The sequence below is a fragment of the Streptomyces sp. SUK 48 genome, from assembly GCF_009650765.1.
GTDB lineage: Bacteria > Actinomycetota > Actinomycetes > Streptomycetales > Streptomycetaceae > Streptomyces.
This window is the reverse complement of sequence record NZ_CP045740.1, coordinates 1544879-1602549: the sequence shown is the minus strand read 5'-3', so window position 1 is coordinate 1602549 and position 57671 is coordinate 1544879. Positions and strand designations below refer to the sequence as shown.

The 57671-nt window shown below is 71.7% G+C and carries 46 protein-coding genes, 1 tRNA gene and 1 pseudogene (2 of these 48 running past the window's edge); 28 read left to right on the top strand and 20 right to left on the bottom strand.

Features of this window, described 5'->3' with window-relative positions:
* Nucleotides 1-659, bottom strand: the 5' portion of a protein-coding gene (locus tag GHR20_RS06720; protein WP_194858831.1) for a helix-turn-helix transcriptional regulator. It extends 169 nt beyond the left edge of the window; 659 of the gene's 828 nt are visible here — the first part of the coding sequence; it begins with the start codon at nucleotides 657-659; its stop codon lies beyond the left edge, outside the window.
* A gap of 181 nt (nucleotides 660-840) precedes the next feature.
* Between GHR20_RS06720 and GHR20_RS06715 the strand changes: the two genes are divergently transcribed.
* Both GHR20_RS06715 and GHR20_RS06710 read left to right on the top strand, forming a co-directional pair.
* Nucleotides 841-1146, top strand: a complete 306-nt coding sequence (locus GHR20_RS06715; protein WP_111581306.1) for a 4a-hydroxytetrahydrobiopterin dehydratase — start codon at nucleotides 841-843, stop codon at nucleotides 1144-1146.
* 5 nt (nucleotides 1147-1151) lie between these two features.
* Entirely contained in the window at nucleotides 1152-1892 is a 741-nt protein-coding gene (locus GHR20_RS06710; RefSeq protein WP_153812626.1) for a class I SAM-dependent methyltransferase, read from the top strand.
* A gap of 38 nt (nucleotides 1893-1930) precedes the next feature.
* Here the strand turns inward: GHR20_RS06710 and GHR20_RS06705 are convergent, their stop codons facing one another.
* Nucleotides 1931-2695, bottom strand: coding sequence for a phytanoyl-CoA dioxygenase family protein (locus GHR20_RS06705; RefSeq protein WP_153812625.1), 765 nt, complete (start codon nucleotides 2693-2695; stop codon nucleotides 1931-1933).
* Between the two features lie 147 nt (nucleotides 2696-2842).
* On the opposite strand from GHR20_RS06705, the gene GHR20_RS06700 reads away from it, so the two are divergent.
* Nucleotides 2843-3790, top strand: a complete 948-nt coding sequence (locus tag GHR20_RS06700) for a class I SAM-dependent methyltransferase (RefSeq protein ID WP_153812624.1) — start codon at nucleotides 2843-2845, stop codon at nucleotides 3788-3790.
* 95 nt (nucleotides 3791-3885) lie between these two features.
* Entirely contained in the window at nucleotides 3886-4587 is a 702-nt protein-coding gene (locus GHR20_RS06695) for an SDR family oxidoreductase (protein WP_148023243.1), read from the top strand.
* 56 nt (nucleotides 4588-4643) lie between these two features.
* Here the strand turns inward: GHR20_RS06695 and GHR20_RS06690 are convergent, their stop codons facing one another.
* The gene (locus GHR20_RS06690; RefSeq protein WP_153812623.1) at nucleotides 4644-5714 is read right to left on the bottom strand and encodes a hypothetical protein; all 1071 of its coding nucleotides are present in this window, start codon (nucleotides 5712-5714) and stop codon (nucleotides 4644-4646) included.
* A gap of 438 nt (nucleotides 5715-6152) precedes the next feature.
* On the opposite strand from GHR20_RS06690, the gene GHR20_RS06685 reads away from it, so the two are divergent.
* Nucleotides 6153-7346 carry a hypothetical protein gene (locus tag GHR20_RS06685; RefSeq protein WP_153812622.1) on the top strand — a complete coding sequence of 398 codons (1194 nt, stop codon included), beginning with the start codon at nucleotides 6153-6155 and terminating at the stop codon, nucleotides 7344-7346.
* A 77-nt stretch (nucleotides 7347-7423) separates the two neighbouring features.
* On the opposite strand, the gene GHR20_RS06680 is transcribed toward GHR20_RS06685, so the two are convergent.
* On the bottom strand, nucleotides 7424-8131 hold the full coding sequence (locus tag GHR20_RS06680) for a glycoside hydrolase family 75 protein (protein ID WP_153812621.1): 708 nt from the start codon (nucleotides 8129-8131) through the stop codon (nucleotides 7424-7426).
* A 203-nt stretch (nucleotides 8132-8334) separates the two neighbouring features.
* Between GHR20_RS06680 and GHR20_RS06675 the strand changes: the two genes are divergently transcribed.
* Nucleotides 8335-8946, top strand: a complete 612-nt coding sequence (locus tag GHR20_RS06675) for a hypothetical protein (RefSeq protein WP_153812620.1) — start codon at nucleotides 8335-8337, stop codon at nucleotides 8944-8946.
* A gap of 111 nt (nucleotides 8947-9057) precedes the next feature.
* On the opposite strand, the gene GHR20_RS06670 is transcribed toward GHR20_RS06675, so the two are convergent.
* The 3 genes from GHR20_RS06670 to GHR20_RS06660 all read right to left on the bottom strand — a co-directional run bounded on the left by GHR20_RS06670 (nucleotide 9058) and on the right by GHR20_RS06660 (nucleotide 13063).
* On the bottom strand, nucleotides 9058-9894 hold the full coding sequence (locus GHR20_RS06670; RefSeq protein ID WP_153812619.1) for an aldo/keto reductase: 837 nt from the start codon (nucleotides 9892-9894) through the stop codon (nucleotides 9058-9060).
* A gap of 107 nt (nucleotides 9895-10001) precedes the next feature.
* Nucleotides 10002-11828 (bottom strand): AMP-dependent synthetase/ligase, encoded by a 1827-nt coding sequence (locus tag GHR20_RS06665; RefSeq protein ID WP_153812618.1) that lies wholly within the window; start codon nucleotides 11826-11828, stop codon nucleotides 10002-10004.
* A 365-nt stretch (nucleotides 11829-12193) separates the two neighbouring features.
* Nucleotides 12194-13063 (bottom strand): LysR substrate-binding domain-containing protein, encoded by an 870-nt coding sequence (locus GHR20_RS06660; RefSeq protein ID WP_153812617.1) that lies wholly within the window; start codon nucleotides 13061-13063, stop codon nucleotides 12194-12196.
* Nucleotides 13064-13230: 167 nt separating this feature from the next.
* On the opposite strand from GHR20_RS06660, the gene GHR20_RS06655 reads away from it, so the two are divergent.
* Complete coding sequence (locus GHR20_RS06655; RefSeq protein WP_148023251.1) at nucleotides 13231-14310, top strand: bile acid:sodium symporter family protein; 1080 nt, start codon at nucleotides 13231-13233, stop codon at nucleotides 14308-14310.
* Here GHR20_RS06655 and GHR20_RS06650 read toward each other — a convergent pair.
* Together GHR20_RS06650 and GHR20_RS06645 are read right to left on the bottom strand one after the other, a co-directional pair.
* Nucleotides 14260-16167 carry an exo-alpha-sialidase gene (locus GHR20_RS06650; protein ID WP_153812616.1) on the bottom strand — a complete coding sequence of 636 codons (1908 nt, stop codon included), beginning with the start codon at nucleotides 16165-16167 and terminating at the stop codon, nucleotides 14260-14262. The two genes, GHR20_RS06655 and GHR20_RS06650, sit on opposite strands and share 51 nt — an antisense overlap.
* A 184-nt stretch (nucleotides 16168-16351) precedes the next feature.
* Nucleotides 16352-17269: a zinc-binding dehydrogenase gene (locus tag GHR20_RS06645; protein ID WP_153812615.1), complete on the bottom strand. Its 918-nt coding sequence runs from the start codon at nucleotides 17267-17269 to the stop codon at nucleotides 16352-16354.
* 197 nt (nucleotides 17270-17466) lie between these two features.
* Between GHR20_RS06645 and GHR20_RS06640 the strand changes: the two genes are divergently transcribed.
* The gene (locus GHR20_RS06640; RefSeq protein WP_153812614.1) at nucleotides 17467-17979 is read left to right on the top strand and encodes a MarR family winged helix-turn-helix transcriptional regulator; all 513 of its coding nucleotides are present in this window, start codon (nucleotides 17467-17469) and stop codon (nucleotides 17977-17979) included.
* Between the two features lie 188 nt (nucleotides 17980-18167).
* Here the strand turns inward: GHR20_RS06640 and GHR20_RS37375 are convergent, their stop codons facing one another.
* Entirely contained in the window at nucleotides 18168-18374 is a 207-nt protein-coding gene (locus GHR20_RS37375) for an SDR family oxidoreductase (protein ID WP_243877959.1), read from the bottom strand.
* A gap of 88 nt (nucleotides 18375-18462) precedes the next feature.
* A complete protein-coding gene (fdhD, locus tag GHR20_RS06630; protein ID WP_111581321.1) occupies nucleotides 18463-19317 on the bottom strand; it encodes a formate dehydrogenase accessory sulfurtransferase FdhD in 855 nt (284 codons plus the stop codon).
* Nucleotides 19318-19619: 302 nt separating this feature from the next.
* Between fdhD and GHR20_RS06625 the strand changes: the two genes are divergently transcribed.
* The 3 genes from GHR20_RS06625 (at nucleotide 19620) to GHR20_RS06615 (ending at nucleotide 21069) form a co-directional block, all read left to right on the top strand.
* Entirely contained in the window at nucleotides 19620-20567 is a 948-nt protein-coding gene (locus GHR20_RS06625; protein WP_111581322.1) for a beta-ketoacyl-ACP synthase III, read from the top strand.
* Between the two features lie 185 nt (nucleotides 20568-20752).
* Nucleotides 20753-20840, top strand: a tRNA-Leu gene (locus GHR20_RS06620).
* Nucleotides 20841-20907: 67 nt separating this feature from the next.
* Complete coding sequence (locus GHR20_RS06615; RefSeq protein WP_153815874.1) at nucleotides 20908-21069, top strand: helix-turn-helix domain-containing protein; 162 nt, start codon at nucleotides 20908-20910, stop codon at nucleotides 21067-21069.
* Between the two features lie 21 nt (nucleotides 21070-21090).
* Here the strand turns inward: GHR20_RS06615 and GHR20_RS06610 are convergent, their stop codons facing one another.
* The 9 genes from GHR20_RS06610 to GHR20_RS06570 all read right to left on the bottom strand — a co-directional run bounded on the left by GHR20_RS06610 (nucleotide 21091) and on the right by GHR20_RS06570 (nucleotide 28433).
* Nucleotides 21091-21945 carry a hypothetical protein gene (locus GHR20_RS06610; RefSeq protein WP_153812613.1) on the bottom strand — a complete coding sequence of 285 codons (855 nt, stop codon included), beginning with the start codon at nucleotides 21943-21945 and terminating at the stop codon, nucleotides 21091-21093.
* Nucleotides 21926-22798, bottom strand: a complete 873-nt coding sequence (locus GHR20_RS06605; RefSeq protein WP_343336040.1) for an aldo/keto reductase — start codon at nucleotides 22796-22798, stop codon at nucleotides 21926-21928. The genes GHR20_RS06610 and GHR20_RS06605 overlap by 20 nt, the downstream gene beginning before the upstream one ends.
* Nucleotides 22799-22827: 29 nt before the next feature.
* A complete protein-coding gene (locus tag GHR20_RS06600) occupies nucleotides 22828-24015 on the bottom strand; it encodes a cupin domain-containing protein (protein WP_153812611.1) in 1188 nt (395 codons plus the stop codon).
* Between the two features lie 713 nt (nucleotides 24016-24728).
* Nucleotides 24729-25562 (bottom strand): helix-turn-helix transcriptional regulator, encoded by an 834-nt coding sequence (locus GHR20_RS06595; protein WP_153812610.1) that lies wholly within the window; start codon nucleotides 25560-25562, stop codon nucleotides 24729-24731.
* The gene (locus tag GHR20_RS06590; RefSeq protein WP_194858830.1) at nucleotides 25559-26071 is read right to left on the bottom strand and encodes a DUF6879 family protein; all 513 of its coding nucleotides are present in this window, start codon (nucleotides 26069-26071) and stop codon (nucleotides 25559-25561) included. The genes GHR20_RS06595 and GHR20_RS06590 overlap by 4 nt, the downstream gene beginning before the upstream one ends.
* Nucleotides 26055-26264, bottom strand: a complete 210-nt coding sequence (locus GHR20_RS06585; RefSeq protein WP_153812609.1) for a hypothetical protein — start codon at nucleotides 26262-26264, stop codon at nucleotides 26055-26057. The genes GHR20_RS06590 and GHR20_RS06585 overlap by 17 nt, the downstream gene beginning before the upstream one ends.
* A gap of 433 nt (nucleotides 26265-26697) precedes the next feature.
* Nucleotides 26698-27162 carry a hypothetical protein gene (locus GHR20_RS06580; protein ID WP_153812608.1) on the bottom strand — a complete coding sequence of 155 codons (465 nt, stop codon included), beginning with the start codon at nucleotides 27160-27162 and terminating at the stop codon, nucleotides 26698-26700.
* A gap of 18 nt (nucleotides 27163-27180) precedes the next feature.
* Nucleotides 27181-27414 (bottom strand): hypothetical protein, encoded by a 234-nt coding sequence (locus GHR20_RS06575; RefSeq protein WP_153812607.1) that lies wholly within the window; start codon nucleotides 27412-27414, stop codon nucleotides 27181-27183.
* A 272-nt stretch (nucleotides 27415-27686) separates the two neighbouring features.
* Nucleotides 27687-28433, bottom strand: a complete 747-nt coding sequence (locus GHR20_RS06570; protein ID WP_309251927.1) for a helix-turn-helix transcriptional regulator — start codon at nucleotides 28431-28433, stop codon at nucleotides 27687-27689.
* A gap of 440 nt (nucleotides 28434-28873) precedes the next feature.
* Here GHR20_RS06570 and GHR20_RS06565 point away from each other — a divergent pair, with 440 nt between their 5' ends.
* The 17 genes and pseudogenes from GHR20_RS06565 to GHR20_RS06485 all read left to right on the top strand — a co-directional run.
* Nucleotides 28874-29233, top strand: coding sequence for a hypothetical protein (locus GHR20_RS06565; RefSeq protein WP_153812606.1), 360 nt, complete (start codon nucleotides 28874-28876; stop codon nucleotides 29231-29233).
* Nucleotides 29234-29386: 153 nt separating this feature from the next.
* Nucleotides 29387-29578 carry a hypothetical protein gene (locus GHR20_RS06560; protein WP_111581331.1) on the top strand — a complete coding sequence of 64 codons (192 nt, stop codon included), beginning with the start codon at nucleotides 29387-29389 and terminating at the stop codon, nucleotides 29576-29578.
* Between the two features lie 38 nt (nucleotides 29579-29616).
* A pseudogene (locus GHR20_RS37370) lies at nucleotides 29617-29847 on the top strand (helix-turn-helix transcriptional regulator); the annotation flags it as partial.
* Nucleotides 29848-30819: 972 nt separating this feature from the next.
* A complete protein-coding gene (locus GHR20_RS06550) occupies nucleotides 30820-31821 on the top strand; it encodes an asparagine synthetase A (RefSeq protein ID WP_153812604.1) in 1002 nt (333 codons plus the stop codon).
* 74 nt (nucleotides 31822-31895) lie between these two features.
* Nucleotides 31896-35492, top strand: coding sequence for a non-ribosomal peptide synthetase (locus GHR20_RS37365; protein WP_153812603.1), 3597 nt, complete (start codon nucleotides 31896-31898; stop codon nucleotides 35490-35492).
* On the top strand, nucleotides 35441-46003 hold the full coding sequence (locus tag GHR20_RS37355) for a non-ribosomal peptide synthetase (protein WP_243878310.1): 10563 nt from the start codon (nucleotides 35441-35443) through the stop codon (nucleotides 46001-46003). The genes GHR20_RS37365 and GHR20_RS37355 overlap by 52 nt, the downstream gene beginning before the upstream one ends.
* 21 nt (nucleotides 46004-46024) lie before the next feature.
* Entirely contained in the window at nucleotides 46025-47041 is a 1017-nt protein-coding gene (gntD, locus tag GHR20_RS06535) for a guanitoxin biosynthesis L-enduracididine beta-hydroxylase GntD (RefSeq protein ID WP_153812601.1), read from the top strand.
* A 77-nt stretch (nucleotides 47042-47118) separates the two neighbouring features.
* The gene (locus GHR20_RS06530; protein WP_111586270.1) at nucleotides 47119-47868 is read left to right on the top strand and encodes an SDR family oxidoreductase; all 750 of its coding nucleotides are present in this window, start codon (nucleotides 47119-47121) and stop codon (nucleotides 47866-47868) included.
* A 21-nt stretch (nucleotides 47869-47889) separates the two neighbouring features.
* Nucleotides 47890-48360 carry a cobalamin-dependent protein gene (locus GHR20_RS06525; protein WP_111586271.1) on the top strand — a complete coding sequence of 157 codons (471 nt, stop codon included), beginning with the start codon at nucleotides 47890-47892 and terminating at the stop codon, nucleotides 48358-48360.
* The gene (locus GHR20_RS06520) at nucleotides 48360-49664 is read left to right on the top strand and encodes a methylaspartate mutase (RefSeq protein WP_153812600.1); all 1305 of its coding nucleotides are present in this window, start codon (nucleotides 48360-48362) and stop codon (nucleotides 49662-49664) included. Before GHR20_RS06525 ends, GHR20_RS06520 begins: the two co-directional genes overlap by 1 nt.
* A 90-nt stretch (nucleotides 49665-49754) precedes the next feature.
* On the top strand, nucleotides 49755-51035 hold the full coding sequence (locus tag GHR20_RS06515; protein WP_153812599.1) for a glutamate synthase-related protein: 1281 nt from the start codon (nucleotides 49755-49757) through the stop codon (nucleotides 51033-51035).
* A gap of 153 nt (nucleotides 51036-51188) precedes the next feature.
* Nucleotides 51189-51407 carry an MbtH family protein gene (locus GHR20_RS06510; RefSeq protein WP_111586341.1) on the top strand — a complete coding sequence of 73 codons (219 nt, stop codon included), beginning with the start codon at nucleotides 51189-51191 and terminating at the stop codon, nucleotides 51405-51407.
* A gap of 2 nt (nucleotides 51408-51409) precedes the next feature.
* Nucleotides 51410-52195 (top strand): alpha/beta fold hydrolase, encoded by a 786-nt coding sequence (locus tag GHR20_RS06505; protein WP_153812598.1) that lies wholly within the window; start codon nucleotides 51410-51412, stop codon nucleotides 52193-52195.
* Complete coding sequence (locus GHR20_RS06500; RefSeq protein WP_153812597.1) at nucleotides 52192-53190, top strand: TauD/TfdA family dioxygenase; 999 nt, start codon at nucleotides 52192-52194, stop codon at nucleotides 53188-53190. Before GHR20_RS06505 ends, GHR20_RS06500 begins: the two co-directional genes overlap by 4 nt.
* A gap of 317 nt (nucleotides 53191-53507) precedes the next feature.
* Nucleotides 53508-55361 (top strand): non-ribosomal peptide synthetase, encoded by a 1854-nt coding sequence (locus tag GHR20_RS06495; RefSeq protein WP_153812596.1) that lies wholly within the window; start codon nucleotides 53508-53510, stop codon nucleotides 55359-55361.
* 34 nt (nucleotides 55362-55395) lie between these two features.
* Entirely contained in the window at nucleotides 55396-56685 is a 1290-nt protein-coding gene (locus GHR20_RS06490) for an MFS transporter (protein ID WP_153812595.1), read from the top strand.
* A gap of 133 nt (nucleotides 56686-56818) precedes the next feature.
* Nucleotides 56819-57671, top strand: partial view of an aspartyl/asparaginyl beta-hydroxylase domain-containing protein gene (locus tag GHR20_RS06485; protein WP_153812594.1) — the 5' portion only. Its footprint extends 122 nt past the window's final position; only the first 853 of its 975 coding nucleotides appear in the window; the start codon lies at nucleotides 56819-56821; the stop codon falls past the right edge of the window.

Genomic DNA, 57671 nt, shown 5'->3' with positions numbered 1-57671 from the left:
TACGGCACCGGCTCCTCCGGCTCCTCGCCCGGCGCGTCCTCGGGCACCGGATACGCCGTCACCTCCTCGTACAGGGCGCGGAGCTGGTCCGAGCGGTGCAGCGCCAGCTGCCGCTCCATCTGCGCGACCAGATGCCCGCGCCACTCCCTCAGGTTGCGGATGCGCGGGGCGAGGCCCTCGGGGTGCAGGGTCAGCCGCATCGCGTTCGGCGGGTGCAGCAGCTTCTCCGGGATGCCGTCCAGCAGCATCGTGATGCCCCGGTTGGCGGCCACGACCGTGTACCCGGCGTCCACCACCAGCGCGGGATACGGCTCATAGCCCTGGATGAGCCGCTCCATCCCCTCGCGCAGGGCGTCCAGGGCGGGATCGTCCAGCGGCGTCTCCGGATAGCGCGGGGCGTAACCGGCCGCCAGCAGCAGCGCGTTGCGCTCCCGCACGGGCACGTCCAGATGCTCGGCGAGCCGCAGCACCATCTCCTCGCTCGGGCGGGACCTCCCCGTCTCCACGAAACTGATGTGCCGGGCGGAGGAGTCGGCCCGCAGCGCCAGCTCCAGCTGGGAGACGCGGCGCCGTTCCCGCCAGGCACGCAGCAGCGGACCCACCCCCTTGCCGTCGAGGGCGGCGGCGGACACGGAAGCTTCGGTGGCGACCATGGTCATACCTCGACCCTAGACGAGAAGTGCGCGGCCCAACGACCTCGCGCCCGCGGACGCGCCAGGTCAGGCCGGAAACGACGGGGCCCCAGCCGGTATCGGACCCGTGGACGCGTCGCCCGCCGTCCCGGTCCGGCGCGTGGCAGGCTGGGAGCAGACCCGCCCCCGTCCCGAAGGGAGCCGCGCCATGGCCGTCGCACCGCTGTCGCAGAAGGAGATCGAGGACCGGCTCGCCGAACTCCCCGGCTGGTCCGCGGACGGCGACCGGCTCACCCGCACCTACCGGCTCCCCACGCACTTCGCCGCGGCCGCCCTGGTCCTGCACATCGCCCGCATCCAGGACGAGCTGGACCACCACTCCGACTGCACCCTCGGCTACCACTCCGTCGACCTCACCCTCACCACCCACAGCGCCGGCGGCACCCTCACCGAGAAGGACTTCGCTCTCGCCCGCAGGGTGGAGGACATCGCCCCGGGCCACGGCGCACACTGAGCGTCGTGCTCGATTACGACAAGGAAGCGCGCCGCTACGACGCCTCACGCGGCGGCGAGGCACGCGCCGAGGCCGCCGCGGGCGCCGTCCTCGACCTGATACCCGACCGCCCGGGGCGCCTCCTCGACCTCGGCTGCGGTACCGGCATCGTCACCCGCAGGCTCGCCGCCGCCCGCCCCGCGACCCGGGTGACCGGCGCCGACCTCGCCGCCGGCATGATCCGCCGGGCCGCCGTCCGCCTGCCCGGCACGATCGTGCGGGCCGACAGCCGCCGACTGCCTTTCCCCGGCGCCGCCTTCGACGCCGTCACCAGCATCTGGCTGCTGCACCTGCTGACCGACCCCGAGGACCTGCGCGCCGTCCTCGCCGAGTGCGCCCGGGTCCTGAAGCCCGGCGGGGTGTACGTCACGACGGTCGACAAGGCCGCCGCGCACGACGTGGGCAGCGACATCGAGGCCGCCCTCGCCGGCCGCCCGATCCGCCCCGCCGCCGACGCCGCCGGCCTCGTCACCGCACAGGCCGCCCGGCAGGGGCTCGCGCTCGCCGGGCGGTCCGCCTTCCCCGGCGTCGGCCAGGGCCGCAGCCCCCGCAGCACCATCGCCGACCTGCACCGGGGCTGGTTCAGCCTGCTGCCGCCGGGCGATCCCCGCCGGGAGACGTACGCCGCCCGCCTCGCCGCCCTCCCGGACCAGGACCGCCCGCGCCCCGACCCGACGTTCAGCCTGCGCGCCTTCCGCAAGGACTGACGGGCCGACGGACAGGGGAGGCGCGGCGGCCGGGTGCCCTATCGCCCGAGCCCCCGCCGGATCGCCGTCTCCACCGGTGAGTACGCCCCGTCCGGCCGCTCCAGCTCGTACGGCACCGCCGGGTCCAGCGGCGGCTGTGCCATGAGCCGCGGCCGGGTGCCCCGGTGCGGCTGCGCCGCGTGCACCAGGAACGGATGGCACAGATAGACATCGCCGGGGCGCCCGGTGGCCAGGGCGAGCGGCCGGTGCGCGCTCGCCGCGACCAGCTCCGGGGCGATCTCCAGCCCGGAGACACCCGCCTCGCCGTACGGCTCCAGGACCGGCGGCACGTCCAGATGCGAGCCGGCCCGGATCCGCGTCGGGGCGTCCTCCTCGCCCACCTCGCTGAACAGGAACAGCATCAGCAACGCCCGGTCCCGGGAGCGCAGATTGGTGTGGAACCAGCCGGCGCCCTCGGGCAGATAGCTGCCTTCGATGTGCCAGCCGGCGTCGCCCGGGTCCGCGGGGTGCGGGAAGCGCAGCGGAAAGGTGCCGAGCGAGTACCGCGGCAGCCAGCGCCGTTCGCCCACCAGCAGGTCGAACGCGGCGTGCAGGGCGGGGGAGTTGGCGGCTGCCGCGAAGGGGCCCTGCGCCAGGCCGCCGATCCGCACCACCGGTTCCTGCCAGGTGCCGGGGTCCTGAGGGTCGTACCCCGTCTCCCGCCACAGCAGCCGCGCGCAGTCCTCGGCGACCCGGGGTGCGACCGCGCCCTCGATCTTCACGAAACCGTCGGCGAGGAAGCGCTCCACCATGTCGTTGCCCATGCGGGCCATGGTGGACGAGGGGCGGCGGCCGGGCATCCGGTTTTCCGGCGACCGCCCCGCGAGGGATTTGCCGGGTCGGCAACGGAACTGGCCCTCACCCGGTGTGGCGTCGCACTCTGGCCGTATCCGGAAGAGAGGCTGACCACCATGGCGCACGACCACGACGGCGATCACACCCACGACGGCCAGGGACACGAAGCGGGCCAGGGACACGAAGCGGGTCACGGACACCGGCACGGGCACGGGCACGGCGCGGACATCGACTGGAACCAGCTGGCCCCCCACCTGGAGACCCAGGCCGAGCTGTTCGCCCCGCTGTACCGGCAGGCCCTGTCCTGGCTGGCGGACGAGCTCGCCGAGCCGGGGCTGATCGCGGACGCGGGCAGCGGTCCCGGGGTGCTGACCTGCCTGTTCGCCGAGGTGTTCCCCGGCGCCCGGGTCGTCGCCGTGGACGGCACCGCGCCGCTCCTGGACCGGGCCCGCGCCCGCGCCGACCGCCTCGGCCTCACCGACCGCTTCGACACCCTCGCCGGTGAACTCCCTGACGTCCTGGACGAGTTGCCGAAGCCCGCCGATCTGCTGTGGGCCAGCCGCAGCCTGCACCACCTCGGCGACCAGCGGGCCGCGCTCACCGCGTTCGGGCAGCGGCTCGCCCCCGGCGGCACCCTGGCCCTCCTCGAAGGCGGCCTGCCCTCCCGCTTCCTGCCCCGCGACCTGGGCATCGGCCGCCCGGGACTCCAGGCGCGGCTGGACGCCCTGGAGGAGGACCGGTTCACGCGGATGCGGACCGAGCTGCCCGGCTCCGTCGCCGAGACCGAGGACTGGCCGGGCCTGCTGACCGCCGCGGGCCTGCGGTACACCGGCAGCCGCAGCTTCCTGCTCGACCTGCCCGCCCCGGCCGACGAGCGGGCCCGCGCGCACATCGCCGAGCTCCTCGGCCGGCAGCGCGAGAGTTTCGGCGACGTGCTCACCGCCGAGGACCGGGACACCCTCGGCCGGCTCCTGGACCCGGCCGACCCCGGAAGCGTCCACCGGCGGCCGGACGTCTTCGTGCTGTCCGCGCACACCGTGCACACGGCCGTGCGCCCGTCCTGACCGGCCCCGGCGCCCGGCGGCACTTGACTTCGAGAGCACTCCAGGTGGTGAACTCCCTTTCCGTTGCACGGCATTCGGGAATCCAGGGGGAAACCATGAACGACTCTCCGGTCGCGCTCATCACCGGCGGCGGCAGCGGCATCGGGGCCGCCGTCGCCCGCCAACTGCTGGCCGCGGGACACCGGGTCACCGTCACGGGCCGCACCGAACGGCGGCTGCGGGACTTCGCCGAGAGCCTGGGCGACCCCGGGGCGCTGACGACCGTCGTCGGCGACGCGGCCTCGTACGACGACATCCGGCACGCGGTCGACCGCACGCTCGCGACGTACGGCCGGCTGGACACCGTGGTCGCCAACGCCGGGACCGCCACCCATGACTCCGTGGCCGAGGGCGACCCGGCCGGCTGGTCCGAGATGGTCCTCACCAACGTCCTCGGCCCGGCCCTGCTCATCCGCGCCGCCATCGACGCGCTCAAGGAGACGCGCGGCCGGATCGTGCTCGTCGGCAGCGTCGCCGGGTTCGTGAACACGCCCGGCAACCTGTACGGGGCGACCAAGTGGGCGGTCACCGGGCTCGCCGAGAACACCCGGCGGCAGGTCACCGAGTTCGGCGTCGGCGTGACGCTGGTCGCCCCCGGCCGGGTGGAGACACCGTTCTGGGACGGCTACGGCAGCCTGCCCCCGGGGTACCTGCTGACCGCCGACCAGATCGCCGACTCCGTGGTGTGGGCGATCCGGCAGCCGGCCGGGGTCGACGTCAACACGGTGGTCGTACGCCCGCTGGGCCAGCCCAACTGACGTACCGCCTGTGCCGGGGGATCAGCCGGCCTCGCGCATGACCCGTCGGACAGAACCTAGCCGGTGATGGTGACGGTGAAGTTCTCGCCGTCGAGGATGCGTTCGGACAGGACGGCGTTGCCGTACTCGCTGCCCGCGCCGGTGTTCTGGCTGATCGGTACGTGACTGCGGACGCAGTTCACCATCGGCCCCGGATACCTGAGCAGCTTGACTTCCCACTGGCCGGTGGCGGAGTTGAACCACGGCTGGATCTCCGAGCACAGGTTGCCGTTGGTGCCGCCCTGCGCGGTCGCGGCGAACGGGAACTCGTCGCACGAGTCTTTCTCCGCCGTGACGAGGAAGGGTTTGAAGGGGTTCGGGGCGGCCTCGCAGGACTGGTAGCGGTTACGGTCCCTGATCTTGCCGTCGTCGTCCCGGAACCGGATCAGCGTGTGGCCCGGCGTTCCGAAGTTGCCGCCGATCAGCGTGTTCTGCGCCCACTGGTAGGTGATGGCCGCGGCACCGTACTTGGCGATGGAGATCTTCACATCGGCCATGTTCCCCATGACGATGCAGCCGGTGTTCGCGTCCTTGCTGACCGCTTGGTCACAGCGCAGCGTGTTGGGGTTGTTCCACCGGTTGTCGAGTTCGTGGTGTCCGCTGGGGTCGTTCTCTTCGGTGGAGTACGCGCTGAGATGGTAGGACGGCACGATCTCTGTCTGTGCGTTGTTGCCGACCGTGGTCTGAAAGGTGAAGGCGGCCGTCTTGGTTTCACCGATGCCGATGTTCGAGCGCATCCTGCGGTTGGCCAGCGTGCACTGGCCCGAGCACGAGGCATCGAAATCGAAGATCATTTCGCCGATGGTGGGCGTCCCCTGGACGACCGTGGCTTCCACCTGCTCCTTCCACGACGCCCCCCGCGGATCGAGGGAAGCGTGCTGGGCTATGTGCATGGTGGACTTGCCGATCTCCACCTCCGCGCCGGTGCCGGCGTCCTTGCCGTAGAGGGTGTAGTCGGCAGTGGCTTCCAGGCAGTAGCTGTGCCGGGTCGAGGCGTACCCCTTGTCCCCGGTGCAGGCCGTCACCGGAACAAGGGGCTTGGGGGCGGTCCGTGCCGGTCCGGGACGGACCTCGATGCAGGACTTCACCGCGCCTTCCTTGTAGGCCCTGGTCCCGGGCTCGACCGGGCCGCAGGTCCTGCCGGGCGCGGCCGGGGGCGCGGTGACAGTGGCGGGGCCGGGCGCGGCGGCGGGGGCGTGGCGGCCTGCGCCGTCGTGGTGAGGGTGGTCAGGGTGAGAGCGAGCGAGGCGAGTGCCACCACGCAGCGTCCGACGTGTTTCAACAGGTGGTCCCTTCCGCCGGTGGCCCGTTGGCGGGCGCACCGGAGGTATGGAACCGGGCAACTCCCCTCCATGCCAACCGAGAACACGACAGTTTTTGATCCGGTTTGGCCAGTTGCGGTCTGGACCTGGCACCCCCCGGCGGCGCTAGTTTCACTCACACTCACCTCACAGGCCATACACAAGCAGGGGGAAGCAGCGATGCGCCGTACAGGGACCCGCCTGGGCAGAGGGCTCGGAGCGCTCATGGCCACCGCCACGGCAGCCGTCGGCCTGGCCGCCACCCCGGCCGCCGCCACCTGGGCCGCGCCCGCCGCCGGGCAGACGGTTCAGCCCGGCCAGACGTGTACCGCAGCCGATCTCGGGACCCGCCACCCGATCATCAAGAGCACCGAAGTCGTGCCGACCATCACGCACTTCAAGGGCTGGTATGTCACCGACGGCTCGACCGGTTCGCAGAGCGTGGACACCAGTGTCCAGGACACCATCTCGGTGTCCGTCGGCGTCAACGGCAACATCCAGGGCAACTTCCAGGTCGAGGCCCTTGGCATGGTCGGCGGCATGCTCGGCCTGAACGTGCAGGTCAACTACACCCACACCTCGACCACGAACAAGTCGATCTCCTGGGACTTCCGCAAGCCCGGCTACTACGGCCTGTACGAGGGCACGAAGAAGGTCACGGGTACGTACGGGAGCCTCAACTGCAACCGGTCGGACGCGGGCGGACTGAAGTGGGTCGAGGGCCCCGACACCGGGTCCTACACCACGTACACCACCCTCGAGGAGGGCGCGGTGCGCTGCGAGGACAAGGTCCCCGCCAGCAGCATCATGGCCAAGGCCCAGGGCCTCCTCGACTGCGGTGCGCCCGCCGCGACCGCGCAGCACCCGGCAGGTCCCGTCCGCTCCGCCAGGGCCGAGGCCCGGGGACTCACCACGGCCGGGAAGACCGTGGCCGTCACCAGGAGCCCGGCCCCCGTGACGCGGGCCGCCCTGGACTGCCAGCCCGCCGTCTACCGGATCGGCGTGCCCGGCAAGCCCCTGAACTGGAGCGCTCCGCTCCTGGCCGCCGACGGTGTCCGCCTGCGTGAGTCCAATTTCCTCAGCGCCCACCTGGACAACTGGCGCCTGTGCAACGTGATGGAGAACAACGGGGTCCTCGAAGCGACCCTGTGGAACTGGGGCAACGGAGGGTGCGCGGCCATCGACGCGCAGAACGCGGCCACCGAGGGCGCGGCCCTGAAGACGGTCTCCTGCGCGGAGGATGATATCCAGCGGTTCTACATCTACCGTGACGTACCCGGCTCCGGCAACGTCGGTATCCAGAACAAGTACACCGGCTCGATGCTGGGCCACGACCGCTACGCGGACGGGGAGTTCATCCGCCAGTATTCCAGCGGCAGGCAGGACGGTGCGGGCACGTACACCCTGACCGCTGTCTGACGTCCCGCACCCCGTCGGCACGGCCCGCACGTGAACCCCCCGGCCTCCCGGTTCCGTGCGGGGGCGTCGGACACGCCCTAGTTGTTCGCCAGGAACTGCCGCGCCAGCTGGTCGCCGAGGGAGACGGCGGCGCTGTGGCTCTCGATGGGGGAGACCTTGGAGTCCTTGAACAGGATGTAGGTCACGCCCGAGTCCGCGCCGCCGGTCGCCGGGTCCGGGTCGATCCCGAGCGCCTTCGCGGTGGCGTACGACGCCTCGCCGATGATCTTCGTGGGGCCGGTGTCGCCGACGACGGCGTACTCCACCTTGCCGCCGTAGATGACGGCGACCACGCCACCGCCCTTGATCCCGTAGTCGGAGTACTTCCAGATGCCGCTGGCGCTGGGCACCACGACATACGGCAGCGACTCGGACTTCAGGGGCTTGCCGTCGGACTGGTGGAAGGCGGTGTCGTCCTGGAACCAGGGGTCGCGGTCCTCGTTGCAGTCGGTGGTGCGCTGGCCGTCGCAGTCGATGTCCATGTCGGCCTTCCAGAACACCGCGCCGTTCTTGCCGCAGACGGGGACCGTGGCCGAGGTCTCGTCGTCGGTCTGGTACTTGCCGCTGGAGATCTGCGCACAGGACTTCACCTTGGCGAGCAGGTCGGCCGCGCCGACCGAGCCCTCCTGGGCGGTCTTCGGCGCGGCGGCCGGCGCGGGGTTCGCGAGCGCGTGCGCGGGCATCAGGCCGGCGGCGAGCAGGGCGGCCCCGGAGGCCGCGGCGAGGGTCAGTGATCGAAGACGCACTGTGGGGCCCTTCTGTTAGGAAACTTTCCTTACCGGGCGGCTTCACCGTGGCGTAGATGCCATGTGCGCGTCAACCCTCCGGTGGCGAACGCGCGGAACCCCGCGCGTATTGCGGCGGTTTACGCCCGTGGTGAGACTGGAGTCACCGGAGGACCGAAGTCACCCGAGGGTCCGCGTCAACCGTGCCCGGGAGGCGAGGTGTCATGTTCGTACGCACCGTGTACGCGACCGGGGATCCGGCCCGGCTGGAGTCGGCCCTGCGCGCCCTGAACAGCCGGGGCCACGATCTGCTGGAGGAGCGGCCCGGCTATCGGGGCGCGGGCGTCTTCGTCGACCGTGAGCTGGGCAAGCTGCTCACGGTCAGCTGGTGGGAGTCCGAGGAGGCACAGGCCAACAGCGACGAGGTGATGCGCGAGCGGCGTCCCGCGCTGCTGGAGCCGTTCGCCGCGTCGGTGGCGGTCGAGCACTATCGCGTCGCGGTCTTCCACGCCCTGCCGCGGCCCGTGGCCGGCGGCGGACTGCGGGTCGCCCGGCTGGAGTTCGACCCCCGGGACGCGGACCTGCTGGCCGACACCTTCCATGCGACGGTGCTGCCACGGCTGGAGACGGTGCCGGGTCTCGCCCGCACGGCGCTGCTGCTGGACCGCGACCGGGGCCGGGGCATCGTGGGCACGGTCTTCACCGACGGGCATGCCCTGGCGTCCTCCCGCGCCCCCGTGTCCGCCGTCCGCCGGTCCGGCACGGCGAAGGCGCGGGCGACGGTGGTGGCGCTGGAGGAGTTCGAGGTGGTGCACGCGGACGCGCAGACGCTGTGAGAGCGGCACGGCTGGTCGCAACCGGCGCGCCGGTCGGCGCCGCTGAGCGTCCCCGCCATCGACCGGCCGCGGCTCAGGGCTTTCCCTGAGCCGCGGCCGGAGAGAAACTCGTCAGCCCATGTCGAACGTCGCCGGGTCCGGACCGATCCTCCGGTCCTCGTTCAGCGCGCCGATCGCCGCCAGGTCCTCCGCGTCGAGGCTGAAGTCGAACACCTCGATGTTCTCCCTGATCCGCGACGGCGTCACCGACTTCGGGATCACGATGGTGCCCTGCTGGACGTGCCACCGCAGCACCACCTGCGCCGGAGTGCGGTTGTGCTTCTGCGCGATCGCCACGATCGCCGGCACCTCCAGCAGCCCCTTGCCCTGCCCGAGCGGTGACCACGCCTCCGTACGGATGCCGTGCTCCGTGTGGTACTCCCGGGCCGCGTGCTGCTGAAGATGCGGATGCAGCTCGATCTGGTTGACCGCGGGGACGACGGAGGTCTCCTCCGCGAGCCGCCGCAGATGCTCGGGAAGGAAGTTGGAGACACCGATGGCACGGACCCGGCCGTCGGCGTACAGCTTCTCCAGCGCCTTGTACGTGTCGACGTACGTGTCCCGGGCCGGCAGCGGCCAGTGGATCAGGTACAGGTCGAGATGGTCGAGCCCCAGCTTGCCGAGCGACGTGTCGAAGGCACGCAGTGTCGCGTCGTACCCCTGGTCGCTGTTCCAGAGCTTGGTGGTGACGAAGATTTCCTCGCGGGGCAGACCGGAGGCCGCGATGGCCCGGCCGGTGCCCTCTTCGTTGCCGTACGCCGCGGCCGTGTCGATGCTGCGGTACCCGGCCTCCAGCGCCGTGCCGACGGCCTGCGCGGCCTCGTCGTCCGGCACCTGCCACACGCCGAAGCCCACCTGGGGCATCTCGACGCCGTTGTTGAGGATGATCGGGGGGACCTTGCTGCTCACGAGCTCGTGATCCTTCGCTGGTCGACGACGTGGTTCTCCATCGTCAACGATCACACACCGCGATACATTCCTGACGCGCCCGGGACATCCGGATCCGTCCCGGCACGTCAGGACCGGTACAGCGCCTCGACCTCGCGTTCGTACGCCTTCTCGATCGCCTTCCGTTTCAGCTTCAACGACGGCGTCAGCAGGCCGTGTTCCTCGGTGAACGGCTGCGCCAGTATCCGGAAGGTGCGGATCGACTCGGCCTGCGAGACCAGGGTGTTCGCGGCGACCACCGCGCGCCGCACCTCGGTCTCCAGATCCGGGTCCCGTACCAGCCGCGCGGGCGCCATCGCCGCTTTGCCGCGCATCTGGAGCCAGTGCTCGACGGCCTCGTGGTCGAGGGTGACCAGGGCCGCGATGTAGGGGCGGTCGTTGCCGACCACGATGCACTGGCTGACCAGCGGGTGGTCGCGGACCCGCTCCTCCAGCACCCCGGGCGAGACGCTCTTGCCGCCGGAGGTCACGAGGATCTCCTTCTTGCGGCCGGTGATCGTCAGATAGCCGTCCTCGTCCAGCGAGCCCAGGTCACCGGTGGCCAGCCAGCCGTCGTGCAGCGATCCGTCGGTCGCCTTCGGGTTGTTCAGATAGCCCTGGAAGACATGGCCGCCGTGCAGCCAGACCTCGCCGTCGTCGGCGATGTGCACGGTCGTGCCGGGGATCGCCTGGCCGACCGTGCCGTAGCGGGTGTGCTCGGGCGGGTTCGCGGTCGCCGCGGCCGTCGACTCGGTCAGGCCGTAGCCCTCGTAGACCTGCACGCCCGCGCCCGCGAAGAACAGCCCGAGGCGTCTGTCCATGCCGGAGCCGCCCGACATGGCGTTGCGGATCCGGCCGCCCATCGCGGCCCTGACCTTCGCGTACACCAGCTTGTCGAACAACTGGTGCTGCATCCGCAGCCCGGCCGTGGGCCCCGGGCCGACCCCCCATGCCTTCGCCTCGATCGCCTCCGCGTACCGCACCGCGACCTCGACCGCCTTCTCGAACGGCCCCGCCTTGCCCTCCTTCTCCGCCTTGCGCCGGGAGGCGTTGAACACCTTCTCGAAGATGTACGGCACCGCCAGGATGAACGTCGGCTGGAACGCCTGGAGGTCCGGCAGCAGGGCGGCGGCGTTCAGCTGCGGCTGATGGCCGAGCCGCACCCGGCCCCGGATCGCGGCCACCTCCACCATGCGCCCGAAGACATGGGCGAGCGGCAGGAACAGCAGGGTGGACGCCTCCTCCCCGCGCCTGGAGTGGAACACCGGCTCCCAGCGGCCCACCACGCTGTCCGCCTCGAACATGAAGTTCCCGTGCGAGAGCACACAGCCCTTGGGGCGGCCCGTGGTGCCCGAGGTGTAGATGACCGTGGCCACCGAGTCCGGGGTGACCGCCTGCCGGTGCCGGTGCACCACCTCGTCGTCCAGATGCGCGCCGGCGTCGTACAGCTCCCGCACACAGCCCGCGTCCAGCTGCCACAGCCGGCGCAGCCGCGGGAGCCGGCCGATCACCGTGGCGATGGTCATCGCGTGGTCCTCGTGCTCCACGACCGCCGCGGTGACCTCGGCGTCGTACAGCATCCAGAAGCACTGCTCGGCCGAGGAGGTGGGGTAGACCGGCACCACCTGGGCGCCGATGGTCCACAGGGCGAAGTCGAAGAGCGTCCACTCGTAGCGGGTACGGGACATGATCGCGACCCGGTCGCCGAACCGGACCCCGCTCGCCAGCAGGCCCTTGGCCAGGGCGAGGACCTCGTCACGGAACTCGGCGGAGGTCACATCGCGCCACTGCCCGGCGGCGTCCTTGCGGCCGAGGGCCACCCGCTCCGGATCGGTCTGGGCATGCTCGAAGACGACATCGGCCAGACCGCCCACCGGCGGTGCCGACGTGAGAGGCGGGTTGGTGAACTCGCGCAATCCTCGCTCCCCGATCCTCGCTGCCTGAACGCGCCGGTGATGTGCGGCACAGCGCCGTGAAAGCTACCTCACACCCTGAGCGGAGGGGAGGGGGGCGGAAACCGAGCAAACCTCGCCTTCTGCGCGATGGTTGTCCGGAAAATGCCCGCACATGGGGAAGGGACGGACACAATACTGACGGGTCAGTAAGTTTCGGGGCCGTAATCTCCACCGAATCTGTACGCGCCGATTACCGCTCTGTACAGGGCGATTACGGCCATGACCACGCCGTGCGCGGCCCGCCGACGGCCCCGCCGCCCCCTCCCCGTGCGGCGACCGGCATCCGGCCCGCCGCCCGCGCCCCTGTGAAGAGCGCCACACCGCTGTCAGCCGCCATGGCGCCGCAGCCGCTCCCCGCCCGCCAGGACCGCCGCCGCGAGGGCGTCCGCCGCCTCCTGCGTCCCGGGCCGGTGGCGGCCGTGCGCGAGCACGAAGTCGACCTTGCCGAGCTCCGGCAGCCCCGCCCGCTCCGGCAGCCGGAACAGGCCCGGCGGGATCAGCCGGCGCGCGTGCGCCATCACCCCGAGCCCCGCCCGGGCCGCGGCGATCAGCCCGTTGAGGCTGCCGCTGGTGCAGACGACCCGCCAGTCGCGCCCCTGCCGCTCCAGCGCCTCCATGGCCCGCGCCCGGGTGAGGCCGGGCGGCGGATACACGATCAGCGGGACCGGCCGCTCGGCGTCCAGGCGCAGTCGCTCGGCGCCGATCCACACCAGGTCGTCGCGCCACACCAGCGCCCCGCGCGGATCCTCCGGGCGCCGCTTGGCCAGCACCAGATCGAGCTTCCCAGCGGCCAGCCGCTCGTGCAGGATCCCCGACAGCTCGACCGTCAGCTCCAGATCGACCTCGGGATGGTCGTAACGGAAGCCCTCCAGGATCTCCGGCAGCCGGGTCAGCACGAAGTCCTCCGACGCGCCGAACCGCAGCCGCCCGCGCACCCGGGTCCCGGTGAAGAACGCCGTCGCCTGCTCGTGCACCTGAAGAATCCGGCGCGCGAAGCCCAGCATCGCCTCGCCGTCCTCGGTCAGCTCCACGGAGTGGGTGTCCCGGGCGAACAGCGGACGCCCCGCCGCGTCCTCCAGCCTGCGCACATGCTGGCTCACCGTGGACTGGCGCAGGCCCAGGCGCCCCGCCGCCTGGGTGAAGCTCAGCGTCTGGGCGACCGCGAGGAAGGTCCGCAGCTGATTCGGGTCGTACACGGCCCCAGCGTACGCCGTCGCTATCGCGAATCATGATGACAGTGAGAGTGGTGTGCGGGATTCCCGATCGAGCCGGGGCCGGGGATCATGAGGAGGGGCCCGGTCCCGCGGGCCCGACCGGAACGCCGTCGTACACCCCCTTGCCGTCGCACACCCATCGGAGCACCGTGACACGCCTGCGCTGGCCGAGCTGGATGCCGATCGACCCGTACATCGTGCTGCTCCTCGGCACGGTGGGCCTCGCCGCCCTGTTCCCGGCCCATGGCACCGGCGCCACCGTGGCCTCGGGCGCCTCGACCGCCGCGATCGCCTTCCTCTTCTTCCTCTACGGCGCCCGCCTCTCCACCCGCGAGGCACTCGACGGACTGCGCCACTGGCGGCTCCATGTCACCGTGCTGGCCTGCACCTTCCTCGTCTTCCCCGCGCTCGGCCTGGCCGCCCGCGCCACCGTGCCGGTGCTCCTCACCCAGCCCCTCTACCAGGGCCTGCTCTTCCTGACCCTGGTGCCGTCCACGATCCAGTCGTCCATCGCCTTCACCTCCATCGCCCGCGGAAACGTGCCCGCCGCCATCTGCGCCGGCTCCTTCTCCTCCCTGGTCGGCATCGTCCTCACCCCGCTGCTGGCGGCCGTGCTGCTCGGCAACAGCGGCGGCGGGTTCTCCGCCGACTCCCTCGTCAAGATCGTGCTCCAGCTGCTGGTGCCGTTCCTCGCCGGGCAGCTGCTGCGGCGCTGGATCGGCCCCTTCATCACCCGGCACAAGAAGGTCCTCGGACTGGTCGACCGCGGCTCCATCCTGCTCGTCGTCTACACCGCGTTCAGCGAAGGCATGATCCAGGGCATCTGGCACCAGGTCAGCCCCGCCCGGCTCGGCGCGCTCCTCCTGGTCGAGGCCGTGGTGCTCGCCGTGATGCTGGTCGGGACCTGGTACGGCGGCCGGGCGCTGGGCTTCGGCCGGGCGGACCGGATCGCCATCCAGTTCGCCGGCTCCAAGAAGTCCCTCGCCGCCGGCCTGCCCATGGCGAGCGTCCTCTTCGGCGCCCATGCCTCCCTGGCCGTGCTCCCGCTGATGCTCTTCCACCAGATGCAGCTGATGGTGTGCGCGGTCATCGCCAAGCGCCGCGCCCATGACCCGGGCGTCGAGGACGAGGACGCCGACCGGGGCGCCGGGGCCGAGGCGGGCGACGGCGCCGGGGGCTCAGCTGCGCACCCGGTCCAGGGGCAGCCACAGAACGGTGTGCTGCGGTGACCGCAGCGCCTTCGGGTCCGCCAGCTCCTGATCGGTGAGTGCCCGGTCCCAGACATGCACCTCGTCGATCGCCCCGGTGAAGAAGGCCCGGCTGTCCATCCGCTGGCCCAGGTGCACACCGAAGGCCGAGTCACGGCTCACCGAGCCCGGCACATCGGCCACGGAAGCCTGCGTCGCCCCGTCGACGAACAGCGACAGCGTCCCGCCGCCCCGGCGCAGCACCGCGTGGTGCCACCGGCCGTCGTTGTACGCGCCGTCCGTGCGCACCGACACCGTCCGTGGTGCCGCCGCGCCGTCCCGGGCGGTGATCAGCCCCTGTATCCGATGGTTCGCCGGCTCGCCGCGCAGCCACACCTGCGGCTCGCTGGTCCCGATCCCGCCCATCCACAACAGCGGCTGCTCACCGGTCGTCGCCGTGTACCGGAACCACAGCGACGCGGTGAAGTCCTTCGCCCCCAGGGCAAGGCTCGCGCGGTACGGCAGCCGTACGGCGTCGTCCGTGCCGTCGAAGGCGAGCGCGCCCCCGCGGACGCCGTCCGTCTCCCGCGCGCCGCCGAGCACCGCGGCCGGGCGGGCACCCGGGGCCAGATCCGGGGTGACCGGGTCGGGGCCACGGCGCGGGGCGAGCCAGTCCTCGGTGAACCGGGCGAAGCGGATCTCGTCCCGCGCGTCCACCGCCCCGCCCTCGTAGAGCAGGCCCACGGTGTCGCCGGCGATCCGCACCAGGTCGGAGTAGCCGGACCAGTCGGTGGTGACGACCGTGCCCCGGTCCACGCTGTCCCAGGTGCGGCCGCCGTCGTACGAGGAGCGGATCATCATGGTGCGGCGCCGGTCGGGGTCGGCGGGGCAGGACAGCAGCAGGCGGTCGCCCAGGCGCAGGACCGACCCCTGCACCTGCGGGGTGTACAGGTCGGGCAGCGCGCGGAAGGGCGCGGTGAAGCTGTTCCCGCCGTCGCGGCTGGTGGTCTGGGTGCGCTGGCCGAGGTCGGTGCCGTCCGTCTCCCGGCCGCTGACCAGGATCGAGCCGTCCTCGCGCTCGGCGAGGGTCAGTTCGGACGGCTTCTGCCGGAAGGTGCCGTCGTCCGCGATGGGCCAGGTGTCGGTGGCGCCGATCCGCCAGTGGCCACCGTGGTCGTCGCTGACGACGAGCGCCGCGTGGTTGGCGGTGATCCGGCTGCCGTTCCAGCTCTCGGCGTTGACCCCGAACACCAGCCGGCCCGCGTACCGCCCCTTGGTCAGCTGTATTCCGTGCACCGGACCGGTCGCGTACCAGGAGTTCCAGTCGGCGGGCAGGATCTCGGGGCTCAGATCGCGCGGCGCGGACCAGGTCAGGCCGTCGTCGTCGCTGTACTGGAGGTGCGGGGTGCGGTCGCAGGGGACCGAGCAGCCGGCGCTGTCCGTGCGCCCGGTGTTGTACGTCTCGGCGAGCCAGACACGGCCCGTCGCGCGGTCCACGATCGGCGCCGGGTTGCCGTGGGTGTCGCCCGCCCCCTCGGTGACGACCCGCGGCGGGCTCCAGGTGCGGCCGCCGTCGGTGGACCGTTCGACCACGATGTCGATGTCGGCGGCGTCCCCGCAGTTGAGCACCCGGCCCTCGGCGAAGGCCAGCAGCGTCCCGTCCTTCGTCCTGACGACCGCCGGGATGCGGAAGCAGGCGTACCCCGGGTCCTGGGACGCCCGGAAGAGCACCTGCTGCTCGAACTCGGGCGAACCCGCAGCCTCTCGGGCCCGCTGGTGCTGCTGGGCCGGTCGGGCGTGGGCCGGCTGGGCCGGCAGCAGGGGCGCGAGCAGTGCGGCCGTCATGACGGCGGCCGCGGCGAGTACGGATCTGAGTCGGGCGCGAAGACATGACGGCACGTGCGGCCTGCCTCTCGTCGGCCGGACATCTGGACGTCCGGACATCCCATGTCCAAGGTGCGCCTCATCGAAGGTAGTTGGGCCTTTGGTGTCATACAAGAAGTGTGCCGGGACCCGCCGCGCGAGACGATGGGGGCCGCCACCGGAAGCGTCCGGGGGTTCACCGGAGCAGGCACGCGGGGGTTCATGGCCGCAGCACGACCTTGCCCAGGTTGGACCGTGTCTCTATCGCCGCGTGCGCCCGCGCCGCCTCCGCCAGGGCGAACTCCGCGTGCACGACGGGCCGTACGCTCCCCTCCGCGAACAGCCGCCACAGCTCCCGGCGCCATCGCTCGTACAGCTCGGGACGGCCGCGGGCGATCAGCGCCAGCTGGAAGCCGGTCACCGACCTGGCGCCCACGAGGAGGTCGTACGCCCGGATCGTGCCCCCGCCCGAGCTGTAGGCGACCAGCCGGCCGTGCGGGGCGAGGGCGGCGACGGCGGGGGTGAGCAGCTCGCCGCCGACCGCGTCCAGGGCGCAGTCCACGGGGTCTCCCCAGCTGTCGTCGGCATACCGGACGCAGTCGTCCGCGCCGAGGGAGCGCACGAACTCCGCCTTCGCCGGGTCGGACACGGCTCCCACCACGCGCCCGGCTCCCCGCGCCCGCGCCAGCTGCACCGCCAGGTGTCCCACCCCGCTCGCCGCCGCCGTCACCAGCACCGATTCGCCCGGCTCGGGCCGCGCCGCCGACAGGGCGCCGAGCGCGACCAGTCCGCTGCGCACCAGCGCGACCGCGTCCACCTCGGTGGCGCCCTCCGGGACCGGTGAGGCCATGGGCTCGTCCAGCACCGCGTAATCGGCGTACCCGTGTCCGAAGCACAGCCCCGTCACCCGGTCGCCGGGCCGGAAGCGGGTCACCCCGGCGCCGACCGCCACCACCTCGCCCGCCAGTTCACCGCCCAGCGGTATCGGCTCGGCGGCCTCGCGCACCTTGCGGACGACCGGCAGCGTGACCCCGATCGCGGCGCAGCGCACGAGCAGTTGCCCGGGCCCGGGTTCGGGGACGTCGGCCTTCTCCGTGAACAGGGGGCCGCCGGGGGAGTCGTACCGGACGCGACGCATCGCAACCTCCATGGCTGGACCGGCCGGAACCGCCGGACCGACTGGGCCGGCCGGACCGGTCGGATCGGTCCGACCGCGGGGTCGGCGGGATCGGTCGCGGGGCAAGGGAACGCCGACCCCGCGAAATCGTTGGGAGCCCCAACGGTATGCCGAAAGTCATGGGGAAGTCCAACGATTTCTCGGATAGGCTGCCGCCCATGGCCGCCCAAACGTCGCCGACCGCCAGCACGCCCCCGACCGCAGGACCACCCGCGATCGCCGAGCCGGCGGGGGCGCCAGAACCTCCCCTGACCGCCATCCGGGCGCTGCCCAGCTGGATTCTCGGCCGGGCCGCCGCGCGGGGCCGGGCCCTCGTCGCCGACGCGCTCGCCGCCGAGGGCCTGAAGATGTGGCACCACGTGGCGCTCTCCGCCGTCCGCGACCTCGCGCCCGTGGCGCAGGCCGACCTCGCGCGGGGGATCGCCCTCGACCCCAAGGACCTCGTCGGCATCCTGAACGACCTGCAGAGCGCCGGCCTGGTCGTCCGCGCGCCGGATCCCGGGGACCGCCGCAAGAACGCGGTGTCCCTCACCGAGGAGGGCGGCCTGCTCCTCGAACGCTGCGAGCAGGCCGCCCGCACGGCCAACGAGGAGTTGCTCGCACCGCTGTCGGCGGCCGAACGCGAGCTGTTCATGCTCCTGTTGACGCGGATCTCCGGCACGCGGGGGTGACGGGGGCGGGGGGGCTTGTCGGCCGGCCGGGCCGGACCGGCCGGCTCTCAGGCCAGAGGGGTTCCGCCGCCGTCCACGACCACCACCGAGCCGGTGCTGTACCCCCGCGCATCAGATACAGATACGCCTCCGCCACATCCGCCGGGCCCGCCTCCCTCGGCCCACCGGCAGCGACCCGGCCGCCGCGCCTACAGCCCCTCGCGCTCCGCCCCCGGCAACTCCCGCCACAACTCCGTGCGTACGACACCGGGCGCGACCGCGTTGACCCGCAGCGGCGCCAACTCCATTGCCAGTGCCCGCGTCAGGGACTCCATCGCCCCGCACAGCGCCGACACCACACTCGAACCCGGCAGCGGCCGGCTCCCCGCCGCGCCCGCGTCCGTCGTGTCCGGCACCTCCCCGCGCGCACCCTCCGGCCGCCTCCAAGCCTGCGGTTCGGGGGGCGGGTCCGTCCCAGACCTCTTCCGGCGGTGGCCGAAGTGGTCAGCCCTTGGCCGGCTCCGTCTCCTCCTCCAGCGCGATCCGGTCGTCCCCCGCGTACACGTTCATCGAGCTGCCCCGCAGGAACCCGACGAGCGTCAGACCGGTCTCCGCCGCGAGGTCCACGGCCAGCGACGACGGCGCCGACACCGCCGCCAGCACCGGGATGCCCGCCATCACGGCCTTCTGCGCCAGCTCGAACGAGGCCCGGCCGGAGACCAGCAGCACCGTCCGGGACAGCGGCAGCTCACCGTTCTGGAGGGCCCGCCCCACCAGCTTGTCGACCGCGTTGTGCCGGCCGACGTCCTCCTTGATGTCGAGCAGCCGCCCGTCCTCGGTGAACAGGGCGGCCGCGTGCAGCCCCCCGGTGCGGTCGAACACCCGCTGGGCCTCCCGCAGCCGCTCGGGCAGTGCGGCCAGCAGCGCGGGCGTGACACGGAGACGGGGGCTGTCGGCGATCGGCCAGCGGGTGGTCGTACGCACGGCGTCCAGGCTGGCCTTGCCGCACAGTCCGCACGAGGACGACGTGTAGACGTTCCGTTCGAGGGTGAAGTCGGGGAGGGGGACGTCCGGGGCGGTCCGCACGTCGACCACGTTGTAGGTGTTCGTACCGTCCGCGGTGGCGCCCGCGCAGTAGACGATGTTCTGGAGGTCGGCCGCGGCGGCCAGCACGCCCTCGCTCACCAGGAATCCGGCGGCGAGCGCGAAGTCGTCGCCGGGGGTGCGCATGGTGATCGCCAGCGGCTTGCCGTTCAGCCGGATCTCCAGGGGCTCCTCGGCGACGAGCGTGTCCGGCCGGGTGGAGACCGCGCCGTCCCGGATGCGGAGGACCTTGCGTCGTTCCGTGACTCGTCCCATGTCCTGATCAGCCCCGGTTCTGTACGTGCTGGTGGCCGAAGCGGCCCTTGGTGCCGGATCCGCGGTGCGGAGTCCTCTGCGATGCGGGATTTCCGCGATGCGGAGATCCCATTGTCCTGCACGCGCATTGTCCTGCACATGGAGCACGAGACCGCGGTCCGCTGGGCGCGCGGGGCCGGTGGTGCTGAGGGGAGCCGACAATTCGTATGCCCGTTTCCTGTGGCTTCACGTGCCCTCGTACTGGTGAGTCACTCAGCAGACTGTGGGTCCCGTTCACCACGGCAACAAGGGGGACTCCCGTCATGCACGGCTCTCGCATCGCCGCCATCGGCCACTATCAGCCCGCGCGGGTGCTCACCAACGAGGACCTGGCCGGCATGGTCGACACCAGCGACGAGTGGATCCGCACGCGGGTGGGCATCCGCACCCGGCACATCGCCGGCCCCGACGAGCCGGTGGACGAGCTGGCCGCGCACGCCGCCGCCAAGGCGCTCGCCGCGGCGGGGCTCGGACCCGCGGATATCGATCTGGTCCTCGTGGCGACCTCCACCGCGATCGACCGGTCCCCGAACATGGCCGCCCGGGTCGCGGCCCGGCTCGGCATCCCGGGGCCCGCCGCGATGGACGTCAACGTGGTGTGCGCCGGCTTCACCCACGCGCTGGCCACCGCCGACCACACGATCCGTGCCGGTGCGGCCACCCGTGCCCTGGTGATCGGCGCCGACAAGATGAGCGAGGTCGCCGACTGGAGCGACCGCAGCACCTGCGTCCTCGTCGGCGACGGCGCGGGGGCGGCGGTGGTGGAGGCGTGCGCGCCGGAGCAGGAGCCGGGGATCGGGCCCGTGCTGTGGGGGTCGGTGCCGGAGATGGGGCACGCGGTGCGGATCGAGGGCACGCCGCCGCGGTTCGCGCAAGAAGGCCAGAGCGTCTACCGCTGGGCCACCACCCGGCTGCCGGCCATCGCCCGCCAGGCATGCGAGCGCGCCGGGATCACCCCCGAGGAGCTCGCGGGCGTCGTCCTCCACCAGGCCAACCTGCGCATCATCGAACCCCTCGCGGAGAAGATCGGCGCCGTCAACGCGGTGATCGCCCGCGATGTGACGGAATCCGGCAACACCTCCGCCGCGAGCATCCCCCTCGCCCTCTCCAAGCTCGTCGAACAGGGCGCCCTGCCCACCGGCGCCCCGGTCCTCCTCTTCGGCTTCGGCGGGAACCTGTCGTACGCCGGTCAGGTCATCCGCTGCCCGTAGGACGCGCCCGCTCGCGCGCACGATCACTCTGCGTGCGCGCGAGCCCGCGCCCGGTACACACCCGCGCACCCCGCCCGGCTCCCGGCCCGCCCGGGCGAAATACGCAGGTGAAACGCACTCCGAAACCTTGGTATTGTTGTCCATGTCGCCGCGAGGGAAGCCCCTGGCAAGGCGACAAACACCTAGTCCGGGTGGCGGAATGGCAGACGCGCTAGCTTGAGGTGCTAGTGCCCTTTATCGGGCGTGGGGGTTCAAGTCCCCCCTCGGACACCAGCAGAACCAGCAGAGACCCCAGTTCACCTGGGGTCTTTCTGTTTCTCCGACTGTGGCGTGACCAACCATCCGCAAGGGCAACCATGGTGGACGCCCCTCCGTCGTGGACGACGACAAGCTGGCCATAGCCCGTGCCAGGCACGCCAAGGGAGAGAGTGTCGCGGCCATCGCTATGGCCGTGGTTATCTCCCGGGCCACCTTGTACCGGCACATCGGTGAGAGCGCCTGAGAGACGCGCACAGGGGGAGAGTCAGGCGCTCACCTCGGAGTGCACCGGGACGGGCGGGCACACTCCGGTGAGCGCCTCTGCGCGGGCCACGAGGTGGGGCGCAAGCCCGGGGTACCAGCCACGGGCTACGGCTTGCAGCATCTCGGCCAGGGCTGCCAGTTCCCCGATTTGGCCGGCGGGGGTGTCGAGGACCGCCGCGAACTCCTTGCGGATGCGGGCGGCTACGTCTGGCACGAGCAGACTGTTGGCGTGCAGGAGCCCCGCGTCATAGCCGAAGGGCACCAAGCCCCACCGCTCCCAGTCCATCAGGCACAGCGGAGCAGCGGTGAGGTTGCCCCAGTGCAGGTCACCGTGACCGGTCACCCGCGCCACCGTGGCGGGGGCCGGGACGCCGAGGAACTGGGGGAAGGCTCGTTCTATCCACCGGTCCCGCACGGTTGCCTTCACTCCCTCCGCTTCAGCGAGGAGGGCAAGGGCTTGGCGAAGGTCCACCCACCACTCGTCAGGCAACCCCGGGTCGTGGTCGATGTCGGCCCGGTCCGGGGACACGGTGGGTTGCGTGAGGTAGTCCAGGACTTCCGACTCGAAGGCCCACTCGCCGGCAGTCCAGTCATGCACCGCGTACAGGTGGGGGCGGGGCACGCCATCAGGCACCAGCTCCGAGGCGCCGACGATGCCTTCCCCCGCCTTCCTGCCCGCGTTCCTCTTCGCCGTCCGGCTGACCCGTAGCCACCGGTCCCCCGCTCGTCGTCCGAGAGTGACACCGAGGAAGCCCCACGCCAGCGGCCCCGTGCAGGTGAGGCCCAGTGCCTTGGCCGCCCGGTCGTGGGCGGCCTTCATCAGGGCCTGTACCGCCTCATCCACCGGCGAGTTCATCCGTCACCTTCCTGAGTTCCTGGGCCGTCAGGGGCGCAGCCAGGGCCTTGGCCACATCGTCCCAGTGTTGGCGGGTGCTCGCGGAGGTGAGGACGACATCGAGGCGGGGGCACGAGCCGGCGGCCAGCAAGGCAGCGGCTGCGGCCGACAGGCCGGGGCGGATGAGGTTCACCAGTTCGGGTGTCATGGCGTCGAGGAGTTCGCCCCCATGCAGGGGAGCAGAGCCGAACGTGATCAGCCCCGCGTCCTTTGCCTGTGCCAGCGGTCCGCCGCCCTGCAGGGCCTGTGTGATCGGGGCATCCATGATCAGGCTGACCGGCATCTGCAAGCCTGTGAAATGGTGCTCGGCGGAACCGGCCGCCTGCCGGGCGAGCGTGAGCAACTCGGGGACGCTGAGCGCTCCGGAGGTCAGGCCCGACCAGGTGGCGACGCCATACCCGCCGATCCTGCCCGCGTGGGCGAACTCTTCCAGCGCCGTGAAGGCTTCCCGTACACGCCCGTGCAGAGCGGCACGGTCAAGGCCGTGCCCGTGGTGCTCCGGGTTGTGCACGAACACCAGGTCCAGGCGCCCGAGCGCGGCCAACGACCGCTCCGTCTGCCAGCGGACGAAGCCCCGCTCAAGGCTGTGCCTACCGGCCCCCTCTTCTCGGGTGAGCACGCCCTCAGCCAGGGCGGCACGGCCCTGCTCCTCGGTGAAGAACCCCGTCTTCGTGGCTACCCGTACGGTCGGGTACTCCCCGAGAGTTGGGCGCAGTTCCTCATGTGCCCGACCACGGGCGTAATTGGGTGCCGTGTCCACCCAGGGACTACCGGCCGCCAGAGCGGTGCGTGCCGCCCGACTGACGGCACGCACGCGGTATGTCCCCAGGCGGAGCGCGGCGGTCACGGCGCCGTCCCCACGACTGCGACGGTGTGGCCGTCGATGAGGACGGAGACCAGTTCGGCCACCTCCTCGACCTCAAGCCCGGCGGAGTCGGCGAGTTCGCCGAGCGTGGTCGGCTGGTTGGTCAACAGCGTGCCCAGCGCGGGCGCGGCGGACTCGGCGAAGTCCCACGCCGTACCGGCCGCCGAGAAGGTGACCGTGCCCTGTTCGCGGTTCGCCGCCAGGCGGCCTCTCGGAGTGGTGAGCTTGACCGTGATCTCCCTTTGTGCGGGGAGGCCGTTCACGTAGGGCAGGGACGGAATCGCGTGGCCCAGGTCCGTCGTGTCGATCGACTCCGCCCACCGCTCCACGAGGCGGGGGTCCGCCATCATGTCGTCCACCTCACGGCGTACGGCGTCGATGAAGTCCGACTGTTCCGCTGGCGAGCCGAAGCGCGGGATGTCCCTGCGGAGCGCGAGGGACGCGCGGAGCTGGTCGACGACCCAGAGGATCAGGTCAGCGCCCGTGTGCGGGACTGTCCCGAAGGTGAGGTGAAGGGATTCTGTCCCCTGATCGGCGGTGACCGCGTGCCACCAGCCGCGCGGCAGGTAGAGCACGTCACCCGGGGACAGAACGAGGTCCGCCACCGGGTCGCCCTCCGGTTCCTCCGGCGACTCCACGTCCCGGAAGGTCGGTGCCTCACGGGTCACGCCCCACAGGCGCCACCGCTTCGAGCCATGCAGTTGCACCACCACGACGTCATGGTCGTCCCAGTGCCGGCCGAAGCCCTCCCGCTCGGTCCAGGAGGCGTACACGTTGGCCTGCACGGAAGTCCCAAGGAAGCGTTCCAGCCCCTCCGCAGCCGCCCCCACGGCGGGGTGGATCTTCTCCACCGCGTCCAGGACCAGTGACGCCCCGTCCTTGAGCTGGGCATGGAAGTCGGACGGCTGGATGCGGGACCAGGTGACCGCTCGGCGATTCGTCGTCGGGATCGCGTAGCGGTGCAGCGGGACCATCTCGCCGTCGACTGACAGGCGCAGCCGGGGCGGCTCCAGTCGCTGCGTGGCGATGATCCGGTTCAGGTCATCCCAGGAGAACAGGCCCGCCGTGTCGGCGCCCCCGGGGAAGTGCGCGTAGGAGCGGTGGTACGTCTGGGCGAGGAACTTGTCCCCGCCCAGACGCCCCGCCCACGAGGCTGCATCAAGCAACGTGGGCGCTCCCGTCAGTCGTTGCCGTCGGAACGGCCACTGCTGACGTCGGATTCCTGCTCGGCGCGGGTGCGCGCGGCCACGATCTTCCGCTTCGCGACGAGCAGGTCACCCCCCTCGGGGCCACCGAACCGGTGTTCTCTTCCGCCATTGGACTACCTCTCCTCTGGGAACTTCCGCCGTGAATCCGGCAGGAAGTAAGGGGGACAGCGACGAGCGCGGCGGTTACCGGATCGCCAGGGCTCCAGCGAGGACCAGCGCACAGCCGCCGAGGATCGTTGCCAGGTAGAGCGGCCCCGCGTCTCGGCCAAAGTGGCGCAGCACCCAGCGGCCGAAGCGACGCATCACGTCGCCTTCGGCTTCACCCCCACGGGGCGGGGAGCAGTGGCAGGCAACGAACTGCGGCCCGTGCACCGAGGGCACCCGCACGGTGGGTACTTGGTCGGCGAGCCCTGGATCACCGCATTGCGCGGCTCCACCTGCACCTCACGCGCACCGGGCCGTACGTCCGGCCGCCGTCGTACGACACCCGCAGAGTCATGCGCCCCGTCATGAGCGCACACCACCATCAGGGCCGGACGTCCGCCGGTACTCCAACCCCCGACCTACGCCGTAACGCACCCGCTCTTCGTTTCGCTCGGTCGCTGTCATGGGGGAAAGCATCGGCCCAGAAAGCGGAGGCTGCGTAGTTCTTGCCCGTCATGGACTAAAGATCATGAACGGCAGGCGGCAGCCCATTCCGCCAACAAGGCTCGCGCTTCGGCCCCGAACAGGGCGTACCCCTTCAGGGTCGAGAACAGTTCCAAATGCATTTCGATGTCGCGCGGATCTCTCAGGATCACGACACCAGTGGTGTTCTCCACAGTAGCCAGGGTGTCGTCGTAGACAGTGAAGGTGTCCATCGGAGCCGTGGACTTGTATCCCGCCATTGGGATGACGCCGAGCTTCACATTCGGTAGGTAGGTCAGTGAGGCCAGCCGATCAATCTGCATCGCCATCGCGGCCGGGGGCAGGAGTGGCCACCTCACGGCCTGTTCGGTGAGGAGGAACGTGAACCGCTTCTTCGTGTCGTAAAGAACCTCCTGCCGCTCCAGCTTCCTCGCGATCGTCCTGGTGACATCAGTCGGGGAATGAGCGAGGCTGGCCCGGATGTACTCAGGGGTGGACAGGAGTCCCGTAATCATCGAGAGCAGGAAGAAGCGGAACTCGGCAGAGGAGGATTCAAGCGCGGCAAGTTCGGTCTGTTTCTTTTCCAGCCCTCTCCGGCGCAGCGAGCGCAGGTCTTGCCACTCGGTATTGGCCAGCCTCGCGAGGGCAATGACATCCTCGATGACCTCGGGCGGAGCAACGACAGCCCGGAGGATTCCCTCCAGGTCGAGCAGGCTCGGTCGTGCTTTCCCGTTCTCGATCCGGCTGATCTTCGATTGGGACATGTTGCAACGCCGAGCGAGCCGGTCTCCAGTGAGGCCGGCTCGCTTGCGTAGTTCTTTCAGCAGGGCGGCCAATTCTTGCTTCGGCTGCCCCAACTGTTCAGGGTCGAACGTCACCCGCTCACGTACTCCAGGAATGGAATCGACTCGGCCACGGCGATACGTTTCCACTGCCGATACGGCTCCGGATCACCCTCGCTTAGTTCCCGGTTCATCTGCGTCCCGTCAGCCCGGTAGTTGAGCAGGACCACCTTGGACTCATCGAACATCCAGAAATCCTGATCGGGAATCCCCGGGTTCTCCCGCTCGGTGAGATCGAGAATGCGGATATCCTCGCCCGCCTTCACGTGGTGCCGGTAGTAATACTCGAACTCGAACCGAAGATAATCCGAGAGTGGGCGGGTCACGATGTGCACCCTGCCGACGCTCTTCCCTTCCGAGGCCCATTGCCGGACCTCGTCCATCCAGCCGGACGTGTAATCGTCCGGGGAATTCTCACCTGCTAGGAAGCGCTTTAGCTTCTCCGCTTCCTGGGGCATGGTGTAGACGGGCAGCGTCTCCAGTCGCCACGCCTCACGCTTCATGGAATCGAAGCAGTCGTTCCATGCGTCACCATCCAAGTGCACGAATTGCCTCCCTGAGAACCGCCTCCGGGATTTCCACGAGCCCTTCCCCGGCGGGCGGGGTGAAGGCATCGGACACGTCGCCCTGCACCACGAACGATCCGGTCGCCGTGCGGTACAGGTTCGGGCAGTCCTTCTCTCCGCACTCGCCGTTGCCGTTGCCCGTGAGCCGGGTGAGTGCCGAATGTTCGGACATGCCAAACCCCCTTGCCCTGGCCCCGTTTAGGCCACCCGTCGAATGACAGTAGAGGGGCGGCGCCACGCGTCCATGCGGGAACGTGACTATGCGTGTCCTTGCATAAACAGGTCCCGAACACCCCGTGTGGCTCCGTGCGGAAGCCTGACCAGGGACGGACGCCTCGGAGGAGGGTTGGTCAGGTGACCAACGCATGACCAACAGGGGCCCGAGGGGGCCTGAAACACCCGGAAAGAACAGGAGAAACGCCCGCCGAAATCAAGCCTGTCGACGGGCGTGTTCCCAGGTCAGATTGGTTGTGAGCTGGTGCCCGAGTGGAGAGTTGCAAGTCCCCCCTCGGACACAACCGTTGACGATACGGTGACGAGGATCTCGGCCTTACGGTCGCGGTCCTCGTTCTGTATTCCCGGCCGGGTCGGCCGGGTCAGCCGGGTCAGCCGGATTCGGCGGCGATCCAGGCGTCCAGTTGTTCGCGGGTCGTCGTGGGGTCCGCGATCAGTTCGGACAGCTCGTCGTCGGCGTGGTGGCGGGTCGAGACGGCCGGACAGCGCCGGCAGGCGTCGACGCCGCTCTGTGTCCACCATTGGCACCGCGCCCGCAGATGGCAGCGCGGGACCGCGGTTCCGGCCACGCGTGGCGTCGCGAGCACCCGCTCGATCAGGGTGCAGTCGTCGCCCCGGCGGTTGACGCAGCCGGTGACGCAGTGCGAGGCGAACCGCATGATCCGCCCCGGTGCGATTCCTTCGGGCACGTCGCCCAGCACCTGCTGCGCCGGGACCGGGTCGGCCAGATAGACCACCCGGCCGTCCTGCCCGGACCGCACGCCCAGGACGACCGCCTCGGGCGCGTGTGCGTCACCGCTCGGACACCAGCTCGTCGGGGACTCGTCCTCGTCCACGGCCTCGGCCTCCTGGTATCAGCAGGGGGCCGCGGCGGCCCGGCCGACGGTGCCGTCGCCCAGGGCGCCGCCACCGGCCTCCCGCTCCGCCGCCGCGGCCTGCTGGATGCTCGCCCTCAGCTGTTCCACCGAGGTGATGCGGTCGGCCTTGGCGGGCGCGGCGGTGGCCGTGGCCGAGCCGGCGACCAGGAGGCCGACGGCGAGAAGGGCCGCGGCGCCGGTCGCCGCCGCAGTCCGGGACGAATTCCTCATGACGACTCCTTCGCTGTGGACGCGTGGTCCGTGGCCGGAGTTCTTCGTCGGTGCGAAGACCATCCGGATCGAACACGCGGCCGTGTCGGATTCGCAGCCGCTCACGCTTGGCTCAGGCTAGGCTCCGGGCCGTCCGGCGGGCGGCAGTTGCGGCGGCGGTTGACCGGAAGTCCGCCGGCCCGTGTCGTTCGGCGTGAGCCTGCGGGTGGGGAATGGCCGAAACCTTTCTCGTCCGGGGCCCCTCCTCCATCAGGGGACATGTGCGTGCCCCCTCATTCGTCGCCCGTCAGCCAGCCCCTCGCCACGGCGCGGCACCCTGCCTGGAAGCGGCTGCGGGCGCCCAGGAATTCCATGAGGTCGGCCGCGATGCGACGGGCCGTACGCGGGGAGACCCCGAGGCGTTTGGCGACCACTTGGTCGGTCAGCCCACGGCTCAGCAGCCGTAGCGCCTCCGCCTCCTGGGGCGTCAGACCGCGCTCGTCGCGGTCGCGGGTCGCCGTGCCGAGGGGCACGGCGTTCTCCCAGATCGTGTCGAAGAGGGCGCACAGCGCGGCGATGGTGCCGCTCGCCGTCACCACCAGTGCGCCGGCCCCGCTGTCCTCCTCGTCCGTCGGCACGATGGCCGTGCGATGGTCCAGGATCATGAGCCGGATGGGCAGCGACGGGGCGGTGCGCACCTCGCCGCCGAGATCGGTCAGCCAGTTCGCGTACGTCGTGGTCGCGGGGCTGTTGCGCACGCTGTCGAGATAGACGGTCCGCATCCGCACCCCGCGTTTGAGCAGATCCAGGTCCTGCGGATGGGCCGCGTCCATGTTCTCCGCGGTCTGGGCGCCGTCGGGCGCCAGCGTCATGACATCGGACGTGACGTCCCTGACCAGGATGCTGATCCGGTCGCGTATCTCCTCTATGCTGTCGAGCCGTTCGACGTCCTCGGTGATGTGCCGGGGCCGGGCCAGCGAGAACTCCGCCGTCAGCTGGGCGGCCGCGAGGCGGAGTTGCGCGATGCGCTGCTGCTCCATGGCGAGACGTTCCTGCTGGCGGGCGATGAGCGCCTGGACGCCGATCTCCGGATCGACGGCACGGAACGAATTGGGAGAATCCGACGATGTCCGGATCAATGCCAGTTCGCTGAGATCGTCGAGTGCTCTGCGCAGATCTGTATCCGAAAGGCCGAGATCCGACCGTAAATCACCCAGGCCCAGCCGTGGGCGGGCCAGCAGTGCGCGATAGACGGATTCGCAGGTACGGTCAAGACCGAGCGCAGCCAAGAGCATGCTCTCCCCCGGGCCAGTGACTGTCCGACAATGCAGGCCATCCAAGCATGCGATTCCGGACGTTACCAGTTCGCGGGAGAACCTTGACCGCTTCATCGACCTGGTGAGTGGCCCTTTTAGGACCTGGCAGGAAACGTCCAATGTTCTTGCTTGCTGACCATGGATTGCTTCCCGAAGGTCTAAGGATGTATCTCATTCATGTGCGACTGCACACGCCCCGTGACTTCCAGGTACCGGAAGACCTGGCCGCACAGTTCATCGCGGAGGCGACGCCCGCGGAGAGCGTCGAGCACGTGAGTGTCCACCCGGGCGACGAGGCGCTGACCCTCGGGCTGTACGTCGTGGCCGAATCGCTCCTGATCGCGGAGCAGGTCGCGCTCGTGGTCGCGCGGCGCACCGTCGCGCGGCTGCCCACCCTGAGCGGGAGCCGGATCACCAGCTGTTCGGCGGCGATCATCGCGGCGTACTTCGACCGTACCCTGGAACGCCCAGGTGGCGATGGACGGACTATGCGACTGCCTAATGAGGACACGGCCGAGAGCTGACATATGCACGGCGCCGGGGTGAGAGTGATGGCACCGGCGGACGCCCAGCCCCTGGCCGGGACGTGTCGCCGGAGACCGCGGGAGCGCAGCGCAGCTCCCGGCTCGAACCCATCGTCGAGACATCAGCCGCACCTTCTCTCAGGAGGCCGTTTCGTGTCCGCTGTTCCCAATGCCGTCGCCGCGCTCGTGCTGGTCGCCCTCTCCACCGTCGGTGTCGCCGCGGTGGCCACCCACTCCGCGCCCTGCGCCGCGGCCGGCACCCGGGTCGTGGCCGACGGGGGAACCACCGTCCCCACCGCGGATCCGACGACGGGGACGGGCAAGGGGACCACCGGCTGGCAGTGACGACTCGTATCCACGACGCAGAGACGGGGGACAGGACCGTGACCACGCTGACCAGAACCAGCCCCTTCGGCTCCCTGGTGCAGTTCTACCGGGTCCGGGAGGGCTACACCCAGCAGCAGCTCGCCGACTTCTCGGCACTGAGCGTCCGCGCCATCCGCGACCTCGAACACGGGCGGGTGGAACGGCCGCGGCAGGAGACCGTGCGCCTGCTGGCGGACGCCCTGCGACTGGACGAGGAGAGCCGCGACACCTTCGCGAAGGCCGCCCGCGCCGTCCCGTCGGAACGCGCCGGCGCCGCCGAATGGGCCGCCGTCGCCTCGCGCACCGGGTACGAGTACGCGACCATCCTGCTCGCCACCCTGTCTCCCGACGCCGGTGACGGCACCTGGGCGGTCGCCCTCAACGACATGGCCAAGCAGTCCTGGCGACTCCTGGCCGTCGACCAGGGCGTGGCGTTCCTGGAACGCCAGCTCGTCGACTAGGGCCTCTCGTTTGGATCATGCCGGGCTCGCGGGCCCTGGCACCGCGCCTCGCGGCGTTGTCGTCGGTTGCCATGGCTCCGCCATGTCGCCCTCCTCCGCCTTGCGACGCACGGCACCGGACCCCGCTCCCTGATCCGGCCTGATCCGAACGAAAGACCCTAGGGCCCGTCACACGATCACGGCCTGGCTCCTTCGAGACGCCGCGGCGGAACGAGAGGCCCCGCCCGGCCACCTGGCGGGGGCTTCCCAGGCCCGTGACGTCCGGTGTGCCTGCGCGGCAGATCACCGGCAGGAGTCGACCCCGCGAGGCTCACGGCCCGACGCCCCCGAGGCTCACGCCGGCCGGGTGTTCCCGCCCCACCGTCCGCCCCACCGTTCGCCCGACCGCCCGTCCTCCCGCGGTCGACCGGTGACATGAGGCCGGCCGTCCGCCGGCCTCGGGCCGGGCGCCATTTCCGGCCACGGCGGCGGCGACGGCTCGAAGACGGCGCAATCGTCACCCTGATCGAAGACCGACCGGCGCGCACGCCCCCAGACCGCGTGACCTGCGCTCAGAGCCGCTACGGCAATTCGTCGCGCCTCGTCATCGCGCCGGGCGGTATGCACGCGACCGCGCGAAGTTCCGCGAATCTGCCGTATACAACTGCCGATTGTCCGAAAAAACGCGTACTAATCTCACCCTGAAATCATCCAGAGCCGCTGTCGACCGAGCTCGATCGGCCCGGTCGTCATGCCCTTTTCAGAGAATCGAGACCTCGCATGACAACGGGCCTGAAGGAAACGGCGGCACTTCACCGGCAACGCCCGCCGGAATCCCCGCAGGAGCATCTCTCCGACCCGGTCACCCGTGACGTCCTGCGCATTCAGCACCGCATGCTGATGGCGATACGCAGGCATCTCGACGAGGCCGGTTTCGTGGAACTGTGCGCCCCGATCATCGGTCCCGTCACCGACCCCGGAGTGCGCGGAGCCAAGCAGGTCGACATCGACTACTACGGCCGCCGCTACAAGCTGATGACGAGCGCGATCCTCTACAAGCAGGCGTCGCTGCACGCCTTCGACAAGATCTTCTGCATCGCGCCCAACGTCCGCCTGGAGCCCCCGGAGACCGCCGACACCGGCCGTCATCTGGCCGAGTTCCACCAGATCGACGTGGAAGCCGCCGGCTACGGCCGCGAGGAGATCATGGGAGTCGCCCAGGGGATCGTGGTCACCGCGGTCCGCGAGGTCGCCGCCACCATGGGGAAGGAACTGGCGCGGCTCGGCCGGGACACGAGCCGGTTCCAGGACGTGCTGGCCGGCCCGTTCGACGTGATGTCGCACGCCGACGCCGTGGCCCGGGTGAACGGCGACCCGCACGCCGAGATCGCCTGGTCCGACGAGGCGCGGCTGTCGCGCGAGACGACACGCCCCTTCTTCGTCACCGACTACCCCAAGGGCTCCCGCGGCTTCTACGACCGCGAAAGCCGGGAGAACCCGGGCGTGTTGCGCAACTTCGACCTGCTGCTGCCCGAGGGGTACGGCGAGATAGCCAGCGGCAGCGAACGCGAACACGAATACCAGCGGATCGTGACCCGTATGCGGGAGACCGGCGAGAATCCCGCCAAGTACGGCTGGTATCTCGACATGGCACGCGCCGGTATTCCGGCCAGCGCCGGATTCGGTATCGGCCTGGAACGGCTCACGCGTTTCGTCACCGGCGTCGAGTCGGTCTGGCAGACCAGCGCCTACCCGAAACTCCCCGGCGTCTACTCGGCCTGAGCCAGGGCCCCGGCCGCCCCCGCAGTTCCCGTTGGTGAGATCCATCAATCCCAGACAAGGTGGAGTGGAAATCCATGCCGACCCATCGTGACGCGGACATGCCTGACGGCGACATCCTGTCGACCGGAGCCGAGGCCCGGCAGGGCAGCGGAGCGGCGGGCGACGACAGCGGCCGAACCGCCCCCGGCCACCTCGGTCACGTCGTGGCCGCGTTCACCGCACAGGTCCGGCGGGCTCCCGATGCCGTGGCCCTGCGCGGCGACGGCACACTCCTCACCTACGGCGAACTCGACCGGGCCGCCAACCGGTTGGCCCACCGGCTGGCCGGGCTCGGCGTCGGCGACCGCCCCGAGACCGCCGTCGCCGTACTGATGGAACGCTCCACCGACCTGGTGGTGGCCCTGCTCGCGGTCCTCAAGGCGGGCGGCGCCTATGTGCCGCTGCATCCCTCGTATCCGGTCGCGCGCATGCGCACGGTCATCGAGCAGACCGGCGCCCCCGTTCTCCTCACCGACCGCGCCACCCACCCGGGCGCCGTCCTCGACGACCTGGTGACCACGCTGGCCGTGGACGACGACCCCGCCCTCGCCGACTGCCCCGCCACCGACCCCGGCACGGCCATCGACCACCGTGGGCTGGCCTACGTCATGTTCACGTCCGGCTCGACGGGCGCGCCCAAGGGCGTCGCCGTGACCCACGGGGACATCCTCGCCCTCGCCGCCGACCGCTGCTGGGACGGCGCGGCGCAGCGCCGCGTCCTTGTCCACTCCTCACACGCCTTCGACGCGGCCACCTACGAACTGTGGGTGCCGCTCCTCGCCGGCCACCAGGCCGTCCTCGCCCCGCCCGGTCAGCTCGACCCCCGCACCCTGCGCCGGCTGGTCGAACAGTACGGCGTCACCAGCGTGTTCCTGACCACCGCCCTGTTCAACCTCGTCGCCGACGAGGACCCCGAGGTCTTCGACCGGGTGCGGCAGGTGTGGAGCGGTGGCGAGGTCTGCTCGGCGGCGGCGATCCAGCGCGTACTCGACCACTGCCCCGACACCGAGTTCGTCCATGTCTACGGCCCCACCGAGACCACCACGTTCGCCGCCTGCCTGGCGCTGCGCCCGCCGCACCGCGTGGGTGCGACCGTGCCGATCGGACGGGCCATGGAGGGCATGGCCGCGTACGTGCTGGACGACTCCCTCGTCCCGGTGTCCGAAGGGGCGACGGGCGAGCTGTACCTCGCGGGCGCCGGCGTGGCCCGCGGCTACACCGCCCGGCCCGCACTGACGGCGGAACGGTTCGTGGCCTGCCCGGACCGCCCCGGCGAGCGCATGTACCGTACGGGCGACCTGGTACGCGTGCTGCCCGACCGGGTGATCGAGTTCGTGGGCCGCGCCGATGCCCAGGTGAAGATCCGCGGCTTCCGTATCGAACTCGGCGAGATCGAGGCCGTGTTGGGCCGCCTCCCGGGCGTCGGCCGGCACCTCGTCGTCGTCCGCGAGGACCAGCCGGGTGACAAGCGCCTGGTCGCGTACGTCGTGCCGGGCGAGTCCGGCACGCCGGAACCCGACGAACTCGCCGAGCGGGTGGCCGGGGAACTGCCCCCGTACATGGTGCCCACGGCGTTCGTGGTGCTGGACTCGCTCCCGCTCAACTCCAACGGCAAGGTCGACCGCGCGGCGCTGCCCGCCCCCGCCACGCACCTCGAGGGGATACGGCCGCCCCGCACACCCGACGAGGAAGTCCTCTGCCGGCTCTTCGCCCAGATCCTGGGCCTCGAACGAGTCGGCGTCGACCAGAGCTTCTTCCGCCTCGGCGGCCATTCCCTGCTCGGCTCCCGGCTGATCAGCCGTATCCGCAGCACCCTCGGCGCCGAGGTCGCCTTCCCCACGCTGTTCGCCGCGCCCACCGTCGCCGAACTCGCCGCCGTCCTGCGCGAGAGCGGCGAGCGCCGGCCTCGGCTCAAGGCCGCCGAACGGCGCCCCGACCCGGTCCCGCTGTCCTTCGCCCAGCAGCGGCTGTGGTTCCTGCGGGAATGGGAGAACGGCGGCTCGACGTACAACATCCCGCTCGCCGTCCGGCTGCGCGGCCCTCTCGACGTCATCGCCCTCGAAGCCGCGCTCAACGACGTGGTGCTGCGCCACGAAGCCCTGCGCACGCTCTTCCCGGCCGTCGACGGCGAGCCGCGCCAGCACATCCTCGGCGTGCCCGGCCTCACCCTGCCCGTCACCCCCGCGACCGAGGACCGGCTGCCCGCCCTGCTCACCGAGGCCGCCGGTCACGCCTTCGACCTCGCGACCGAACTCCCGCTGCGCGCTGAGCTGTTCGAACTCACCGCCGACGACCACGTCCTCGCCCTCACCCTGCACCACATCGCCGGCGACGGCTGGTCCATGGCCCCGCTCGCCCAGGACCTGAGCACCGCCTACTCCTCGCGGGTGGCCGGCCGCACCCCCGGCTGGGCCCCGCTCCCGGTGCAGTACGCCGACTACACGTTGTGGCAGCGCGAGCTGCTCGGTGACGAACGCGACGAGGGCAGCCTTGCGGCTCGTCAACTCGCTTATTGGGAGCGCGTTCTGGCGGATCTCCCGGAGGAGTTGGGGTTGCCGTTGGATCGTCCGCGTCCGGCGGTGGCGTCGCATCGGGGTGCGATGGTGCGTGTGCGGTCGGGGGCTGGTCTGCATGCGGGTCTGGTGGGGTTGGCGCGGGAGTCCGGGTCGACGTTGTTCATGGTGTTGCAGGCTGCGGTGGCGGCGTTGCTGAGCCGGCTGGGTGCGGGGACGGACATCCCGTTGGGGACCGCGGTGGCGGGCCGCACCGATGACGGTCTGGACGATCTGGTCGGGTTCTTCGTCAACACGCTGGTGCTGCGCACGGATGTGTCGGGGGACCCCACGTTCCGTGAGTTGCTGACGCGGGTGCGGGCGGCGGACCTGGAGGCGTACGCGCATCAGGATCTGCCGTTCGAACGGGTGGTGGAGGCGGTCAACCCCGCCCGGTCCACGGCCCGGCACCCCCTGTTCCAGACCATGCTCGTCCTCCAGAACAACATCGACGGGATCTACGACTTCGCCGGCGCCCAAGCCGCCACGCAGCCCCTGGACCACCGGGTGGCGAAGTTCGACCTGACGTTCTTCGTGGAGGAGGTCTTCGGGGTCGATGGCCGGGCGGACGGACTGTGCTGGGAGGTGGAGTACGCGACCGATCTGTTCGACGAGGACACGGTCGTTGCTGTGGTGGACCGGCTTGGTCGGTTGTTGGAGGCGGTGGTCGCTGATGCTGATGTGCCTCTGAGTTCGGTGGGGTTGCTGGGTGAGGAGGAGCAGGGGGTTCTGGAGCGGTGGAGTGGTGTCGGGTCGGGGGCGGTGGACGGTCGTTCGGTGCCAGAGGTTTTTGAGGCGCGGGTGCGGGTGGCGCCGGATGCGGTGGCGTTGGTCCAGGGGGGTGTGGAGCTGACGTATGGCGAGGTGAACGGCCGGGCTAATCGGCTCGCCCGTCACCTGGTCGATGCGGGGGTGGGTGTCGGAGATGTGGTGGGGGTTCACCTCACGCGTGGGCCTGAGTTGATCGTGTCGTTGTTGGCGGTGTTGAAGGCGGGGCGGCGTATACGTTGCTGGATCCCGCATTCCCGGTGGAGCGTCTGGCGGCGGTCGTCTCGGATGCCGGTGTGCGCGTTCTTGTGACGCGTGAGGATCTCGCACGTCCGTTGCCGGACTCGGAGTCGGACTCGGACTCGGAGCCGGATTCGGAGACGGGGGCCGGGTACGGATCGGGCTTGTGCCGTGTGCTGCTCGACCGTGACGCCGATGTGATCGCGGGGCGGGACGGCAGTGATCTGGGTGTGGTGTGTGGGGGGTGGGATGCGGCGTGTGTGATGTTCACGTCGGGTTCGACGGGGCGGCCGAAGGGTGTGGTGGCTCCGCATCGGGCGTTGGTGTCGACGTTCGTGGGCCCGGATTATCTGGAGTTCCGGGCGGATGACGTGTATTTGCAGTCGTCGCCGGTGTCGTGGGACGCGTTCGCGTTGGAGGTGTTCTCGGCGTTGTTCCACGGCGGGCGGACGGTGTTGCCGGTGGGGTCGCGGACGGATCTCGATGAGATCGCGGCGTTGGTGGCCGGCTGTGGTGTGACGGTGTTGCAGCTGTCGGCGAGTCTGTTCAACGTCCTGGTGGATGACTTCCCGGGATTGTTCGCGGGGTTGCGGACGGTGATGACGGCGGGTGAGGCCGCGTCGGTGGCGCATGTGGCGCGGGTGTGTGAGCGGCATCCGGGGCTTCGGGTGCTGAATGGTTATGGGCCGGTCGAGTCGATGGGGTTCACCACCAGCCATTTGGTCGAGGGGGTGGTGGAGGGGGCTGTTTCGGTGCCGATCGGGGTGCCGCTGGCGGGCAAGCGCGTGTTCGTTCTGGACGAGTGGTTGCGGCCGGTGCCGGTCGGTGTGCCGGGGGAGTTGTACATGGCGGGCTCGGGCCTGGCGCATGGGTATGTGGGGCGTGCGGGTCTGACGGGGGAGCGGTTCGTCGCGTCCCCGTTCGGTGGGCCGGGTGAGCGGATGTATCGCACCGGTGATGTGGGGCGTTGGCGCTCGGACGGTGCGCTGGAGTTCCTGCGCCGTGCGGATGATCAGGTGAAGGTGCGAGGTTTCCGGGTCGAGCCTCGGGAGATCGAGGCGGTTGTGGCGCGGCACGAGCAGGTGGTGCAGTGCGCGGTGGTGGTGCGTGAGGACCGGCCCGGTGACAAGCGGCTCGTCGCTTACGTCGTGCCCGCAGCGGACACCACGGCCGTGGGTATGTTGCGGGACTTCGCGGCCGACCGCCTGCCGGAATACATGGTCCCGGCCGCGTTCGTCGTGCTCGACGCGCTGCCGCTGACCCCCAACGGCAAGCTCGACCGCAAGGCCCTGCCCGAACCCCTCGTCGGCGGCGACGGCCTAGGACGCGCACCGCGCACACCCGAGGAAGAAGTCCTGTGCGGACTCTTCGCCGAGGTACTCGGAGTCGACCACGTCACCATCGACGACAGCTTCTTCGCCCTGGGCGGGCACTCACTCCTCGTCACCCGGCTGATCAGCCGCATCCGCAGCACCCTCGGCGCCGAGGTCGGCGTCCGCACCCTCTTCGCCACCCCGACCCCGGCCGGCCTGTCCGCGGAACTGCGCACCGGCGACGTACGCACGCGCCCCGCGCTGGCGCCGGCCGCGCAACGCCCCGCACAGATCCCGTTGTCGTACGCCCAGCAGCGGCTGTGGTTCCTGCGGGAGTGGGATGAGAGCGGAGTCACCTACAACGTGCCGCTCGCCGTCCGGCTGCGCGGCCCCCTCGACGCCGTGGCCCTCGAGGCCGCGCTCAACGATGTGGTGCTGCGCCACGAAGCCCTGCGCACGCTCTTCCCCGCCGCCGACGGCGTCCCCCACCAGCACATCGTCCCGACCCCGAAGGTGCCCTTCGAGGTCAGGCCGTGCCGTGCGGACAAGGTGAGCGAAGCGGCACGGCAGGCGGGCGAGCACATCTTCGACCTGGCCGTCGAACTCCCGGTCCGGGCGACCCTGTTCCAGATAGCGGAGGACGATCACGTCCTCGTCCTCACCCTGCACCACATCGCCGGCGACGGCTGGTCGATGGCCCCGCTCACCCGCGACCTCGGCCGCGCCTACGAGGCGCGCGTGTCCGGCCACGCCCCCGACTGGGCGCCGTTGCCGGTGCAGTACGCCGACTACACGTTGTGGCAGCGCGAGCTGCTCGGTGACGAGCGCGACGAGGACAGTCTCGCGTCGCGTCAACTCGCTTATTGGGAGCGGGTTCTGGCGGCATTGCCGGAGGAGTTGGGGTTGCCGTTGGATCGTCCGCGTCCGGCGGTGGCGTCGCATCGGGGTGCGATGGTGCGTGTGCGGTCGGGGGCTGGGCTGCATGCGGGTCTGGTGGGGTTGGCGCGGGATTCCGGGTCGACGTTGTTCATGGTGGTGCAGGCGGCGGTGGCGGCGCTGCTGAGCCGACTGGGTGCGGGGACGGACATCCCGTTGGGGACGGCGGTGGCGGGGCGTACCGATGATGGTCTGGACGATCTGGTGGGGTTCTTCGTCAACACGCTGGTGCTGCGCACGGATGTGTCGGGGGACCCCACGTTCCGTGAGTTGCTGACGCGGGTGCGGGCGGCGGATCTGGAGGCGTATGCGCATCAGGATCTGCCGTTCGAGCGGGTGGTGGAGGCGGTCAACCCCGCCCGGTCCACGGCCCGGCACCCCCTGTTCCAGACCATGCTCGTCCTCCAGAACAACGCTGTTGCCACGGCGGCCATCCCAGGGGTCCACAACGAACGACTGCTTCTCGACCACCGGGTGGCGAAGTTCGACCTGACCTTCTTCGTGGAGGAGGTCTTCGGGGTCGATGGCCGGGCGGACGGGCTGTGCTGGGAGGTGGAGTATGCGACCGATCTGTTCGACGAGGGCACGGTCGTGGCTGTGGTGGACCGGCTTGGTCGGTTGTTGGAGGCGGTGGTCGCTGATGCTGATGTGCCTCTGAGTTCGGTGGGGTTGCTGGGGGAGGAGGAGCAGGGGGTTCTGGAGCGGTGGAGTGGCGTCGGGTCGGGGGCGGTGGATGGCCGTTCGGTGACCGAGGTTTTTGAGGCGCGGGTGCGGGTTGCGCCGGATGCGGTGGCGTTGGTCCAGGGGGGCGTGGAGCTGACCTATGGCGAGGTGAACAGCCAGGCGAATCGGCTGGCTCACCACCTGATCGATGCGGGTGTGGACGTGGGCGACGTGGTGGCAGTTCACCTCACGCGCGGGCCCGAGCTGATCGTGTCGCTGTTGGCCGTGTTGAAGGCGGGGGCGGCGTATACGTTGCTGGATCCCGCATTCCCGGTGGAGCGTCTGGCCACGGTCATTTCGGATGCCGGAGTGCGCGTCCTCATCACCCGTGAGGATCTCGCACATCCGGTGCCGGGGTCGGGGCTGCACCGCGTGCTTCTGGACCGTGACGCCGATGTGATCGCGGGGTGGGATGGCAGTGATCTGGGTGTGGTGTGTGGGGGGTGGGGTGCGGCGTGTGTGATGTTCACGTCGGGTTCGACGGGGCGGCCGAAGGGTGTGGTGGCTCCGCATCGGGCGTTGGTGTCGACGTTCGTGGGTCCGGATTATCTGGAGTCCCGGGCGGATGACGTGTATTTGCAGTCGTCGCCGGTGTCGTGGGACGCGTTCGCGTTGGAGGTGTTCTCGGCGTTGTTCCACGGCGGGCGGACGGTGTTGCCGGTGGGGTCGCGGACGGATCTCGATGAGATCGCGGCGTTGGTGGCTGGCTGTGGTGTGACGGTGTTGCAGCTGTCGGCGAGTCTGTTCAACGTCCTCGTAGACGACTACCCGGGATTGTTCGCGGGATTGCGAACGGTCATGACGGCCGGTGAGGCCGCGTCCGTCTCGCATGTAGCGCGGGTGCGTGAGCGCTATCCGAGCCTTCGGGTGCTGAACGGTTATGGGCCGGTGGAGTCGATGGGCTTCACCACCAGCCACCTCGTGGGCGGGGTGGTGGAGGGGGCTGTTTCGGTGCCGATCGGGGTGCCGTTGGCGGGCAAGCGCGTGTTCGTTCTGGACGAGTGGTTGCGGCCGGTGCCGGTGGGTGTGCCGGGGGAGTTGTACATGGCGGGCTCGGGCCTGGCGCATGGGTATGTGGGGCGTGCGGGTCTGACGGGGGAGCGGTTCGTCGCGTGTCCGTTCGGTGGGCCGGGTGAGCGGATGTATCGCACCGGTGATGTGGGGCGTTGGCGTCCGGACGGGGCGCTGGAGTTCCTGCGCCGTGCGGACGATCAGGTGAAGGTGCGAGGTTTCCGGGTCGAGCCTCGGGAGATCGAGGCGGTTCTGGCGCGGCACGAGCAGGTGGTGCAGTGCGCGGTGGTGGTGCGTGAGGACCGGCCCGGTGACAAGCGGCTCGTCGCTTACGTCGTGCCTGGGGCGGGCACCGCGGCCGTGGGTGTTGCTGAGCTGCGGGACTTCGTGGCCGACCGCCTGCCGGAATACATGGTCCCGGCCGCGTTCGTCGTCCTCGACGCGCTGCCGCTGACCCCGAACGGCAAACTCGACCGCAAGGCTCTGCCCGAACCCCTCGTCGGCGGCGACGGCCAAGGACGCGCACCGCGCACACCCGAGGAAGAAGTCCTGTGCGGACTCTTCGCCGAAGTGCTCAAGATCCCGCGCGTGGGCGTCGACGAGAACTTCTTCAGCATCGGCGGCCACTCCCTGACGGCCACCCGGCTGATCAGCCGCATCCGCAGCACCCTCGGCGCCGAACTGGGCATCGGTGACCTCTTCGCGGCCCCCACGCCCGCCGCGCTCATGGCACGCCTCGGCCAGGGGGCGTCCCGGCCCCGGCCGGCGCCGGTGGCGGTGCGGCCCGAGCCGATGCCGTTGTCGTACGCCCAGCAGCGGCTGTGGTTCCTGCGCGAGTGGGAGGACGGCGGCTCGACGTACAACATCCCGCTGGCCCTGCGGTTGCGCGGGCGACTGGACCGGGGCGCGCTCCAGGCGGCGCTCGATGACGTGGCGCTGCGGCACGAGTCGTTGCGCACGCTCTTCCCGGCCGTCGACGGGCAGCCGTACCAGCTGATCACCACCGACGCCCGCGTCCCGCTGGCCACGAGCACCGTGAGCGAGGCGGAACTGCCCTCCCGCCTGGCCGAGGAGGCGGCCCACGATTTCGACCTGACATCCGAACTCCCGCTGCGGGCGGTCTTGTTCGAGATGGGCGAGCGCGAGCACGTGATGGTGCTGGTCCTGCATCACATCGTCGGTGACGGCTGGTCGATGGCGCCCCTCGCCCGGGACCTGAGCGCGGCCTACGAGGCGCGCGTGACCGGGCGGGCCCCCGGCTGGACCCCGCTGCCGCTCCAGTACGCCGACTACACGCTGTGGCAGCGCGACCTGCTCGGCGACGAGAACGACCCCGACTCCCTCGCCGCCCGACAACTCGCCTATTGGCATGAAGCGTTGGCCGGAATGCCCGACGAGCTCATCCTGCCGGCCGACCGGCAGCGGCCCGCCGCACCCTCCCACCGGGCCGAGGCGATCGACCTCGTCCTGCCCGCCGAACTCCACGCCCGCGTCAGCGGCCTGGCGCGAGAGTCCGGGACGACGTTGTTCATGGTGGCGCAGGCGGCGGTGGCGGGTTTGCTGAGCCGGCTGGGTGCGGGGACGGACATCCCGTTGGGGACGGCGGTGGCGGGCCGTACCGATGACGGTCTGGACGATCTGGTCGGGTTCTTCGTCAACACGCTGGTGCTGCGCACGGATGTGTCGGGGGACCCCACGTTCCGTGAGTTGCTGACCAGGGTGCGGGCGGCGGACCTGGAGGCGTACGCGCATCAGGATCTGCCGTTCGAGCGGGTGGTGGAGGCGGTCAACCCCGTCCGGTCCACGGCCCGGCACCCCCTCTTCCAGACCATGCTCGTCCTCCAGAACACCGACGACGGGGCCTACGACCTCGCCGGACTCGGCACGTCCACCGAACCCCTCAGCCACCGTGCCGCGAAGTTCGACCTGAGCATCGGCCTGGAGGAGACCTTCGACGAGGCAGGGCGGCAGGCGGGGATCAAGGCCGAGTTCGAGTACGCCGTCGACCTGTTCGACCGGGCCACCGTGGACGACCTGGCCCGGCGTTTTGGCCGGCTGCTGGACGCGATCACCCTCGATCCCGACACGTCCGTCAGCCAGGTGGAACTGCTCACGGCCGACGAACTGCACCGCGTCCTCGACAAGTGGAGCGCCGCCGTCCCGGCCGAGGCATGGCGCGAACTCGCCGGCGTGGCCGCGCCCGACCGGGCCGCGGCCTACCTCCTCGACGGCCGGCTGAGGCCGGTGCCGGCCGGAGTCCGCGGCGATCTCTACCTCACCGTGCCCGGCCCCTCCGCCCCCGCGGGCGACAAGGTCGTCGCCGACCCGCACGGCCGACCCGGAACCGTGATGTACCGCACCGGCAGGCAGGGCCGCTGGCTCACCGACGGGCGGCTGGACATCGCGATGCCCGAGCGGCCGGATGCCGCGGACCCGGGCGCGCCGGCCCCCGCCCGCCGCCCGCGCACCCCCGAAGAGGAAGTCCTGTGCGCCCTCTTCGCCGAGACCCTCGAAGTGCCGCAGGTGGACGTCGACGACAACTTCTTCGCCCTCGGCGGCTATTCACTCCTGGCCACCCGGCTGACCAGCCGTATCCGCAGCGTGCTGGGCGCCGAGGTCGGCATCAGGGCGCTGTTCGGGAATCCGACGGTCGCCCAGCTCGCGGCGCACCTGCGGGCCGAGGGCACCACCCGGCCGCGGCCGGCGCCGGTGGCGGTGCGGCCCGAGCCGATGCCGTTGTCGTACGCCCAGCAGCGGCTGTGGTTCCTGCGCGAGTGGGAGGAAGGCGGTTCGGCGTACAACATCCCGCTGGCGCTGCGGTTGCGCGGGCGGGTGGAGCTGGGCGCGCTCCAGGCGGCGCTGGACGATGTGGCGTCGCGGCACGAGTCGTTGCGCACGCTCTTCCCGGCCGTCGACGGGCAGCCGTACCAGCTGATCACCACCGACGCCCGCGTCCCGCTGTCCGCCTCCGTGTGCCCGCCGGTCGAGTTGGCCGGGCATGTCCGGCGCGCCGCCCGGCACGCCTTCGACCTCGCGACCGAACTCCCGCTGCGCGCGACCCTGTTCACGCTCGGCGCGGAGGACCACGTCCTCGTCCTCACCCTGCACCACATCGCCGGTGACGGCTGGTCCATGGCCCCGCTCACCCGCGATCTGAGCACCGCCTACGAGGCACGCCTGGCCGGGCGGGCCCCCGGCTGGACCCCGCTGCCGCTCCAGTACGCCGACTACACGTTGTGGCAGCGCGCACTGCTCGGCGACGAGAACGACCCCGACTCCCTCGCCGCCCGACAACTCGCTTACTGGAAGCGGACCTTGGCGGGGCTGCCCGAGGAGATCGCCCTGCCGGCCGACCGGCCCCGGCCGCCGGTGCCGAGCCACGACGCCGGAGCCGTCACGAGCGAGACACCGCCCGAACTGCACGCGGATCTGGTGCGGTTGGCGCGGGAGTCCGGGTCGACGCTGTTCATGGTGGTGCAGGCGGCGGTGGCGGCGCTGCTGAGCCGGCTGGGCGGGGGGACGGACATTTCGTTGGGGACGGCGGTGGCGGGGCGTACCGATGACGGTCTGGACGATCTGGTCGGGTTCTTCGTCAACACGCTGGTGTTGCGCACGGATGTATCGGGAGACCCGTCGTTCCGTGAGTTGCTGACGCGGGTGCGGGCGGCGGATCTGGAGGCGTACGCGCATCAGGATCTGCCGTTCGAGCGGGTGGTGGAGGCGGTCAACCCCGCCCGGTCCACGGCCCGGCATCCCCTCTTCCAGACCATGCTGCTCCTGAAGAACGGTTCGGGCGACGGACTCGAACTGGCCGGCACCGCGGTCGCGGAACACCCCGTGGACGTCCATGTCGCCGAGTTCGACCTGCTGTTCGGCGTCGAGGAGGCCCACACCGCCGACGGCGCCCCGGCGGGACTGCGCTGGACCGTCGAGTACGCCACCGAACTCTTCGACCACGGCACGGTGCGGACCCTGACCGACCGGCTGGTGCGGCTGCTCGCCGCGTTCGTCACCGACCCGGACGCCCCCCTCGGGCGGGCCGACGTGCTGTCCGCCCCGGAACGCGCCCTCCTCCTCGGCGCGTGGAGCGGCGACGAGGAGGCCGCACCGCCGGCCGAACGCCCCGCGCACCGGTACTTCGAGGAGCAGGCCACCGCCCGGCCCGACGCCGTGGCGCTCGTCCTGAACGAACGGAAGCTGACGTTCGGCGAACTCAACACGCTCGCCAACACGCTCGCGCACGAACTGATCCGGCGTGGCACGGGACCCGAGGACCGGATCGCCGTCCTGCTCGACCGGTCCGTCGAGTCGGTCGTCGCCCTGCTCGCTGTGCTCAAGGCGGGAGCCGTGTATCTGCCGCTGGACACCGGGCACCCCGCCGAACGCATCGCCCACGTCCTCAAGGACGCCGGCGCCCTCCTGCTGATCAGCACGGCCGAACTCGCCCAGGCCCTCGCCCCCGACGCCGTACCCGTCCTGCACCTCGACCGGTGCGCGCCCGGCGGCCCGGAGCACGACCCGGACGTGCCCGCGCTGCACCCCGCCCACCCCGCCTACGTCCTGTACACCTCCGGATCCACCGGGCGCCCCAAGGGCGTCGTCGTGGAGCACCGGGCCCTGGTCAACCTCCTGCACAGCCACGAGACGACCCTGTTCGCCGCGCACGTCCGGGCCACCGGCCGCCGCGCCGCCCGGGTGGCCGTCACCGCGCCGCTCACCTTCGACGCCTCCTGGATGGGACTGCTCGCCCTGTTCGCCGGGCACGAACTGCACCTCCTCGACGACGCCACCCGGCGCGACCCGGCGGCCATGGTCGGCTACGTCGGACGGCACGGCGTCGACTTCCTCGACACCACGCCCACCTACGGCCTGGAGATGCTGGAGCACGGGCTGCTCGGCACCCCCGAACTCACCCCCCGCACCCTGACCTTCGGCGGCGAGGCCATTCCCGAGCCGCTGTGGCGCAGGCTGCTCGCCGAACCGGAGGTGGCGGCGCACAACTTCTACGGCCCCACCGAGTGCACCGTCGAGACGCTGACCACACCCCTGCGCGGCACCTCCACCCCGATCGTGGGACGGCCCGTGGAAGGCGCCCGGGTGTACGTCCTCGACGAGGCGCTGCGGCTCGTTCCGGCCGGTGTCACCGGAGAGCTGTACATCGCCGGACACGGCCTGGCCCGGGGCTACGCCGGGCGGCCCGGGGCGACCGCGGAACGGTTCGTCGCCTGTCCGTTCGCGGCCGGGGCGCGCATGTACCGCTCCGGCGACCTGGCACGCTGGCGGGCCGACGGCAGCCTGGAGTTCTGCGGGCGCGTCGACGACCAGGTGAAGGTGCGCGGCTTCCGGATCGAGCCCGGCGAGATCGAGGCCGCCCTCGGCCGGCACCCGGACATCGCGCACGGTGCCGTCGTGCTCCGCGAGGACCGGCCGGGCGACCGGCGGCTCGTGGCCTACGTCGTGCCCGCGCCCGGCCGCACCCCCGACCCCGCCGGGCTGCGCGCGTTCGTCGCCGGCACGCTCCCCGAGTACATGGTGCCCGCCGCGTTCGTCCCCCTCGGCGTGCTGCCCGTCACCGCCAACGGCAAGCTCGACCGCCGGGCCCTGCCCGCACCCGAGTACGGCGGACTCGGACGGGCGCCCGAGAGCGAGCTGGAACGCTCCCTCGCCGCCCTGTTCGAAGAGGTCCTCGATGTGCGCGGCACCGGCGTGGACGACAGCTTCTTCGACCTCGGCGGCCACTCCTTCCTGGCCGCCCGGGTGGTCGCCCGCGTCCGCGCCCAGTGGCCCGACGTCCTCGGGGACCTGACCCTGCCCGGGTTCTTCCGCACCCCCACGGTCGCCGCCCTCGCCGCCCGCGCCGACGGCCGGGACACCGCCGGCTCCGACCTGCTGCTGCCGCTGAGCACGTCCGGCACCGGGGCGCCGCTGTTCTGCGTCCACCCCGCAACCGGGCTCGCCTGGTGCTACGCGGGCCTGGCCGCCGCGCTGGGCGACCGGCCGGTCTACGGCCTCCAGGCGCGCCGGCCCGGCGCCGACGAGCGAGCCCTGCCCGCGCGCTGGGACGACCTGGTCGACGACTATCTGGGCCGCATCCGCGCGGTGCGGCCGCAGGGGCCGTACCACCTGCTCGGCTGGTCCCTCGGCGGGAACATCGCGCACGCCCTGGCCTGCCGGCTGCGCGCCGAGGGCGAGGAGGTGGCCCTGCTCGCCCTGATGGACTCCTACCCGCTGGCCGGCACGGCCCCGGACAGCCGCTTCGACCCCGCCGACATCGCCGGGTTCCTCCGCCGGGAAGGCACGGCCGGCACCGGCCTCGACACCGCGTTCGACGAATCGTTCGTGGCCTCGCTGGCGACCGCCGCCGCGCACATCGTCGCCCTGGCGGAGGCGGCCGAGCCGGGAGTGTTCGAGGGCGATGTGCTGCACTTCACGGCCACCGAGGACCGCGACCCCGCCGCACCCGTCGCGGACGACTGGCGGCCACAGGTCACCGGCCGGATCCGGAGCCACGCCGTCGCCTGCGCCCACCTGGACATGACCCGTCCGCAGCCCCTTGCCGAGATCGCCGCCCTCATGGTCCGCAACCCGCACCGAGACTGACACCGAGGAAAGAGCCGATCCATGAAAGAGACCGTCCTCCAATACGAGTTGTCCGATGCCGAGGTGTCCCGGATACGGGAGGAGGTGGCCGGACTCGCCGCCTCCCTGCCCGACCCGGCGGACCCGGCCCGCTACGACGACAACCGCTTCGCCGACGCCGGACTGCCGCCACGCCTGAAGAAGTTCCTGGAGACGTTCCGTCGCACCGAGTCGGCCGCCGGCCTGCTCATCCACGGCTTCCCGGTCGACGACATCGCCGTCGGACCGACCCCCGGCCACTGGGACCAGCCAACGGACCCCACGGCCACCCTGGAACAGGAACTCTTCCTCGCCATGTGCGCGACCGCGCTCGGCGACCCCTTCACCTGGTCCACCCTGCAACTCGGCCGGATGATCCAGAACATCCTGCCGATCTACGGCGACGAGGAGCGCCAGAGCGGCCACGGCAGCGCCACCCTGCTGGAGTTCCACACCGAGGACGGCTTCCACCCCGGCCGCTGCGACTACCTGCTGCTGTTCGGCATCCGCAACCACGACCGGGTGCCGACCATCCTCGCGTCCGTCCGGGACGTCAAGCTCAGCCGCGAGGAACTGGCCCTGCTGATGCGTCCGCTGTTCCACATCCTTCCCGACGACGAGCACATCCGGCAGCTCCAGCTGCGCCACCCCGACCACCCGGCGCTCGCCCGCATGGAGCAGATGCTGCACGCACCGGACGCCGTGCCCGTCCTGTTCGGCGACCCCGACCAGCCCTACATCCGCATCGACCTGCCCTTCATGCGCTGCGCCTCCGACCAGCCGGCGGCCGAACGAGCCGTGCACACCCTGATGGCCGAGCTGGAGCGGGTGCAGCACACGGTCGTCGTGGAGCAGGGCTCCCTGCTGATCGTCGACAACTACCTGGCGGTGCACGGCCGCAAGGCGTACCCCGTGCGCTACGACGGGAGCGACCGCTGGCTGAAGCGGATGATCGTCAGCCGCGATCTGCGCAAGGCGGCCCCGGTGAGCCAGGCGACGCGCGGCCGGGTGCTGTTCTGACCCCTGCCGGCCCCCTCGCGTCCGGGCCCACCGCCCCTCCACCTCCTGTACCCGCACGTGCGACCAAGGAGTCAGACATGCGCACCGTCGTCATCACCGGCGCGTCCAGCGGCATCGGCCGCGCCACCGCCCTGCGCTTCACCGAGGCGGGCGACCACGTGGTCGGCCTGGACATCAAGGCACCCGAACCGGACGGCCACCCGGCCGGACGGTGGATACGCGCCGACACCGCCGACTGGGACGCCGTACGGGAGGCCCTCGCCGACGTCCACCGGGAGACCGGGCGCCTCGACGTGGTCATCGCCAACGCCGGCATCAGCGTCCGGCACGGCGTCCTCGACATCGAGGAGAAGGACGCCCGCCGCATCACCGACGTCAACCTCCTGGGCGTCCTCGGGGTCTGGCAGGCCGCCGCCCGCATCATGACCGGACAGGGACACGGCGTCCTGCTCGCCACCGCGTCCGTCAACGGCCGCCGCGGATACCCCTATTACGCCGACTACAACGCCACCAAGGCCGGCATCGTCGCCCTCACCCAGACCTTCGCGCTGGAACTCAGCCCGGTGGTGCGGGTCGCCTGCGTCAGCCCCGGCGGCGTCCTCACACCCATGCAACTCGCCGAGTACACCGAGGAGATGCTCGCCGAGACCAACGCGCGCATCCCCGCCGGACGGCACGCCGACCCCGCCGAGATCGCCGCCGCCTTCCACTATCTGGCCTCCGCCGAGGCCGGCTTCCTCACCGGCCAGGAACTCGTGATCGACGGCGGGGAGACCGCCGGTGCCACGACGTCCGCGTACGGCACCGCCGTACGGGCCGGACACTGACCGGACGGGGGAGCAGTCCGCATGCAGACCTCCGCCCCCGGCGCCGCGCGCCCCACCCGGGGCACCCCGGCCACCGGGCTCGACGTCGTGGTGACGGGCACCTCGTCCGACGCGCACACCTGGAACCTGATCTACCTCCAGCTCCTCCTCGCCGAGTGGGGACACCGGGTGACCAATCTCGGGGCCTGTGTCCCCGAGGACCTCGTCGTCACCGAGGCGCTGGCGCACCGCCCCGACCTCGTCGTGGTCAGCAGCGTCAACGGCCACGGCGCCGCCGACGGACTGCGGCTGATCGCACGGGTGCGCGCCGAACCGCGGCTCGCCGCGCTCCCGGTGGTGATCGGCGGGAAACTCGGCACCACGGAGGACACGGCACGGTCCTGGCTGCCGAGCCTGCGGGCCGCCGGGTTCACCGAGGTGTTCGACGAGAGCGACGGGACACCGCCCTTCCGCCGCTATCTCGACGCGCTCACGGCGGGGGTGCGCCGCTGATGGACGCCCCGATCAGCGGCGGGTTCGGCGCGTTCGTCCGCGGCGCGCGTGAACTCGTCGTCCAGCCCCGTATGGGCTTCGGCTCACCGGAGCGGATGCGCCGGGGCCTGCTCGCCACCCGCGACGCGGACGCCACCGCGGTCGGCACGCTCACCCTCGACAGCTACACCCGGGTCGGCGACCTCACCGCCGCCCGGCAAGCCGTCGCCGAGGGCACCGACCTCAACGGTTACCCGATCCTCACCCACGGCCCGGCCGCCACCCGCCGGATGCTCGACGGGATCGACGGACCCGCCTTCCCCGTCCAGGTGCGGCACGGCTCCGCCGCCCCGCAGAACATCGTCCGCGGCCTGCTCGCGGCCGGACTGCACGCCACCGAGGGCGGCCCCGTCTCCTACTGCCTGCCGTACAGCCGCACACCGCTCGCCGACGCCGTGGACAACTGGGCCCGCTCCTGCGAACTGCTCGCCGAGGCCCGCCGGCCGGGCGTCGAGCCGCACCTGGAGTCCTTCGGCGGCTGCATGATGGGCCAGTTGTGCCCGCCCGGACTGCTGGTCGCGCTGTCCGTGCTGGAAGGGATGTTCTTCGTCCGCCACGGGCTGCGCAGCATCTCCCTGAGCTACGCGCAGCAGACCGACCCGCAGCAGGACGAGGAGGCGGTCCGCGCGCTGCGCGCCCTCGCCGCGGACCTGCTGCCCGGCGTCGACTGGCACATCGTCGTCTACACCTACATGGGCGTCTACCCGCGCACCCCGTCCGGCGCCCGCGCCCTACAGGACCGGGCGGTGCGGCTCGCGGTACGGGCCGGGGCGCAGCGGCTCATCGTGAAGACCACGGTGGAGGCGCGCCGCATCCCCACCATCGCCGAGAACATCGCCGCGCTGGAGACCTCGGCGCACACGGCCCGCACCGTCCGCCCCGGCGGCCCGGGCGCGCCGGACGGCGGCGACCGGGACACCCAGGTGTACGCCGAGGCCCGCGCCCTCGTCGAGGCGGTGCTCTGCGCCGGCCCCGACATCGGCCGCGCCCTGCTCACGGCGTTCGACCGGGGCTGGCTCGACGTGCCGTACTGCCTGCACCCCGACAACGCCGGCCGCAGCGCCGGCTTCATCGACGAGCGGGGCCGGCTGGGCTGGAGCTCCATCGGCGCCATGCCGATCGGGCACGTCGCCGGCGCCCGCCCGGCCGCCGCCCTCACCAGCAGCGGTCTCCTGGACGCGCTGCACTACGTCGAGACGCGCCTGGACCTCGGCGAACTGGCCGGGGCCGGCCCGGACCGCGAGCCCGTGCGGGCCCGCTCGTGAAAGCGGCCGAGCCCGTACGGGCCCGGTCGTGAGAGCCCCCGGCGAGCCATCCGACCACGGGAGTCCACCCATGCGAGAGAGCGATACGACATGAGCGCACTGCATGCCCCCGGCTTCCCGGAGGACGAGATACGGGCCAGGGCCCGGCAGGGCGCGGCCCGCGTCTTCCCGCCCGCGTCCGCGTACGGCGGCGAACTGTTCGGCGCCGACGGGCGCACCCGGGACGACGAACTCGACCGGACCCGGCTGGTGCCGCCCGCCTTCGTGCCGCGACGGCTGGAGAAGCTGATCGAGCTGGCCCGCGAACCCCTGTACCGGGATGTGGACACGGCCACCGACATCGGCGGATTCCCGGCGGCGCTCCCGGTGTACGTCTCCGCGTTCGGCTCCACCCAGGTCGCCAGCCGCGACCTGGGAGTGGCCGCCGCCCGGCAGGCGGCCCGGCTCGGCATCCCCATCGTCGTCGGGGAGAACATCGGCCCCGTCAACGGCACCGGACGGCTCGGCGAACGCGAGGGCCGCACCCTGCTGGGCCGCATCGCCGCCTACCAGGACGCCCTGGAGGGCGCCGGCGGCGTGGCCGTACAGCAGTCCACCGAGGACGCCGACGCCGAGATCTGGAACCTCGTCTACAGCGACCCCTCCGTGCAGCCGCTGCTGGAGGCCGGGCGGCTCGCCTTCGAACTCAAGGTGGGCCAGGGCGCGAAACCGGGGCTCGGCGGCATGACCGTCGTCGACGCCGCGGACGCCGAGCGGCTCCAGGAGCAGTACGCCGTCGAGCCCGTCCTCGGCGAGGGCACCTCCCGTGTGCTGCGCAGCGGCAGCCCCGGCACCTTCACCGAGGAGATCCTCGCCCACCAGGTCCGCCTGATGCGCAACAACTTCCCCCGGGCCAGGATCTGGGTGAAACTGCCCCCCGCCCGCGACGTGCGGGAGGCGGCCGCCACCGCCTGGGCGGCCGGCGCCGACTCGGTCACCGTCGACGGTGCCGAGGGCGGTTCCGGCTGGGCCCCGCTCGCCTTCCTCGACGACGTGGGCCTGCCGCTCGCGGAGTGCCTGCGCCGGGTACGGCCGGGGCCCGGGGAGTGCCTGCTCGTCAGCGGCCGGATCTGGGAAGGCGCCCGCGCCGCCAAGGCACTGGCCGCCGGGGCGCGCGCGGTGGGCCTCGGCCGCGCCGCGCTGCTCGCCGTCGACGAGGACCCGGAGGCGGGACTTGACCGGCTGGTGGCGGCCCTCGCCCTCGAACTACGCCTGATCGTCAGCGCGTTGGGCAAGTACCGGCCCCGCGACCTGGACACCGACGACCTGTGGCACCCGGACACCCCCTACCCCGCGCCCCGGCCCGTCACCACGACCGCCCGCACGCCCTGACCGACTCGCCGGGCGGCGGCGAAACTTCCCGCCACCTGCCTCGCCAACTGCCTCTTCGAGGGCCGATCCGTTCCTACGATCGAGGTGGCCCCGGGCCACGTGTCCGGTTCCCGCACCGACCAGCCGTCCGCCCACGACAGACGGGACAGCACGATGTCGAACCCCTTCGAGAACGAGAACGGGCAGTACCTGGTCCTCGCCAACGACGAGGAGCAGCACTCGCTGTGGCCCGCTCAGATCGACGTACCGGCCGGCTGGCGCACCGTACACGGCGTCGACAGCCGCGCCGCGTGCCTGGAGTACATCGAGACCCACTGGACCGACATCCGCCCGGCGAGCCTGCGCCGGGCCATGGACCGGACGGCCGGCTGACGATGACCGGTCCCCTGCTCCAGGACACCACCGTGGTCCGGCCCGTACCCCGGCCGGACGCCGACCGCTCCCTCGTCTGCCTCGGCTTCTGCGGCGGCGGCACCGGGTCCTACCGGCCATGGCTGCCGTCGCTCGGCGAGGGCACCGACCTGGCCCTCGTCTGCTACCCGGGCCGTGAGGGCCGCTTCGCCGAGGAGTTCGCCCCCGACTGGGACGCCCTCGCCGAGGACGCCACCGACGCCGTGGCCGGCGCCGCGGCCGCCGCACCGGAGCGCCCCTACCGTCTGTTCGGCCACAGCATGGGCGGCTGGATGGCCTTCGACGTCACCGTACGGCTCGCCGAGCGGGGCACCCGGCTGCCGGAGCGCCTGATCGTCTCCTCCTGCAACGCGCCCGACCGCGGCGTCACCGAACGCGACCGCTTCCCCCGCCTGGAGGACACCGAGGGAAGCCTCGTGGAGTGGATGCGGACCATCGGACTGCTGCCCGACTACGCGCTCGACGACCCCGACCTGCGGGAGATGGCGATCGAGCTGATGCGCGCCGACATCACGGTCCGCGACTCCTACCGGCCCCGGCCCGGCGTCACCACGTCCGTACCGGTGCATGTGCTGTACGGCGCGGACGACGCGGTCATCGAACCGGCCGTCGCCGAGCAGTGGGCGCGCTGCGCCACCGGCGGACTGCGCGTGGACGCGCTGCCCGGCGGCCACTTCTACACCCCGTCGGTGTGGGAGGCCCTGCCCGACCACTTCGCCGACGCCGAGCCGGAGGAGGGCGCGCGATGACACCCCACTGGACAGAGGAACCCGGCGCCCCGGTCACCGCCGTCGTCGAGGGCCTGCCGGACGCGGCCGCCGCCGCGGACTGGATCGGCACCCGCCGGGACGAGCTGCGCCGCGTCCTCGCCCGGCACGGCGCGCTGTATCTGCGCGGGCTCCCGGTGCGTACCGCCGCCGACTTCGCGCTGGTGCGGGACGCCCTGTTCGCCGAGCGCGCCAAGTACCAGGAGAAGGCCACTCCGCGCAGCGACTTCGGCGACGACGTGTTCTCCTCCACCGACCTGCCGCCCGCGCAGGCCATCCGGATGCACAACGAGAACAGCTACACGCTGACCTTCCCCCGCCTGCTGCTGTTCGGCTGCCTGACCGCTCCCGCGGAGGGCGGCGCGACACCGGTCGCCGACGTCCGCCGGGTCCTCGACCACCTGCCCGCCGACCTCGTCGACCGCTTCCGCCGGCACGGCTGGTCCCTGGTGCGCAACTACGCCGAGCACATCTCGCTGGACTGGCGTACCGCGTTCGCCGGCAACTCCCGTGCCGACGTGGAGCGTTACTGCGCCGCCCACGCCATCGACTTCACCTGGGGCGACGACGACACCCTGCGCACCCGGCAGGTACGGTCGGCGACCATCCGCCATCCGCACACCGGCGAGGAAGTCTGGTTCAACCACGTCGCGTTCTGGAGTGAGTGGGCGCTCGACCCCGACATCCGGGACGTACTGGTCGGTGAATTCGGCCGGGACGGACTGCCGTTCAGCACGGCCCTCGGCGACGGCACGCCGCTGACCCCCGAGGAGGTGGCTGTGCTGGACGCGGCCTACGAACGCGCCACCGTGCGGCGCACCTGGCAGGCGGGTGACCTGCTCCTCGTGGACAACATCCTCACCGCGCACGGCCGTGACGCCTTCCGCGGCGACCGGAAGATCGTCGTCGCGATGGGCGAACCGGTCGCCCTCGCCGACTGCACCCCCTCCGTGCCCGCCCTGGCCGAGCGCGCCTAGGGCCTCTCGTTTGGATCATGCCGGGCTCGCGGGCCCTGGTGCCGCGCCTCGCGGCGTTGTCGTCGGTTGCCATGGCTCCGCCATGTCGCCCTCCTCCGCCTTGCGACGCACGGCACCAGACCCCGCTCCCTGATCCGGCCTGATCCAAACGAAAGACCCTAGCGTCTTCCGTTCGCGTCAGGCCGGCGTCAGGGGAGTCCGGCACCCACCGCCCGAGCCGTTCGAGCGGAGCGCCCCGCGCCGCCACGGCCGCCCCCATCCGAACGGCAGACCCCCGACCGGCCCCACCGCGACCGGCCCCCGAGAGGAGCCCCTCCATGCCCGCAACACCGCCCGACGCCCCGTCACCGGCCGGCGGCACGGCCACGGCTGCCGCCCCGCGGCCGGCCGCACCCGGCGCCGCCGGTACCCGCCCGGGGCCCTCGTCCGCCCCCGCCCGTGACCTTCTGCACGGCTTCCGGGACGCCGTCGCGCGGCACCCCTCGCGGGACGCCGTCGTGGGGGCCGACGGCACCACGGTCGGCTTCGGCGCTCTCGACGGCCGGGCACGACGGCTGGCGGCCGCCCTCGTCGCAGCCGGCGTCCGGCCCGGACAGCACGTCGGTGTCGCCCTGGGACGGGAGCCCGCCCTGGTCGCGGCCCTGCTCGCGGTCTGGCGGGCCGGCGCGGCGTACGTCCCCCTCGACCCGGCCCACCCGCAGGCCCGCCTCGACGACATGGTCGAGGACGCCGGCATCCAGGTCGTCGTGACCTCCGACCCGGCCCGGAACTGGCGGGACGGCGTGCGGATCGTCGCCCCCGACGAGGAGGCCACCTTCCCCGTCCCGGACGCCGAGGTGCCCGACGACGCCCCCGCCTACGTCATCTACACCTCGGGCTCGACCGGCCGGCCCAAGGGCGTCGCGGTGACACGCGCCGCCGCCGCCCGGCTGGTGGCCGCCCTGGAGGAGCGCGGCCACTACCCCGACCGGCCCGCCCGCGTGGCCTGGAACGCGAGCGTCTCCTTCGACGCCTCCGTGCAGCAGTGGGCCCGGGTCTGCCGCGGCGACACGCTGCTGCTGATCGCCGAGGACCAGCGTGCCGACCCGGCCGCGCTCGCCGCGCACCTGCTCCGCGAGGGCGCGACCGACCTCGACGTGACCCCCTCGCACTGGTCCGTCCTGCGGGACCGTATCGTCGAGGCCGCCGAACAACTCCCGGACGGGCTATGGCTGTTCGTCGGCGGCGAGGCGATCCCCCAGCCCATGTGGCAGGACCTGGCCGGCCTCGGCGACCGGGGGACCGTACACGCCCTCAACCTGTACGGGCCCACCGAGTGCACCGTCGACTCCACCACCTGCCGCGTCGAGGGCGCCGAACCGCACATCGGCCCGCCGCTGCCCGGCGTCGGCGCCCACGTCCTCGACGAGCGGCTGCGCCCCGCCACGGAGGGCGAGCTGTACCTGACCGGCCCCACGGTCGCGCTCGGCTATCTGCGCCGCACCGCCCTGACGGCCGAGCGGTTCACCGCCTCGCCCTTCGGCCCGCCCGGCAGCCGCATGTACCGCACCGGCGACCGGGTCCGGCGCCGTGCGGACCGCGGCCTCGCCTACCTCGGCCGGGTCGACCACCAGGTCAAGGTGAACGGCCTGCGCATCGAACTCGGCGAGATCGAGGCCGTTCTGACGGACCATCCGGCCGTCGCCGCCGCGGTCGCCGTCGTACGGGAAGACCCCCGGCTGGGCCGCGCCCTGGCCGCCTACTGGGTCCCCGCGCCCGGCGCGGACCCCGACCCGGAGCCGCTGCGCCGCCATCTCGGCTCCCGACTGCCCGCCCACATGGCCCAGTTGTCGCTGACCGCCCTCGACGGCCTCCCGCTGGGTGTCGGCGGCAAGGTGGACCGCACGGCCCTGCCCGAACCGGCCGAGCGGCAGGAGCCGGGCGGCTCCGGCGCCGCGCCCGAGGGTGACCTGGAGACCCTGATCGCCGGTGCCTGGCAGAGTGTCCTCGGCCGTGAACGGGTGCTGGCCACCGACGACTTCTTCGCCCTCGGCGGGCACTCGCTGCTCGCGCTGCGCGTGATCGCCGACCTCAAGAAGCAACGCGGTGTGGTCATCCCCACTCGTATGATCTACCAGCATCCGCAGTTGCGCGATCTCGCCCGCGCGATAGCGGATCGCAGCGATCACTGAGTGCCGCCGCCCCTTACGGAAAGGCCCCGCCTCCATGCGGACATCCCGAGCCTCCCGCGTCTCGCTGTACGGACTGCTGAGTGCCTACACCGTCTCGTTGCTCGGCACCCGGCTGACCATGATCGCGCTGCCCTGGCTGGTGCTCGTCACCTCCGGCAGCGCGTCGCAGACGGGGCTCGTCGTCTTCGCCGAGGCACTGCCGCTCGTGCTCGGCAAGGCGCTGGCGGGGCCCTTGATCGACAGGTTCGGAGCCCGCAGGTTCAGCATCGCCGCCGATGTGGCCAGCGCCGCGGTGATCGCCATGATCCCGGTCTGCCACTGGCTGAACGCCCTGCCGTACGGACTGCTGCTGGCGCTGTCCACCCTGCTCGGGCTGGCCCGCGGGCCCGGCGACGTGGCGAAGCGGACCCTCACCCCGGAGACCGCCGAGGCGGCCGGTATGCCGCTGGAGCGGGTGAGCGGCATGGTGGGCACCCTGGAACGCCTGGCCGGCACCGCGGGACCCGCCGTCGGCGGCGCCGTGGTCGCCTTCTTCGACCCGGTGTGGGCGCTGGCGGCCAACGCCGTGACCTTCCTGGTCTCGGCGCTGATCATCGTCACCACCGCGCCCCGCGGCACCCCGGCACCGGCGGCGGAAGCCACCGCCGCGGCGCCCGACGAGGAGCGCTATCTGGACCGGTTGCGGGCCGGGATGCGGTTCCTGCGCCAGGACCGGCTGCTGCGGTCCATCGCCGTCATGCTGAGCGTCACCAACCTCATCGACGCGGCGTACGGCTCCCTGCTCATCCCGGTCTGGGCGAAGGAGACCGGCGGCGGCCCGGCCGCGATCGGCGCCCTCGGCTCGGTGTTCGGCATCGCCGCGGTCGGCGGCTCCGCGCTCGCCACCGCGCTCGCGCACCGGCTGCGGCGCCGGCCGACGTACGTCATCGCCTTCCTCCTCGCCGGGCCGCCCCGCTTCCTGGTGATGGCCTTCGGCCTGCCGCTGTGGACGGTCCTCGCGGTCGCCGTCGTGGACGGACTGGCCATCGGCTTCGTCAACCCGATCCTGAACGCCGTGATGATGGAGCGCATCCCGCGCCCCCTGCTGGGCCGGGTCTCCGCGCTCACCGACTCCGTCGGCTCCGCCGGCGTCCCGCTCGGGCCCATCCTCGCCGGCTTCGTCGTGACCCTGGCGGGCCTCGGCCCCGTCCTGCTCGGCTGCGCCGCCCTCTACCTGGGCAGCACCGTGCTGCCCGCCCTGCGCCCGCACTGGCGCGAACTCGACCACCGGCCGGCGCCCGCGGTCACCCCCGAGCCCGACGACCGCAAGGCCCCCGCACCCTGAGCCCGTCCCGCACCCTGAGCCCGTCCCGCACCCCGGGCCAGCCCCGCATCCCGAGCCCGTCCCGCAGCTTGAGCCCGCCCCGCACGTCGCCGAAGAGCACCTCGCCGAAGGCACGAAAGGAAAGAGGCACATCATGAGCAGTGGCAACCTGAGCGCCGCCCGCCTGAAGGGCGACTTCGACGTCGAGCGGCTGCTGGCCGAACTCGCCGTCCTGGAACGCACCCAGTGGGCGGCGCAGCGTACCTACGGCGAGAGCCTCGAACCCAGTGAGGACACCGTCCTCGACTGGCGGGTGCTGCCGCTGCGCAGCCCGGACGGCCGCGCCGACCGCACCGACCCCGGCGGGCTCGGCCTCGTCGAGTACAGCGCCACCCCCTGGCTGGAGAAGACCCCCTACATCCAGTCCATCCTGGAAAGCCTGCCCACCGAACTGCGCGCCGTACGGCTGATGTCGCTCGGCGCCGGCGCCGAGGTCGACGAGCACCGCGACCAGCCGTACGGGCTCGCGGCCGGCTGGGTCCGGCTGCACATACCGTTCGTCACCAACCCCGAGGCCGTCCTCACCCTCGACGGACAGCCCCACACCTGGCAGCCCGGCACCTTCTGGTTCGGCGACTTCTCCCGCCCGCACTCGGTGCGCAACGGCGGCTCCGAACGCCGCGTCCACCTCGTCATCGACGCCTACGTCAACGCCGAACTGCTGGAGCTGTTCCCGGCCGAGTTCCGTGACCGCGTCCGCTGGTCCGAGGTGCTGCTCAACCGCCCCGAGATCGCGCTCACCGAGGACGAACTGGCCGGATTCCAGAGCAGCTTCGCCATCCCCGACGCCTTCCTCTACGGCGAGCCCGAGGAACTCGCCGACGACGCACGCCCCGACCGGCCCGCGCGGCTGCGGCTCGACGGCGGCCGGCTCGTCCTGGAGGTCGACGACGAGCCGCGGGCGGCGCTGGTGCACCTGGGCGAGGGCGAGTTCCGTGCCCTCGGCT

Coding starts and splice junctions, on each gene's coding strand:
- GHR20_RS06585 (WP_153812609.1), bottom strand. CDS start 26,264: ATGTCCGAACATTCGGCACTCACCCGGCTCACGGGCAACGGCAACGGC.
- GHR20_RS06640 (WP_153812614.1), top strand. CDS start 17,467: ATGGCCGCCCAAACGTCGCCGACCGCCAGCACGCCCCCGACCGCAGGA.
- GHR20_RS06575 (WP_153812607.1), bottom strand. CDS start 27,414: ATGAGGAATTCGTCCCGGACTGCGGCGGCGACCGGCGCCGCGGCCCTT.
- GHR20_RS06550 (WP_153812604.1), top strand. CDS start 30,820: ATGACAACGGGCCTGAAGGAAACGGCGGCACTTCACCGGCAACGCCCG.
- GHR20_RS06500 (WP_153812597.1), top strand. CDS start 52,192: ATGACACCCCACTGGACAGAGGAACCCGGCGCCCCGGTCACCGCCGTC.
- GHR20_RS37365 (WP_153812603.1), top strand. CDS start 31,896: ATGCCGACCCATCGTGACGCGGACATGCCTGACGGCGACATCCTGTCG.
- GHR20_RS06530 (WP_111586270.1), top strand. CDS start 47,119: ATGCGCACCGTCGTCATCACCGGCGCGTCCAGCGGCATCGGCCGCGCC.
- GHR20_RS06515 (WP_153812599.1), top strand. CDS start 49,755: ATGAGCGCACTGCATGCCCCCGGCTTCCCGGAGGACGAGATACGGGCC.
- GHR20_RS06625 (WP_111581322.1), top strand. CDS start 19,620: ATGCACGGCTCTCGCATCGCCGCCATCGGCCACTATCAGCCCGCGCGG.
- GHR20_RS06505 (WP_153812598.1), top strand. CDS start 51,410: ATGACCGGTCCCCTGCTCCAGGACACCACCGTGGTCCGGCCCGTACCC.
- GHR20_RS06520 (WP_153812600.1), top strand. CDS start 48,360: ATGGACGCCCCGATCAGCGGCGGGTTCGGCGCGTTCGTCCGCGGCGCG.
- GHR20_RS06610 (WP_153812613.1), bottom strand. CDS start 21,945: ATGAACTCGCCGGTGGATGAGGCGGTACAGGCCCTGATGAAGGCCGCC.
- GHR20_RS06715 (WP_111581306.1), top strand. CDS start 841: ATGGCCGTCGCACCGCTGTCGCAGAAGGAGATCGAGGACCGGCTCGCC.
- GHR20_RS06525 (WP_111586271.1), top strand. CDS start 47,890: ATGCAGACCTCCGCCCCCGGCGCCGCGCGCCCCACCCGGGGCACCCCG.
- GHR20_RS06705 (WP_153812625.1), bottom strand. CDS start 2,695: ATGGGCAACGACATGGTGGAGCGCTTCCTCGCCGACGGTTTCGTGAAG.
- GHR20_RS06510 (WP_111586341.1), top strand. CDS start 51,189: ATGTCGAACCCCTTCGAGAACGAGAACGGGCAGTACCTGGTCCTCGCC.
- gntD (WP_153812601.1), top strand. CDS start 46,025: ATGAAAGAGACCGTCCTCCAATACGAGTTGTCCGATGCCGAGGTGTCC.
- GHR20_RS06565 (WP_153812606.1), top strand. CDS start 28,874: ATGTATCTCATTCATGTGCGACTGCACACGCCCCGTGACTTCCAGGTA.
- GHR20_RS06495 (WP_153812596.1), top strand. CDS start 53,508: ATGCCCGCAACACCGCCCGACGCCCCGTCACCGGCCGGCGGCACGGCC.
- GHR20_RS06685 (WP_153812622.1), top strand. CDS start 6,153: ATGGCCACCGCCACGGCAGCCGTCGGCCTGGCCGCCACCCCGGCCGCC.
- GHR20_RS06645 (WP_153812615.1), bottom strand. CDS start 17,269: ATGCGTCGCGTCCGGTACGACTCCCCCGGCGGCCCCCTGTTCACGGAG.
- GHR20_RS06700 (WP_153812624.1), top strand. CDS start 2,843: ATGGCGCACGACCACGACGGCGATCACACCCACGACGGCCAGGGACAC.
- GHR20_RS06675 (WP_153812620.1), top strand. CDS start 8,335: ATGTTCGTACGCACCGTGTACGCGACCGGGGATCCGGCCCGGCTGGAG.
- GHR20_RS06695 (WP_148023243.1), top strand. CDS start 3,886: ATGAACGACTCTCCGGTCGCGCTCATCACCGGCGGCGGCAGCGGCATC.
- GHR20_RS06490 (WP_153812595.1), top strand. CDS start 55,396: ATGCGGACATCCCGAGCCTCCCGCGTCTCGCTGTACGGACTGCTGAGT.
- GHR20_RS06570 (WP_309251927.1), bottom strand. CDS start 28,433: ATGGAGCAGCAGCGCATCGCGCAACTCCGCCTCGCGGCCGCCCAGCTG.
- fdhD (WP_111581321.1), bottom strand. CDS start 19,317: ATGGGACGAGTCACGGAACGACGCAAGGTCCTCCGCATCCGGGACGGC.